Genomic DNA, 55,540 nt, shown 5'->3' on the forward strand with positions numbered 1-55,540 from the left:
AACGGAGTCCTCCCAAGAATCCACAACCCGCCAATTGGCAAGCAATTTCCCATCTACTCAAACGCGATTCCCCTGCCACAAGGGGGGAGATTGGCAGCTTGGCCGTTCCGCCCTCGATTGACCACCCCCGCCCTCGCCTGTAGCAGTCGAGACGATCCGGCAACGGCGAGGAATCGAGTCCAATGTCGAGCGGTTTTTCCGATTTTTTCTACGCCTCGCCGGACGGGCTTGAACTCCACGCCCGCATCTACGGCGAAGCGAACTCCGGACACTGGCCGGTCGTCTGCCTGCCCGGCCTGACCCGCAATAGCCGCGATTTTCATGAGTTGGCGCTGCACCTGTCGCGACGGACGCAAAGTCCCCGAAAAATTGTCGCCTTCGACTATCGCGGGCGCGGGCAATCCGCCTATGACCCCGATGTCAGCCACTACAATGTCGGCGTCGAAGCCGGCGACATCCTCGCTGGGCTGGCGGCGCTAGGCATCGAGGAGGCGGGTTTCATCGGCACGTCACGCGGCGGGTTGATCATCCATATGCTCGGGGCGATGCGGCCGGCAGTCCTGAGGGCTATCGTGCTCAACGATATCGGCCCGGTGGTCCAAGCCAGCGGTCTCGCTCATATCCGCTCCTACCTCGACCGCGCGCCGAAGCCGAAAACCTACGCCGAGGCGGTCGGCGGCCTGCGCGGCGCGCATGGCAGCGACTTTCCTGCCCTGACCGAGGCGGATTGGGAGCGGATGGTAGCGGCCCTATACCGAGAGACGGATGAAGGGCTGGTGCCGGATTTCGACCCGAAGCTGGTCGACACGCTGGCGGGACTCGACCTGACCCAGAAGCTGCCTGATCTGTGGCCGCAGTTCGAGGCACTGGCGGCGATATCCCTGCTCGCCATACGCGGTGCCAATTCGAAGCTGCTGTCCGCCGAGACGCTCGAACAGATGCGAAAGCGTCACCCTTGTGTCGAGACGATCACGGTCGCGGGCCAGGGCCATGCGCCTTTCCTCGAGACCGGCGGCCTGCCCGGCGCCATCGCCGCTTTTCTGGATAGGACCGAGCAACGCTTCGGCTCAAAGTAATGCTCGATAACTGAGGAATTTATTTGAGGCAGTGCGACAGGGCATCCTGCTTCGCGGAAAGGGAGGACTTGTCCTGCGAAGCGCGCAGCGCCAAGCAGGATGGCGGAGAGGATGGGATTCGAACCCACGAGAAGCTTTTGACCTCTACTCCCTTAGCAGGGGAGCGCCTTCGACCACTCGGCCACCTCTCCGTTGCGCCGGTGGATAAAGAAAAGCGCCGGCACAATCAACAAGCCTGAACCATTATCATTGAAAAAACCGGCCTCTGCCGAAACGGCGCTTTTGCCATGCGGCGATTCTGCGGCAATCCCTTGGCTGTCGACTCACAACATCGTCGCAATTCCGGGAGGGGCAATTGCCGGAACCGGCCGGATTGTAAGGGCTCACAAGGGGCTCAATGGTTAACGGGAGCTTTCCGAGTGAGGCCAAATCGTGTCATTTGTGCAACAAGGTAGGGGGATAGCGCCTGCACAGACCTTCTGCCGATACGATGGTGGTTGAACGCCGCCGCCTCATGGGTAATGTCGAATTCGAAGGAGCGGCGCGGTGCGCATCTTTTTCGGTAGTGGGGATGGGGCAGGGAACGCTGTCCTTCAGCAAAGAATACCCAGACCCGTTTTTTAACTTTTGACTGGAGGTCAGAAAATGAACATCAAGAGCCTTCTTCTTGGCTCCGCTGCGGCTCTGGTCGCAGTTTCCGGTGCGCGCGCCGCCGACGCCGTCGTCGTTGCCGAGCCGGAACCCGCTGAATACGTCCGCATCTGCGACGTCTACGGCGCTGGCTACTTCTACATCCCCGGCACTGAGACCTGCCTGCGCATCGGCGGCTATGTCCGCTACGACATCGGCGTCGGCGACGTCGGCACATTCACCGGTGCGGGGACCGTCGACGTCGAGGACGGCGACGAGCAGGATACCTACTGGAAGCGTGCTCGCTTCGCGCTGAAGACCTGGACCGGCCAGGAAACCGAGCTCGGCACGTTGAAGACGTACACTGAGACCCGCTTCAACTTCCGCAACACCCAAGGCGATACATCCCCGTACCTCAACGAAGCCTACGACAGAGGCGTTTCGCTGAACTTCGCCTGGATCCAGCTCGGTGGGCTGCGCGTCGGTAAGGACGAATCGGCCTTCGATACGTTCATCGGCTACGCCGGCAATGTCATGAACGATACGCTGGTTCCCTACGGCGGCTTCGACACCAACGTCGTCCAGTACTATTTCGACGCCGGCAACGGCTTCTCCGCCGTGGTTTCGCTCGAACAAGGTTACGGCGACTTCACGATCGACAGCTACGTCCCGCATGTCGTCGGCGGCGTGAAGTGGACGCAGGGCTGGGGCGCGATCACCGGCGTCATTGCTTACGACGCCAACTATGAAGAAGTGGCCGGCAAGGTTCGCCTCGACGTCACCCCGATGGAGAACCTGTCGCTGTTCATCATGGCCGGCTACGGCACAGACGACAACTACTTGGATGGCGGCTTCGCACTTCCCGCCGCCGGCCGCGGCATGTACAAGCTGTGGAGCGGCAATTGGGCAGTCTGGGGCGGTGGCACTTACACCATCAACGAGAAGACCTCGTTCAACACCCAGATCTCGTATGACGAGGGCGAGAATCTCGGCGTCGTGGCGAACATCGCTTACGATATCGTCCCCGGCCTGACGATCACGGCCGAAGCCGCCTACTTCCACGTTGGTGATGAGACCGTCAGCAACTGGACCGGTGCCGAGGAGGAGGATAACTTCGGCGGCATCCTCCGCTTCCAGCGCTCGTTCTAATCAGCAGCGTTTGACTGAAATCGAACCCGGCGGGCAACCGCCGGGTTTTTTCGTATCGGCGTGGCTGTCAAGGGTGGAATGTATGGCGCGGCCGATACCGGCCATGGTCGTTCTGTGATTTCTGACAGGTTGGAAGCCGATCGGCTGCGCAGAATAAAAGCGCTCTGTAGCGATCCTTCGCGCCCCCCTCTGTCCTGCCGGACATCTCCCCCACAAGGAGGGAGATCGGCAGCTTCGCTGACAGCGCCTGTTCATCAACGTTGGAGATTAGCGAAAGCCGCAATGACGGCCAATCTCGCTCCTTGTGGGGGAGATGGCCGGCAGGCCAGAGGGGGGCGCTGTCCCTCAGCGTCTCGAAAGATTCTGCACCGCAGCAGCGCTTGCAAGGAACAGAATAGGAAGTTCGCTCCCGCCATTTGGGGGGAAGACGGCTAGTGGCCTTTAGCTAATCGTTGGGGATTGTCGGCTGATGGTCGGGTGGCAGAAAGCCTATGCGCTTGCCCCCCGCCCCCCGGCGGTCCACACAATGCGGACCGCCGGCCTCAAGTCAAATCTCTGCAAGATCACCCAGCGACTGTATCAGCGGCTGAATTTCGTTTTCGTAATTCTTCCAGCGCTTGACGGAGGATCTGTAGATCGGTTGACGAACCTGCCAGCGACTGGGCGTGTTGACCGAACCATCCCTATCGAAAAACCGCAGGCAGGCGTCGTCCCAAGGCAGCCCGAGATAATCTATCAGGCGGCGTGACTGCGCTTCCTGGTCCTCGACCAGCGTTTCGTAGCGATTTTCGAAGATAAGGCCTGGAAAAATCGTGTTCCAATGCTGCATCAGGCGGTCATACTCGCGATAGTACAGGCCTAGTGTTTTCAGGTCGGTGTTGTAGCTGTGCCCCTCGCTAAAATTGAGGACAAAGCAGGAGACGCAATTGTCGATGGCGTCGCGACGGCAATGAATGATGCGTGCGTTGGGGAAGAGAAGCCCGATAAGCCCGATCAGTTCAAAATTGTGCGGCATCTTATCCACGACGCGAAGCGCGGCAGGCGCCCGCTCCCGCAAATAGGACAGATGCTCTTCGGCCAGCGTTCTGGACAGGTCTTCCGTGATCGACATGACCGGCTGGTGCAAATCTCCAGCCGATGATGTCTTCAGACCGATCGCATTCGCGACCCGCCTTAGTTTGCTAAGCTCCCCTGCACCATGGACATCGGGATGGCTGGCGCAGATCTGCTCCGTGAGCGTTGTTCCCGAACGCGGCATGCCAACCACGAACACCGGCACTTCGGAAGGATTTCCATAGCCGGCCCGGGCAGCCAAAAAGTCCGGCGTGAAGGTTTCAATCATCGAATCGATCCACCGACGATACAAGTCGATATCGAACTTGTAGCCGGAGGCCTGTTTCGCCCTGTTGAAATGGCCGAATGCCTCATCATAGCGCTTGAGGTCGTTTAGCACCTTGCCGGCGGCGAGATGGAGTTGCTGCGCGGCTTCCGAACCAAGTTTCGGATTACCGAGTTCACGAAGGATGGATTGGAGCTCCTCGGGCTCCTCGGTGAACTTACGTGTCTGTACGAGGTCGTTGTAGGCAGCCGGCACCCCAATACGGCGATCGATCGCTTCTTTCAGATAGGCGGCGGCTTCCTCCATACGCCCCAGGCCGCTGAGCGCGCTGGCCAGCCCGGCTCGCACCTTGGGATGATCGCGGTTGATTTTCAGCGCCTTCTCGTAAAGCGGCAAAGCCATGTCGGGCTTGTCGAACGCCGTGTAAGTGCGTCCCAATGCGCAAAGTGCTTCGATAAGGCCGGGCTGCAGTTCCAGGGCATACTGCATATGCTTGATTGCTGGCGCATACTCGCTGACCTTCACATAGGCCTCGCCCAGGCTGAGATGATAGTACGGGTTTTTAGGTTCCTCGCCGACCGCCCGTGCGAAATATCGCAAAGCCCTCTCATCGTCGTAACCCAGATATATGGTCCCAAGGATGTACAAGGCGAGCGGATGGTTCGGCGTGCGCGCCAAAACCCGAAGACACAGGTCCTGGGCCTCGTCAAGCCGCTTGGCCTGCTGAAAGGTATATGCCTGTTTCAGCAACGCGTCGTCGGCCTGCGCACGCGATTGGGCGTTTCCTTTTTGCTGATTCCCTAAAGGCTTCGCTATCGGCACCTTCGCTATCGGCACCTTCGCTTTCGGCGCGGGTCCGGGCTTAATGTGCTTTGACCAAGCAGGTGGGAGTCGATTGTTCATGATATCTCGCTAGCAAAAAGAGCGGAGGGAATCCAGCATGCTGGTTGCAGCCAAGGCGGGAGCTTGCGCGGCCAACTGCGCCGCGCTAGCAAGAAAGCCCTTTTCGAACGAGCCTTTGCCATGCGCCAGCGCCCTCCCCTCACGCCGATCATCAGTACGCTTCCTTCGACGGTGCCGTTTGTCGGCCCGGAGGCGCAGGAACGTGACCGGGGCCGCGCGTTTCGCGCCCGCATCGGCGCCAATGAGAGCAGTTTCGGGCCCTCGCCGCGCGTCGTCGCCCGCATGGCCGGCATTGCCCGCGACATGTGGATGTATTGCGACCCCGACAATCACGATTTGAAGGTGGCCCTCGCCGCGCATCTCGGCGTTAGCGCCGAAAACGTGGTGGTCGGCGAAGGCATAGACGGGTTGCTCAGCCTGGTGGCGCGCATGTATGTGGCGCCTGATAACGCGGTGGTCACCTCGCTCGGCGCCTATCCGACCTTCAATTTCCATATTGCCGGCGTCGGCGGCCGGCTGATCGCGGTGCCTTACGAGAACGACCGGGAAAACCTCGACGGCCTATTGGCTACGGTGCGCAAAGAAAATGCGCCGCTGGTCTACCTGTCCAACCCGGACAATCCGATGGGAAGCTGGTGGGAGGCGGCCGAGCTCAGCCGCTTCATCGAAGCCCTGCCGCAAACCACCATGCTGGTGCTCGACGAGGCCTATGGCGAGCTGGGCCCGGTCTCGGCGCTGCCGCCGATCGATGTCGCGCGGCCGAACGTCATCCGCATGCGCACCTTCTCGAAGGCCTACGGGCTGGCCGGCATACGCTGCGGCTATGCGGTGGCCGACGCCCAGGTGATCCGCGATTTTGAGAAGATCCGCAACCACTACGGCGTCAGCCGCATGGCGCAGATCGCCGGCGTCGAGGCGCTTGCCGATCAGGACTATCTCCAAAGCGTGGTGACGCGGGTTGGTTCCGGCCGCCGGCGCATCGCTGAAGTAGCCGAGGCGAACGGGCTGAAGCCGCTGCCGTCGGCAACCAATTTCGTCACCATAGATTGCGGCGGCGACGGCGCCTTCGCGCTGAACGTGCTGCAGGCTCTGCTGTCGCGCGATGTGTTCATCCGCAAGCCGATGGTGCCGGTGCTCGACCGCTGCATCAGAGTCAGCGTCGGCCTCGACCACGAGCTCGACATTTTTGCCGAGGAGTTGCCCGGCGCGCTGGCGGCAGCACGGGGGAGCTAGCGCCTTCGTCAAGACCCTGCAGGACCTTTTGATGCCTGCGGGACAGCGCCCCCCTCTGTCCTGCCGGACATCTCCCCCACTTGGGGGGAGATTGGCCGTCACTTCAGCTTTCGCCATCTCTAACGTTTGAAGAAAAGTGCGGCCGTTGGAGCTGCCGATCTCCCCCCTTGAGGGGGAGATGTCCGGCAGGACAGAGGGGGGCGCCAAGGAACGCCATCGTCTGACAGCGGCTCCCTTGAATTAATTGAACGTTTGTTTTATTCTTACGCCCTCAACGAGGCATCCATGGCGCGCACGACCGGTTCCGACGGGGAAAAGACCGAAGCTGCGGTCCGCGAGGCGGCGGTGAACCTGATCGCACGTCTCGGCTACGAGGCGATGTCGATGCGCCAGCTGGCCGCCGAGGTCGGCGTGCAGGCCGCGGCGCTCTACCGCTATTTTCCGACCAAGGAAGACCTCTTGTTCACGTTGATGCGCGAGCACATGGAAGGGCTGATCGAGGCGTGGGACGCGGCGCGGCCTGCCACGGCCGATCCGGCGACGCGGCTCGCCGCCTATGTCGAAAACCACATCGCCTTCCACATCGAGCGGCGCCATTCCACCCATGTCTCGAACATGGAATTGCGCAGCCTGTCGCATGACCGCCTGACGCAGATCCTGCGTATGCGCACGATCTATGAAAAGGAGCTGCGCGCCATTCTGCGCGACGGCGCAGAGGTCGGCGTCTTCAGCGTCGAAGACACAGGGCTGACGGCCATGGCGCTGATCCAGATGATGACCGGCGTCATCGTCTGGTTCCGGCCGGGCGAGCGGCTATCGATCTCGGAGGTAACCGCCACATATCTTTCAATGACGAGGCGCCTGGTTGGAGCAAAGACCCACGCCGCGACAACGACCTACAGCGTCGCAGCCCCTTCCGGCGAGCAAAGGACGTTGTAGCACTTTGATTTTGCGCATGATCCTTCCCGAATCGAATTCGATTTCGGGGCATGCGCCGGGAGGAACGGCATGTACACGCACACACTCAACTTCGGGCTTGACGAAGACATCGAGGCGCTGCGCGACCTGGTGCGGCGCTTCACCCAAGACAAGATCGCGCCGATCGCCGCCGAGATCGACCGCTCGAATGAATTTCCGGCGCATCTGTGGGCCGAGCTCGGTGGGCTCGGCCTGCTCGGCATCACCGCCGATCCGGAATTCGGCGGCACCGGCATGGGCTATCTCGCCCATGTCGTTGCGATGGAAGAGATTTCCCGCGCCTCGGCCTCGGTCGGCCTCTCCTACGGCGCCCATTCCAACCTCTGCGTCAACCAGATCAATCGCTGGGCGACGCCGGCGCAGAAGGAAAAATATCTGCCTGCGCTATGCAGCGGCGAAAAGGTCGGCGCGCTGGCGATGTCGGAATCCGGGGCCGGCTCCGACGTCGTGTCGCTCAAACTGCGTGCCGAAAAGCGCAACGACTGCTATGTGCTCAACGGCACCAAGATGTGGATCACCAACGGCCCGGACGCCGAGACGCTGGTCGTCTATGCCAAGACCGATCAGGAGCTCCATTCGCGCGGCATCACCGCCTTCATCGTCGAAAAATCGATGGCCGGCTTTTCCGTCGCGCAAAAGCTCGACAAGCTCGGCATGCGCGGCTCCAACACCGGCGAACTTGTGTTCGAGAACGTCGAGGTGCCGTTCGACAACGTGCTGCATGAGGAAGGGCGCGGCGTCGAGGTGCTGATGTCGGGCCTCGATTACGAGCGCACGGTGCTCGCGGGCGGCCCGCTCGGGCTGATGGCGGCGTGCCTCGATGTGGCGATTCCCTATGTGCACGAACGCAAGCAGTTCGGCCAGCCGATCGGCGAGTTCCAGCTGGTGCAAGGCAAGCTGGCCGACATGTATACGACGATGAGCGCCGCGCGCGCCTATGTCTATGCCGTCGCCGCCGCCTGCGACCGTGGCCAGACGAGCCGTAAGGACGCCGCCGCTTGCGTGCTGTTCGCTGCCGAGAAGGCGACGCAGATGGCGCTCGACGCCATCCAGCTGCTGGGCGGCAATGGCTACATCAACGACTATCCGACCGGCCGGCTTCTGCGCGACGCCAAGCTCTACGAGATCGGCGCCGGCACCAGCGAAATCCGCCGTTGGCTGATCGGGCGCGAAATCATGGCGGAAAGTGTGTAGTGGCGTCCGTCTGGTAAATTGCCATGAATTGCAGATTGTGCCATAACTTCTGAATATGTCACATATCTGAAACGAGGCAGAGTATGGCAAACGGGACGAGAAAGGCTGAGTTTGACGAAAATCCGCAGACACAATTCGATGCCAGCGCTCCGAAACCTCCGCTCCGGGTTCCAGCGAAACGCGAGCGCGTTAGACTTGGCGAGGGCGGACGCTTCGTTATCCCGGCTGCCATGCGCGAGGAAATGGGTGTGAAACCGGGCGAGGATTTGATCCTTCATGTCGAGAACGGCGAGCTGAGGGTAAAGTCGTGGCTTCGGAATCTCAGGCGCGTCCAGGCGGAATTGTCGGCGTTGAAAAAGCCTGAGGAAAGTGTTGTGGACGAATTTCTGAAGGAGCGGCGGGAAGAACAGCGCCGAAGCGATAGACGTTTGGACCGGCTTCATGCTGAAGGAACGGCGAGAAAGGGAGCGAAGTGAAACCCTACGTCATGGACAGTTCGGCGGCGCTGGCGATCCTGCTCAACGAGAAAGGCACCGATATTGCCTTGGGTTTCGCGCCGGATGCGCAATGCAGTTCCGTCAATGCGGCCGAAATCATCGCAAAGCTGATCGACAGGGGACGCAGCATGGAAGAGGCCGCGGACGACCTCGCCAGCCTCGGTATGCCAATCGCTGTTTTCGACGAAATGATGGGCATCGCCGCTGGTCAGCTTCGCGAGTTGACGCGGCATCGCGGCTTGTCGCTGGGCGATCGGGCCTGCCTCGCATTGGCAATTCGCGAGAACGCCATTGCCGTCACCGCCGACCGTGACTGGGGCGACCTGGATATCGGCTGCAAGATCGAACTGATCCGGTAACACTATGACCACCCTCATCTCCCAGATCTCGCCAGCATCCGACACCTTCCGCGCCAATGCCGAGCGCATGCGGGCGCTGGTCGCCGACATTGCGGAAAAGGCGGCAACCGTCGAGCGTGGCGGCTCGGAGGAAGCGCGTGAACGGCACCAGAGCCGCGGCAAGCTTTTGCCGCGCGAGCGCCTCGCCCAATTGCTCGACACCGGCTCGCCCTTCCTTGAAATCGGCCAGTTCGCTGCATGGTCGATGTATGGCGAAGACATCTCATCGGCCGGCATCATCGCCGGCATCGGCCGCGTCGAAGGCATCGAAGTCATGGTCGTCGTCAACGACGCCACGGTGAAGGGCGGCACCTATTATCCGCTGACGGTGAAGAAGCATCTGCGCGCCCAGGAGATCGCGCTGCAGAACAAATTGCCTTGCGTCTATCTTGTCGACAGTGGCGGCGCCAATCTGCCCAACCAGGACGAGGTGTTTCCTGACCGCGACCATTTCGGCCGCATCTTCTACAACCAGGCCAACATGTCGGCGTCGGGGATACCGCAGATCGCCTGCGTCATGGGTTCGTGCACGGCGGGTGGCGCCTATGTGCCGGCGATGTCGGACGAGACGATCATGGTGCGCAACCAGGCGACCATTTTCCTTGGCGGTCCGCCGTTGGTGAAGGCTGCCACCGGCGAGGACGTCAGTGCCGAGGAACTGGGCGGCGCCGATGTGCACACGCGGCTTTCCGGCGTTGCCGACCATTATGCCCTCGACGACGAGCATGCGCTGGCGATCGCACGCCGCATCGTCAAGAACCTGAATCGAAAGAAGGAGATCGGGCTGGCACTTCGCGATCCGATTCCGCCGCTTCAAGCGGCGGATGAGCTCTACGGCATCGTGCCGACCGATCTGCGCCAGCCCTATGACGTGCGCGAAGTGATCGCGCGCATCGTCGACGGCTCCGAGTTCGACGAGTTCAAGCAGAATTACGGCACTACGCTGGTCACCGGCTTTGCCCATCTCAACGGCATGCCAATCGGCATCATCGCCAACAACGGCGTGCTGTTCTCCGAAAGCGCCCTCAAGGGCGCGCATTTCATCGAGCTGTGCTGCCAGCGCAAGATCCCGCTGGTCTTCCTGCAAAACATCACCGGTTTCATGGTGGGGCGAAAATACGAGGCCGGCGGCATCGCCAAGGACGGCGCCAAGCTGGTGATGGCCGTCGCTACGGCCCGCGTGCCAAAGGTAACCATGATCATCGGCGGCTCGTTCGGCGCCGGCAATTACGGCATGTGCGGACGCGCCTATTCGCCACGCTTCCTGTGGATGTGGCCGAATGCCCGCATTTCGGTGATGGGCGGCGAGCAGGCGGCCACCGTGCTGGCCGTCGTCAAGCGCGAGGGGATCGAGCGCAAGGGCGGGGAATGGAGCGCGGAGGAGGAGACAAAATTCAAGAAGCCGATCCTGATGAAATACGAGCATGAGGGTCATCCGCTCTATTCCTCCGCCCGGCTCTGGGACGACGGCATCATCGACCCGGCCAAGACGCGCGAGGTGCTGGCACTCAGCCTGTCAGCGGCGCTGAACGCCGAGATCGAGGAGACACGGTTCGGCGTGTTCAGGATGTGACGATGAGTGAGACCGACCACAGAATTCGCGTTCATATCGGCGACATCACGAAGCTGGCGGTCGATGCCATCGTCAACGCTGCCAACACGTCACTTCTGGGTGGCGGCGGTGTCGACGGCGCCATTCACCGGGCGGCCGGCCCCGAGCTCCTGGCCGAATGCCGGACGCTGAATGGCTGCAAGGTCGGCGACGCAAAACTCACCAACGGCTACAGGCTGCCGGCGCGATACATCATCCACACGGTCGGTCCGGTCTGGCAAGGCGGCAGCAAGGGCGAAGCCGAGTTGTTGGCCGCCTGCTATCGCCGGTCGCTCGAACTCGCCGCCGCCAAGGATTGCCGGGCGGTGGCATTTCCGGCGATCTCGACCGGTGTATACCGATATCCAAAGGACCAGGCGACGCAGATCGCCGTTGACACCGTGAGCGCCTTCATCGGCCAGAACGCGGTTCCTGAAACTGTCATCTTCTGCTGCTTCGACCAGCAAATGGCGGAACTACACCAACAGGCGTTGCTGCGCCTGGCGGAGCGTGACCGGTATAGCTAAGAAAATCCACCCATAGTTTTCAGATTTATTTTTATTCACCGATCTGGCCAGACGAAAGAATCGCGGCTATTGCTCATTGCAAATACCAGTGGGGATTGGGCGAAGATGAGACTGCAGCTTTTTCAGAAAACAACTGTGCCGGTACTTGCAGGACTGCTTATATTAGCGGCACCTGACCTTGGAGCGGCAGAATCGCTGGCGGGAAGCAAGGGCGACAGCCGCTACCCCGTGTATTTCGCGCCCGGTTCAACGGGAGGCTGTCAGAAGGCATACAAGGCCTATCTGGCGACTGGCAGTCATTCCGCCTATGCGTCGACCCCATTCAATTGGGCGACCGAGTTCATGATTTGCGCGCGTGCGAATGGATCGTCGCAAAAGGCTGCAGAGGCATTGGCGCTGAAGGACTGCCAATCCGCCCGGAAGCAATACAAGGTCACGACAGCGGGAGTCTGCAGCATCGCTGCCTCCAAATAGTAATGCCTGTTGGCTCAGTTCATTCCAAGGGGAAAAAATGCGACCGAGATTGGTTCAGAGTACAATTATATCGATACTTGCAGGGTGTCTTATACTCACGGCACCCGGCATCGGAGCGGCGGAATCGCTGGCGGGAAGCAAAGGCAACAGCCGTTTCGCCGTCCATTTTCCCCCAGGTTCGACCGGAGACTGCCCGGAGGCCTACAAAGCCTACGTGGCAGCCAGTGGGCATTCCGCGTATGCCACGACCTTCTATTCGCGCGTGACCGATTTGTACGTCATTTGCAGTGCGCGGCTGAACGCGCCGTCTCAGAAGGCTGCGGAAGATCTGGCACTGCGGTCCTGCCAGGCCGGCGTCAAAAAGTACAAGGTCAAGACCGCAAGCGGGGGCTGCGGAATCGCCGCCTCCAAGTAGGCAAATTTCTGTCAGTTGGGGTTCTTCAAATGGGCTGGGCAATGAAATCTTTATCCATCAAACGAGTAACCATATCGATGCTTGCAGGACTGCTTATGGTCGCTGCACCGAATGTCGGGGCGGCGGAAACGCTGGCGGGAAGCAAGGGCGACACCCGGTTCTGGCCGGCTCTGTCGGGAAACCCGAAGTCCGATTGTACCAAAGCTTACAAGGCCTATGTGGCGGCCAGCGGCCATTCAGCCTATGCGACCACCCCCTACATGCGGGTGACTTCGCTGTACATCATCTGCGGCACGCACTTGAATGCGCCGTCACAGAAGGCTGCCGAGGAGGCGGCGATGAAATCCTGTCACGCTACCCGCAGCTACTACAAGGTCACGACCGGAGGAGCTTGCGAGATCGCTGCCTCCAAGTAAACAAGCCCGGTTTACCGATCCTTTGACAATGGCCGGACTGCAAAGCAGGGTGTTGCCACAGCTCGCGTGAAGAGCATTCGCGCCGTTGGCGGCAAGCTCTGGCTTTGGAGGTCCTATGTTCGCCAAAATTCTGATCGCCAACCGCGGCGAGATCGCTTGCCGGGTGATCCGCACGGCACGCAAGCTGGGCGTGCGCAGCGTTGCCGTCTATTCCGACGCCGACGCCGGGGCTTTGCATGCCGGGATGGCCGACGAAGCTGTGCATATCGGCGCCTCGCCTGTCGGCGAAAGCTATCTGCGCGGCGACAAAATTGTCGCGGCGGCTTTGGCTACCGGCGCCGAGGCCGTCCATCCTGGCTACGGTTTTCTGTCGGAAAACCCTGAGTTCGTCGATCAGGTGACAGCGGCGGGGCTCGTCTTCATCGGCCCGTCAGCGGCCTCGATCCGCGCCATGGGGCTGAAGGACGCGGCCAAGCGGCTGATGGAGAAGGCCGGCGTGCCTGTTGTGCCGGGCTATCACGGCGAGGCGCAGGAGATTGTGCTGCTCGCCTCCAAGGCACGAGAGATCGGCTATCCCGTGCTGATCAAGGCGCGCGCCGGTGGCGGTGGCAAGGGCATGCGGCGCGTCGAACATCCCGACGACTTTTCCGAGGCGCTGTTGGGTGCGCGGCGCGAGGCCAAGGCCGCTTTCGGCGACGACCGCGTGCTGGTCGAGAAATATATCGAGAAGCCGCGCCACATCGAGGTTCAGGTGTTCGGCGATATCTTCGGCAATGTCGTGCATCTCTACGAGCGCGACTGCTCGGCGCAGCGCCGCCACCAGAAGGTGATCGAGGAAGCCCCCGCCCCCGGCATGACGCCGGCATTGCGCAAGGCGATGACGGAGGCGGCGGTGAAGGCCGCCAAGGCAATCAACTATTCCGGCGCCGGCACGATCGAGTTCATCGTCGATGCCTCGCAAGGGCTGAAGGCCGACCGCTTCTGGTTCATGGAAATGAACACCCGCCTGCAAGTCGAGCACCCCGTCACCGAAATGGTCACCGGCACCGATCTGGTCGAGTGGCAGTTGCGGGTGGCGTCCGGCGAAAAGCTGCCGAAAACACAGAGCGAGATCACGCTGTCCGGTCACGCCTTCGAGGCGCGCATCTATGCCGAGGACGCGGCAAAGGGTTTTTTGCCGGCGACGGGCACGCTGCATCACCTGAAATTTCCGGATACCGCGCCCGAGGGCGCCAGCATGCGGATCGAGACCGGCGTGCGGGCCGGCGACGCCATCTCGCCCTTCTACGATCCAATGATCGCCAAGCTGATCGTGCACGGCAAGAGCAGGCAGGCGGCGCTCGGAGCGCTGGGCATAGCCCTTTCGCAGACCGAGATCGCCGGCTCGACCGTCAATACCGCCTTCCTCGCTGCTCTTGCCGCTGATGCGGATTTTTCGGCAGGCGATGTCGATACCGGCCTGATTGGCAGGCATCAGGAAGCGCTGACCGCAGTGCCGCCGCCGAGCAGCGGGATCGTCGCCGCAGCCGCGCTTGCGGCGTCCGGCGCCGGCGCTCAGGCGCCGAGCGGCGATCCGTGGTCGTCGCTTGCCGGTTATGCGCATTTCCACACTGTTCCGCGGCGCACGCGGCTGCGATACGGCGAGGATGATATCCTCGCGCTTGTGTCGGTGCGGCCGGACAAGCGGTTCCAAGTGGGACTGGATGCACCTTATGACAGCGCCAATCCGCTTGATCTTCGCGCCGCCCCTCGACTTGCCCGCTGGCCCGGTCATGTCACCGTATTCGACGACGCCATCGGCTACAGCTTCGCGGTGCCGGACCCGTTGGCGAGGGCCGACGAAATCGCCGCCGGTTCTGACAGCCTGCGCGCGCCCATGCCGGGCCTGGTCAAACTGGTGCGCGCGGCACGAGGCGAGGCCGTCATCAAGGGTCAGCCGCTGTTGATCCTGGAAGCGATGAAGATGGAGCACACGATTTCCGCCACTCATGACGGGACGATCGCCGAGATCGCAGCGCAAGGCGCACAAGTCACCGACGGGACAGTGCTGGTGCGTTTTGCCGAGTAGGTCCACGGCTGACCGCTGTTCATGCCCCGAGGCGACGTCCAAGACACGCCACAAACGCACGCCCAAAATGAAAATGGCCGGGTCTGCCCCGGCCATCTCAGATTGTCGCTAGGCGCTAAGCGCGTCTCGTGCGACGCGCTTTAGTTCTTGTTTTTATGCATGTCGTTATCGCAAAACCGCTGCGCACTTTTGCGCGACATGCATTAGCCATCACGGCTGGATCGGTGCGTATTTGCCGTCGTGCCACTGGTTGATGTCGTAGCTGACGTTTTTGAGGTCGCCCTTTTCATCGAAAGTGACAGGACCGACGACGGTGCTGATCGGCTCACCGTTCTTCAACGCTTCGGCAACCTTGGCCGGGTCGTCGCTGCCGGCGCGCTTGATACCCTCGGCAAAGGCCTGGATCACGGCATAGGAGAACAGCGTGAAGCCCTCGGGCACGAAGCCGCCCGCCTTGATCTTTTCAATGGCTTCCTTGGCTTCGGGCTTCGCCTGCGGATCCGACGGGAAGACAAACATGGTGCCTTCGCCGGCCGGACCGGCGACCTGCCAGAATTCCGGCGTGGCGATCGAGTCCGGCATGATCAGCTGATACTTGAGGTTCTGTTCCGCCGACTGGCGCAGGATGAGGCCGGCTTCGGGGTGGTAACCGCCGAAATAGACCACATCCGCCTTCAGGTCCTTGAGCTTGGTGACAAGCGCCGCGTAGTCTTTTTCACCGGCGTTGATGCCCTCGTAAAGGATCTCTTTGAGACCGTTCTGGTTCATCGTTGCCTTGACGGCGTCGGCGACGCCCTGCCCATAGGCGCTCTTGTCGTGCATGATAACGACGTTCTTGCCGGCATATTTCTTGGCGATCCATGGACCGATGAAAGCGCCCTGCGCATCGTCGCGCGTATAGAGGCGCATGATCGTCGGCCAGCCGGCCTTCGCCGCCGCGTCGGTCAGCTCTGGGTTCGACGAAGCCGGACTCATCATCAGCGCACCGGCTTCGGCGTAGACGGCCGAGGCCGGAATGCTCGAGCCCGAGCAGGCATGCCCATCGACGAACTTGACGCCGTTGGCAACGACGCGGTTGGCGACCGAAACCGCCTGCTTCGGATCACACTGGTCATCCTGGACGTCGAGCTTGATCTGGCGGCCTTCGACACCTCCAGCCGCGTTGATCGCGTCGGCGGCGGCTTGCGCGCCCTGCTTGAACTGGTCGCCGATGGTGGCAAGCTGTCCGGTCATTGGTCCGACTACCGAAAAGGTGATGTCTTCGGCGAACGCAACCGGCGCGCTCATCATCAGGCCGACTATGGCCGCGCTCAAAATACGCAACTTTTTCATGGTGATACAACTCCTCCACTCTCGCGCGGCCGCTCCGGCCGCGCCTCTTCCAGAGTGGCCGGCAGAATCTCACCCTTCGCCAAGCCTGTCTAGGCGCATCGGCGGCACTCAATTGGGCCTGCAGCCTTTCTGTTTGACCATGATCTTTTTCCAAAAATCGGTTTTCCACTTTTTGGGATTATGGTCCGAAGGCGCAAAAGCCGCGCCTGCCTTGTTCCGGCCGGTCGCGGCTTTTGTCGATCGAACCATCCCCGGACGCTCCCGCGCCCGAAAACCGCTCGCCTTCCCTGTCCGTCGCGCAGCCTGGCTGTGTCCGGCCTGCCGCGTTCTTGCCATTGTTGGTTCGACCGTCTTGCGCGGCCTTGTTCTTGCCGGTCTGGCCATCTTGCGCGGCCTTGACCTGAAGCGTCCCTGTCGGTGATCTCAATGCCTGATGAATTCAGGCCTGATGAGCTCAGGGCCAACTTAGTGCATCGTCATCCATTCGCGGGCTTCGCGCAGCGCCCTGGCGATCTCGACCTTCGACATGGCGGCCGACAATTCCGAGCGCAGTTCCGCGGCGCGGACCGAGCCCTTGATCGCCGCGATGTTGAACCATTTGTGGGCGGCGACGACATCGGTCTCGCAATCGCGACCGGTCGCATACATCATGCCCAGTTCGAAAAGAATGTCGGCCTGGGCAGTTGCCCCCATGGCGCCGAAGCCGGCTTCAGGCATTTCAAAACGTGCCATTTCAATCCCCTGTTCTAGCCCCTGTCAGGCTCCCGAGAGCTGCCTCGTTCTGTCCCTTGGTATCTATTGATAACCGTTGGGGGTGGCCGCTCTTTCGATGCTTTCGAGAATGAACCGGAGGCTTGAATCCGTCGTTAAGTGGCGTGCTTAATTTGAGGAAAACAAAGCTAAAACAATAGGTAAACGCGGGAATTCATTAACGATGCAAACCCAGCAATTTCGCCGCTTTGGGCTGAATTTGACGAAAATTTGCGAGGCGCAAATCAAGACTCCGCTAACCACTGGAGACAAAGACGGAGTTGCGAACGTTTCATTTCGCACCGATGAGACCGCTTCGGGCGACCAGAAAATCCTGAAGTCTTCCGCAGCGGCACCGCTTTTGTTTTGCCGGGACGTGAATTAGCTTACGTTTGCGTAAAAGGCAGACCGGCGGGCGGAACATCCGGCCGGGTTCCACAGGGAGGACAAACATGTTTCGCAAAGTCAGCATGGCCTTGGCGGCCACATTGATCATGGCCGGCACGGCTTGGGCCGACCCGATCGAAGGCAACTGGAAAACGCAAGCCGGTTCGACCGCCGTCATCGCGGGCGGCGGCGGGGCATTCTCCATCACGCTCAAATCAGGCAAATTTTCCGGCAAGCGCATCGGTTCGTTCAAGGTGTCCGGCGCCAACAAATATACGGGCACCATAACCGACCCGGAGACCGACAAGACTTATTCGGGCAAGGCCTCGGTCTCAGGCGCTTCGCTCAAGATGAGCGGCTGCGTGCTCGGCGGGCTGATTTGCAGGAGCCAGACCTGGCATAAGCTCTGATCGTTTCGACTGCCACAGATTGAAAACGGGGCCGCGAAGGCCCCGTTTTTGTTTGCGCCGTCTGTTTGAGACACCGGATCGATCGTGCGGGCCGCGCCTTCTGCACTTACCCTTCTGCACTTAACAGCAAATTTTTGGGCGTCCTTCGTCCTTATCAGCAGCAAGATCGGGGGCAGCAGCAAGACTGCGGCGACGCCTGTGACCGGCGACTGCGCGGTGGCGGCGGGCACTCAACACTCCGTCGATAAATTTGAACCGCAGATGAACGCCGGCATCAGAACCGGTTCAGTTGCATCAGGGCATTCTCATGCGTGTTGAAGGAGACACCACGCCATGTTCGCCCGCCGCTTCACCATCGTCTGCCTGCTGATGAGCCTGTTCGGCATGGCGTTCGCCATCCTCGTTGCAGAGGCCGGCCGGCCCAACCGGCAGGAATTGGCCCGCTCCTGGGACCAGGCCAATTCCTGCCGGTTCGATTGCGTGAACCATTTCCGCCCCTGAACCGACAAAGACTTCGAGAGAGAGAGAAAAAGCAAAAGCCATGACCCGCACCGCCGCCAACGCCCTCAAGATCCTTCGGCTTCTGCCGCGGGCGGCGCTCATCCTGACGGTTCTGGCGGCTCCGGTACTGGCCGTGCCGACGATGCGCGCCGATGCCGGCTCGACGATCGAAGCGCCGGCGCTGAAGAAGACGGGCGTCGGCTTTGTGCTGTTGGTCAGCTTGCGGCGCGGCTAGGCCAATCAGCCTTCATCCAAACCATTCAAAATAAAAAACGACCCTTTGGCCCCCTCCCAACCGCATGGCCAAGCCTCTATATTGGGTCATGGAAAAGCGAATCTATCCCCAAGCCATAGACGCAGTCGTGATGCCGGAGCCGTTTGGCCGGCAGGTCTTCAATGATGCAGCAAAGGCCGTCGCGGCTTTGCAGGCCCTCTACGACCGCAACACCAAATTCCTGCGCGAGTCGTTTACGGCGCTCGCCGCAGGCGGCGACAACAACAAGCGCTACCGGGCCTTTTATCCCGAGGTCGGTGTCACCACGACTTCGTTCACCCAGATCGACTCGCGGCAGGCTTACGGACATATGCCGACGCCTGGGCATTTCTCGACCACCATAACCCAGCCCGGCCTTTTCGAACGCTATCTCATCGAACAGCTTCGCCTGATCATGCGCAATCACGGCGTTCCGGTCACGGTTTCGGAATCGACGACGCCCATCCCGCTGCATTTCGCGTTCCTGGAAGGCTCCCATGTCGACGGCGCGGCCGCCGAGCGCATCAGGCGGCCGATTCGTGACCTGTTCGACGTGCCGGATCTCGACGGCACCGACGACCAGATCGCCAACGGCACCTTCGAAGTGGCATTAGGCGAAGCCAGGCCGCTGGCGGCGTTCACGGCGCAACGCATCGACTACTCGCTGCACCGGATGTCGCACTACACGGCGACCAGTCCCCAGCATTTCCAGAATTTCGTGCTGTTCACCAACTACCAGTTCTACATCGACGAATTCGTCGCCCGTGCGCACGAGCTGATGGCGAAAGGCGGCGGCGGATACGTCGAATTCGTCGAGCCGGGAAATGTGGTCACCAAGGCTGGACAAAGCGCGCCTGGCAATGGCGTGGCGCCGCCGCGCCTGCCGCAGATGCCGGCCTATCATCTGAAGAAGCCGAACCATGGCGGCATCACGATGGTCAATATCGGCGTCGGCCCCTCCAACGCCAAGACGATCACTGACCACATCGCGGTGCTCAGGCCGCATGCCTGGGTGATGCTCGGCCATTGCGCCGGGCTGCGTAACACCCAGGCGCTGGGCGACTATGTGCTGGCGCATGCCTATGTGCGGGAAGACCATGTTCTGGACGATGATCTTCCGGTCTGGGTGCCGATCCCGCCGCTGGCCGAAATCCAGGTGGCGCTACAGGAGGCGGTCGCCGAAGTCACCGGCCTTTCCGGCTACGACCTCAAGCGTATCATGCGCACCGGCACCGTCGCCACCATCGACAACCGCAACTGGGAGCTGCGCGACCAGCGTGGGCCGGTGCAGCGGCTGTCGCAGTCACGGGCGATCGCGCTCGACATGGAATCGGCGACGATCGCAGCCAATGGCTTCCGTTTCCGCGTGCCCTATGGCACCCTTCTTTGCGTCTCCGACAAACCTCTGCATGGCGAATTGAAGCTGCCCGGCATGGCGACTGAGTTTTACAAGCGACAGGTGGCACAGCATTTGACCATCGGCATCAGGGCGATGGAAAAGCTGGCCGCGATGCCGATGGAACGGCTGCATTCGCGCAAGCTCAGAAGTTTTTCGGAGACGGCATTCCAGTAGGACCGATCAGCCTTCATAGACCGGAGCATGTCCGGAGCACGATAACATCGCGGCAGGGCATTCCGTCATCTTGATTGGCTGCATTTCTGCCGATAAGCAAACGAGATGGCACGCGTTCGAAGCATGATGACGTCGGTGGCATTCGTCGCAATGCTCGGCTGCTCGGTCGCGCTGGTGGCCGGGTTTTTCGGAACGCTGCATCCGGCGTTCGATTCCTTCGCCCATTTCCGCGTTCATCTTGCCGTGCTGATGGCGCTTTGCGCATTGCCGTTGCTCGCGACCTCGTTTCGCCTGCAAGCGGCCACAGCGCTGCTCTTTGCCTTGGCTGCCCTTGCCACCACCTCGAACGCGTTGGGCTTATCTCGCCTGTGGCCAGTCCAGGCAGCCTACGAAGCTAAACCTGGCGACCGGGCGGTCTACCCCGATGACCAGCCGGTCTATCGCCTGTTGCAGATGAACCTGCGGTTCAACAATCCGACGCCGAAGAAAGTACTGTCGCTGATCGGCCGGACCAATCCGGACGTGATCACTCTCGATGAAGTGTCGGAGATGTGGACGACCGAGCTTGGCTATATTGCCAGCGCCTATCCCTACCGGATCCTCTGCCCCTATCCCAATGGCGTGTTCGGTGTTGCGCTGCTGTCCAGACGGCCGTTTGCCGCCGGCACACAACCGCGCTGCGACAGGCGCGGCGCGATGGCCATCGCGACGGTTGATTTCGGCGGAACCGACGTCGACGTCGCCGCCCTGCACCTCACCTGGCCATGGCCGTACAACCAGTCACGGCAGATCGGCGGATTGTCGGAAGAGTTCGCATCGCTCGGCGAGACAACGATCATGGCAGGCGACTGCAATGCAGTGCCGTGGAGCGCCGCCGTCCGGCGCGTCGCAGATCTTGGCAGGCTGACCGTGGCGCCTTCGCCGGGGCCGACCTGGCTCTACATCAAGCTGCCGGATTTCCTGCGCTTCGCCGGATTGCCGATCGACCAGGTTTTCAACAAGGGCGCGGTTCTCGTCCATTCGGTGTCGAGGCTGGAAGGCACAGGCTCCGACCATCTTCCGCTGATGGTGGAATTCTCGCTCAGGCCGGAACAGAAAAACCCGGTCGACGAAGATGAAACCGCGACCGCATCCGTGACACAGAACGGCAAGACTCGAAGCTGAGCGCCTAAAGCGCGTCGCGTTTGACCGGCCTCATGCGACGCGCTTTAGGTTGTTGTTTTTATTGATGTCGTTATCGCAAAACCGCCGCACACTTTTGCGCGACATGCATTAGCCCTTGCGCAACAGGGCACCAATGAGGTGTTCGACATGGCCGCCCTCGAGATGCTCGCGCGCATCGAAAGCGTTCTGTTTCGCCTCGTATTCGGCATAGACAGCCTTGATCCGGCGCCTCGCCTCGCGATGCGTCTTGCTGCAAACCCAGTTGTCCGGGAACTCCAGCCCCGTGATCGATTTCTCGGTGGCCCGCATCATTGTCCTGGCGATGCGGCCGTGGTTATGCTCGTGGGCACGAACGCCCGCGAAAAACCGCTTCCAGCGCTTCTGAAGCGCCGGCGTCGCGGCTGAGACCATGCGGGGTAAGGTGTAGGTGAGATCGAGTGTCCCGTTGGCCCGCCGCAGACGACAGACACCACCCTCCCTGCTGACGTCAAGGTCCCAACTTACGGTATAGGCAGTCAGCGCGATGGCGTGCGTCATGAAGCCGTGCCTCTTCGGACCCTTGCGGTCCATAGCCTGGATCAGGGCGGCGCCCGTGGTTCCTGATATGTCGTAGGTCCGAGTCTTGACCAGCACCTTCGTGTCAGCCGATGCCGACGGTGCGAAGCCGCACAAGCCACCAATTGCCGCAAGGCACGTCAGAACCGCCAGGCGCATGGTCATCTCTCCGGGTCAGGAGAGAAGGGAACCACAAGCGCAGCGCCGCTTCAACTTTTTTTAGACGCTGCAAATATAGCGGGCCATCACCGGTTTCGTTTGGTCGACGGTCGAGACGGCCGGCACGGCGGTTCTGGCAGACTACATATTCTGGTAGACTGGTCCTTCACCACCTTGTGGCGGCACCCAGGTTATGTTTCGGTTCGGGTCCTTGATGTCGCAAGTCTTGCAATGGACGCAGTTCTGCGCGTTGATGACGAAGCGCACGTCCTTCGCCTCGGGATCGGCGGCGGCGTTGCCATCCTTGTCGACCCATTCGTAGACGCTGGCCGGACAGTAGCGTGTCGAGGGCCCGGCATAGACATCGTGTTCGGAACGCTGCTGCAGATCCATATCGGCGACCAGCAGGTGGACAGGCTCGTTTTCCTCGTGGTTGGTGTTTGAGAGAAACACCGAGGACAGGCGGTCGAAGGTGAGCACGCCATCTGGCTTCGGATAGGCGATCTTCTTATGCTTGGCGGCCGGTTCCAGCGTTGCGTAGTCGGCCTTGCGGTGCTTCAGCGTGCCGAAAGGCGAGAAGCCGAACAGCGTGTTCAGCCACATGTCGAGGCCGCCAATGCCGACGCCGACGACGGTGCCGAAGCGCGACCACAATGGCTTGACGTTGCGCACCTTTTTCAAATCCTTGCCGATGTCGGTCGCCCGCCATGCCGCCTCGTAAGAGGCCAGTTCGTCATTGGCGCGGCCGGCGCCGATCGCCTCGGCGACATGCTCGGCCGCCAGCATTCCGGAGAGCACGGCATTGTGCGAGCCCTTGATGCGCGGCACGTTGACGAAGCCGGCGGCACACCCAATCAGCGCGCCCCCGGGGAAGGACAGTTTCGGCACCGACTGCCAGCCGCCCTCGGTGATGGCACGGGCACCATAACCCAGCCGCTTGCCGCCCTCGAATGTGGCCTTGATCGCCGGGTGGGTCTTGAAGCGCTGGAACTCGTCGAACGGCGACAGATAGGGGTTTTTGTAGTTGAGGTGGACGACGAAGCCGACCGCCACCTGGTTGTCTTCCAGATGGTAGAGGAAAGAGCCGCCGCCGGTCTTCATGTCGAGCGGCCAGCCGAAGGAATGCTGGACCAGTCCTGGCCGGTGGTTCTCCGGCTTAACCTGCCAGAGCTCCTTGAGGCCGATACCGTATTTGCCGGGCTCGCGGCCATCGGAAAGATGGTATTTGGCGATCAGCTGCTTGGCCAGCGAGCCGCGCGCGCCCTCGCCGATCAGCACATATTTGCCCATCAGCGCCATGCCCGGCGCGAAGCTCGGGCCATGCGTGCCGTCCTTCTCGACGCCCATATCGCCGGTGACAACGCCGGTGACCGCGCCCTCGTCACTGTAAATGAGGTCCACGGCGGCAAAGCCCGGATAGATCTCGACGCCCTGCGCCTCGGCCTTGGTCGCCAGCCAGCGGCAGACATTGCCGAGCGAAACGATGTAATTGCCGTGATTGTTCATCAGCGGCGGCATCAGGATGTTGGGCAGACGGAACGAACCGGCGGGGCCGAGGACCAGGAAATCGTCTGCCGTGACCGGCGTCTTGAACGGATGTCCCTCTTCGTCACGCCAGCCCGGCAGCAGCCGGTCGATGCCGATCGGATCGACGACGGCGCCGGACAGGATATGGGCGCCGACTTCGCCGCCCTTTTCCAGGACGACGACGGAAAGCTCGGGATTGACCTGCTTGAGACGGATCGCCGCGGCGAGGCCGGCCGGACCAGCGCCGACGATGACCACGTCGAATTCCATGCTGTCGCGTTCGATCTCGCTCATCAACTCCTCACTGGCTGCCGCATTTGCGTATCTTGCTGGCTTATCCGCTGCATAGCGCATCAATTCGCGACGCGAAACCGGCGCTGACGTGACAATGCCGATTTCGTCAAAAAGTCGCGCATCGTACGACAAAATCGCGATTTGGGGTTCACCTGAACATCGATCCTGGCCGGGCCCATTCCCGCAAGCCATTCCAAAGGAGCCGTCGCCCTCACGTTTTTAATTGTTCGACGGCTTGCTTATCGGCCATACTTCGCGTCATGCGCACTCCTGAGCCATCCGGCTTTTCATCGACGCGCTTTTTTTCCTCGCCCGGACGGATTTGCCGGGCGCTCGTTTTGGCCCTTTTGCCGCTGGCACCCGTTGGCGCCCATGCCGAGCCGCAAAGGGTCTGGGCGGCCGGCGCCTACTCCTTTTCCGACGAGCTGGGCGGCTTCCGCATCACCAGCGCCTCGGGCATCGGGACAAAGGAGGACCCGCTTGTCATCACCGAAGAGCTGAATTCGGCAACACCGGTGACACTGACCATCCGCACGACAAAGCCGATCCAGCCCTTCGGCACCGCGGGCCAATTTGCCAACGGCCTGATGTATATGCGCATCGACGTGCTCAACAACAGCGGGCAGGCCTGGGTCGAGTTCCAGTTCGAGCTCCAGGAGGTGCTCCATCGGCCGAGCGTGTTCGGTGACGGCCTGTCATTCGACCAGCGCAACAAAACGCCTGACAACATCTGGTCGAGCAGCTTTACCGATTTCGATCGCGACTTCGAACCTTATGATCGGCTGCTGTTCAAGAGCGGCAAGATCGACCCGCTGAAGACAGCAAAATTCGATTACCTGATCACCGACTACACACCGCGCTGGACGTTCTATCTGGTGCAGGATCCGCGTATACCGTCGAGCTGAGAGCCTTGACGCATGTTGGGGCGACATGCACTCCTTGCAAATTCCTGCCGCGCGGCCGAATGTGAAAGCATGACTGCCGTTTCCCGAGACAACCGCCCTGACATCGCTGACCTGCTGGCCTTCTACGCCAGTGCGGGCGTCGATGAAGCGCTCGAAGAGGAGCCGGTGAACCGGTTTGCCGAGGCCGCCTCAAAGCCGCCTGAGCGGGCGCCAGCTACAGTTACGTCGCCAACTGGTGAAAGCGCCGCGCAGCCACGCTCGACAAGCCTATCACGCGCCGAAATGGGTGAAAGGCAAGCTGCGGCACCGGCGGTGCGCGCGCCGTCCAGTACGGCGACGGTGCCTGACGAGCAGCAAGCGGCATTGGCGCGCCAATTGGCAACGACGGCGGTAACTCTTGACGAACTTCGCCAGCACATGGCGGCATTTGACGGCTGCAATCTCAAATTCACCGCCAAGAACCTGGTGTTCGCCGACGGCAATCCGAACGCCGCGGTGATGCTGGTCGGCGAGGCGCCCGGCCGCGACGAGGACATCGAGGGATTGCCGTTCGTCGGCCGCTCGGGCCGGCTGCTCGACCGGATGCTGGCCGCGATCGGCCTCGACCGGACGTCGGCCTACATCGCCAATGTCATCCCCTGGCGGCCGCCGGGCAACCGCACGCCGACACCGCACGAGACCGAGATCTGCCGGCCGTTCATCGAACGGCAGATCGAACTGGTCAATCCGAAGGTGCTGGTCAATTTGGGCGGCCCCTCGGCAAAGACCTTGCTCAACACCACCGAGGGCATCCTGCGGCTGCGCGGCAATTGGCGCCTCCACACGACCGCCTCCGGCATTGCCATTCCCGCCATGCCGACCCTTCACCCGGCCTATCTCTTGAGAACCCCCGCGCACAAGAAGCTGGCGTGGCGGGATTTCCTCGAGGTGAAGGCGAAGCTGCGGGCGCTTGGCTGACAACCAGCGTTTCCTCGCCCCGCAAAGCTGGGATAGGAGGCGCTATAACCTGCCCGGTAATTGAAATACATCCGCTACCGGCCTAGTCATGCGCTCATGACAGCACCCCAGACTTCCGCCGGTAGCCTCATTCGCGAATGGCGCACGCGCCGGCGCATGAGCCAACTCGATCTCGCCATGGAAGCCGAAATCTCGCAGCGGCATCTGAGCTTCGTGGAAAGCGGCCGCGCGGCACCCTCGCGCGACATGGTGCTGCATCTGGCCGAGCAGCTGTCGATCCCGCTGAGGCAGCGCAACCAGCTCCTGCTGGCCGCGGGCTTTGCCCCTAGCTTCAGCGAGCGTTCGCTCACCGATGCCTCGCTGGCACCGGCGATGGCGGCCGTCGAGATCGTGCTCAAGGGGCACGAACCCTTCCCAGCGCTCGCCGTCGACCGACACTGGAACCTAGTGTCGGCGAATGCTGCCATCGGCCCGTTCCTTGCCAATGTCGCCGAGCCCTCCCTGCTGAAGCCGCCGGTCAACGTGCTGCGGCTCAGCCTGCACCCGGGTGGCGTCGCGCCACGCATCGTCAACCTCGCCGAATGGCGCGCGCATCTTCTTGACCGGTTGAAACACCAGAACGACGCTTCAGGCGACCCGGTTCTGGTCGAATTGGAACGTGAGCTTCGGACCTATCCGTCCGGCCTGAACGGCACACGACCGGTACCGGTCGAGCCGAACGCGATCGTGCACCCGCTGCGGCTGGCGCATGGCGATGCCGTGCTGTCGTTCATCAGCACCATCACCGTGTTCGGCACGCCGCTCGACGTGACGCTGTCGGAACTGGCGATCGAATCCTTTTTCCCCGCCGACGAACAAACGCGGACGGTGCTGGTCCGATTGGCGAAAGAGCGGGCCGAGCCGTCCTGATCATCATTGCGGCGGGGTCGCCTGGCGGGTGCGGGCACGTTCGAGGCCAAGCTGGCGCTCGCGCCAAATGATGAAGATGCCGGCGGCAACGACGATCACGCCGCCGATGAGCATATGAACCGTCGGGACGTCGCCGAAGGCGAGATAGCCGACGACGATGCCAAGCAGCATCGACGTGTACTCGAACGGCGCTACGACCGAGGCCTCGGCATGCCGATAGGCTGCCGTCATCAGAATCTGCGCGACCCCGCCGCAAAAGCCTGCAGCAATGAGAAGACCCGCCTGCACCGGTGTCAGCGCCTGCCAGCCGAACGGCAGCGAAAGCAACGCCAGGACGCTCGCCGTTACCGAAAACCACAGCACGATGGTTGCCGTCGGCTCGCTCTGGACGAGGTTGCGCACCAGCAGCATGGCGACGGCCGAGATCGCTGCCGCGACCAGGGCGGCGATGACGCCGAGCACCTCTTGATCGCCGAGTGCTGCGCCCGAACCCAGCAGCGTCAGTTCCGGCCATGAGATGACCAGCACGCCGACCAGTCCGACCGCAACCGCGCTCCAGCGATAGACGCGGATTGCTTCGCCGAGGAAGATCGAACTGAACACCACCACCAGCAACGGCTGTGCGTAGTTCAGCGTGATCGCTTCCGGCAGCGGCAGCCGCGTCAGCGCGAAGAAGCCGAGCCCCATGGCGCAGACGCCGACAACGCCGCGCGCAACGTGGTTGAGCGGGCGTTTGGTCGAGAAGCCGGTGCGAAGCTTTCCCTGGAAGGCCAGGAAGACGACGATCGGAAAGATGGCGAAGAAGGAGCGGAAGAAGACGATCTGGCCAGACGGCAGGGTGCCCGCCGCCTTGATGCAGGACGACATGCCGACAAAGACCGCCACCGACACGATCTTGAGCATGATCCCGGTCAGCGTGTTGTGCGCGCCGGGATGATCCGTCGGGTTCACTGAGCAGCTGCTTCCTGGATCGCTGCCCAGATGCGCGCCGGCGTCGCCGGCATGTCGATATGCCTGATGCCGTAGGCGCGATACAGCGCATCCGTCACCGCGTTAAGCGCGGCCGGCGTTGCTCCGATCGTGCCCGCCTCGCCTGCTCCCTTGATGCCAAGTGCATTGGTGGTCGAGGGCACGTTGCGGGTCTCGAAATGGAAGAACGGCAAATCGTCGGCGCGCGGCATTGCGTAGTCCATGAAGCTTGCCGTCAACAGCTGCCCGTCCTCGTCATAGACCGTGTTCTCGGTCAGCGCCTGGCCGATGCCCTGGACGACGCCGCCATGCACCTGGCCGGCCAGCAGGATCGGGTTCACGGTGACGCCGAAATCGTCAACGATCGTATAGCGGACTATTTCCGTCATGCCGGTGTCGGGATCGATCTCGACCTCGCAGATGTGGGTGCCGTTCGGATAGGTGCATTCGTCCTGCACGAATTCGCCAAAGCCCTTGAGATCGTCAGGGGTTTTCGCCGCCTTGGCGATGCTCGAAAAATCGATCGTGCGGTCGGTGCCGACGATGCGGGCAACGCCATTGGACAATTCGATGTCGGCGGCGGATGCTTCCAGTTCATCCGCGGCGATGCGCTTGATCTTGTTGGCCAGATCCTCGCCCGCGCGAGAAGCTGATACACCGCCAAGGGGAATGGAGCGCGAGCCGCCGGTGCCGCCGCCTGCCTTCAGCTCGTCGGTGTCGCCCTGGCGGACATGGATCTTGTCGATGTCGAGATGAAGCTTTTCCGAGAGGAACTGCGCATAGGCGGTCGCGTGCCCCTGCCCGTTGGTCTGGGTGCCGATCTTCAGCGTCACCGTGCCGTCGCCGTTCAATTCGACAAAGGCCGGTTCAGAGCCCGGAAAGGCACAGGCTTCGATATAGGTCGCCATGCCGATGCCGCGGATTTTGCCGACCACCTTCGACTGCGCCAGCCGCTCCGGAAACGCCTGCCACTCCGCCTCTTCGATGGCGCGGTCCATATGGCCCGCGAATTCTCCGGTATCGTAGAGGCGGTCGGTCTGCGTGCGATAAGGGAACTGCTCGGGCTTGATGAAATTGCGCCGGCGGATCTCTTCGACGGGAAGGCCCAGATCGTGAGCGCAGGCGTCGACGAGCTTCTCCAGCAGGAATGCCGCTTCCGGACGGCCGGCGCCGCGATAGGCATCGACCGGACAGGTGTTGGTGTAGAGGCCGGTCACCGACACATCGAGCGCCTGGATGTCGTAGACGCCGGTCGACATGGTGACCCCGATATAGGGGATGAATGGGCCGTATTGCGAGACATAGGCGCCGATATTGGCGAGAAGATCGACCTTCATGCCGAGGAAGCGGCCGTCCTTGTCCATCGCCATCTCGGCGGTCACGACATTGTCGCGGCCTTGCGCATCGGTAAGGAAATGCTCGGTGCGGTCGCCGGCCCATTTCACCGGGCGACCAAGGCGCCTGGCGGCCTCGAGCACCAGCGGATATTCGCGATAGACGAAGCTTTTCGGTCCGAAGCCGCCGCCGACATCCGGCGTGATAACGCGCAACTGGTTCTTTTTGATCTTGAACACGTCGGCCAGGATGTACTGCATGAAATGCACGCCCTGCGAGCCCGTGGTCAGCACGAAGCGGTTCTCTTGCGTGTTCCACTCGCCGATCGCAGAGCGCGGCTCAATGTAGTTGCAGACCAGCCGGTTGTTGATGAATTCGATGCGGATGACATGCGCCGCCCTGGCGAATGCCGCCGCAGTCTTCGCCTTGTCGCCGATGTGGTAGCTGAAGGCGCGGTTTGAGCCGAGTTCCGGCCAGACCAGCGGCGTGCCTTCGTCAAGCGCCGTGGCGGTGCCGGACGCGGCATCCTCGCCCTCGTAAGCGACCTCGATCAATTCGGCCGCGTCCTGCGCCAGCGCGCGGCTGTCGGCGACGACGAAGGCGACGGCGTCGCCGACATAATTGACGCGGTCGCGGCAAAGGACCGGAATGTCGCGGGTCGGTGCCTTGGTGCCGTCCGGCTGCCTCTGCATGACGCCGGATTTCAGCTTGCCGAGATGAGCAAGGTCCGCGCCAGTCAGCACCAGATGGACGCCAGGCGCCACCTTGGCCGCCTCGGTCGAACCGACGGTGAAGCTTGCCTTGGCGACCGGCGAGCGCAGAACGTAGCCGTGCAGGAGGCCGGCCGGCTGGATGTCGTCCGTGTAGCGACCGAGACCCTTGAGGAAGGCTTGGTCCTCCCGACGCAGCACAGAGGCGCCCATGCCGAATTTCGGTGTGACGACGGTCAATGGATACCTCGCGATGATGATTGGAAAACGAGTGCCTGAAATAGGCGCTGCGCCAGTTTTGTCGAGTGACGGTTTCGTGTAAAGAGCGCGTGCTTCAAATTTCTTGGACCAGCGGACCCACCAGCCGCTGCGGGAATCGACAGGAAACCCCACGGAATGCGCACGGACACCGGCCAGGTCTTCAAGCTCGAAGACTATCGCCCCACCGACTATCTCATTCCGGAAACCGGCCTGACTTTCCGCCTGTCGCCAGAAGCCACGCGCGTCACCGCCGTGCTGACGGTTGAACGCCGCGACGGCATCGCAGCGTCAGTGCCACTGGTGCTGAACGGCGATGGGCTGACGCTCAGCCGCATCGCAATCGACGGCCGGACACTTGCGCCCACGGATTTTTTTGCCACGCCCGATCAGCTGACGATCACCACGCCGCCCGCAGCAACCCGCTTCCAGCTCCTGATCGAAACCGAGCTGGCGCCGGCGCACAACGAAGCCCTGATGGGCCTCTATCGCTCCAGCAATGTCTATTGCACGCAATGCGAGGCCGAGGGCTTTCGGCGCATCACCTATTTTCTCGATCGCCCCGACATTCTGTCCGTCTATACGGTGCGCATCGAGGCGCGGCAGCACGAGGCGCCGCTGCTTCTTTCCAACGGCAACCCGGCTGGAAGCGGCGAACTTGCCGACGGCTGGCACTATGCAGTCTGGCACGACCCCTTCCCCAAGCCGTCCTACCTGTTCGCCCTGGTGGCGGGCGCTCTCGGCAAGGTCGCGGACAGCTTCGTAACGTTGTCCGGCCGCGAGGTCGAACTCGGCATCTATGTCGAGCCGGGCAAGGAGCGGCTCGCCGGCTATGCCATGGACGCCCTGAAACGGTCGATGAAATGGGACGAGGAGGCGTTCGGCCGCGAATACGACCTCGACGTCTTCAACATCGTCGCGGTGTCCGACTTCAATATGGGCGCGATGGAGAACAAAGGACTCAACATCTTCAACGACAAATATGTGCTGGCCGATCAGGAGACCGCAACGGACGCCGATTTCGCCAATATCGAGGCGATCATCGCGCATGAGTATTTCCACAATTGGACTGGCAACAGAATCACTTGCCGCGACTGGTTCCAGCTTTGCCTGAAGGAAGGGCTGACGGTTTTCCGCGATCACGAATTCTCCGCCGACCAGCGCTCGCGAGCGGTGAAACGCATCGCCGAAGTGCGCACACTGCGGGCACATCAGTTTCCCGAAGACCAGGGACCGCTGGCGCATCCGGTGCGGCCGCGCCGCTACCGCGAGATCAACAATTTCTACACGGCGACGGTCTACGAAAAGGGCTCGGAAGTGGTGCGTATGATCCGCACCATTCTCGGCGCCGAGACGTTCCGGGCCGGCATGGATCTCTATTTCGAGCGCCACGACGGCGAGGCTGCGACGATCGAGGACTTCCTCAAGGTGTTCGAGGATGTGTCCGGTCGCGACCTCTCGCAATTTTCGCTCTGGTACCATCAGGCGGGCACGCCCAATCTGACGATCAGTTCGACGCACAATCCGGCAGCGCAGGAATTCACGCTCGAGATCGAGCAGTCGGTACCGCCAACGCCGTCCGAAAGCCGCAAGCGGCTGATGCATATTCCGCTGGCCTTCAGCCTGGTCGGCACCGATGGCAAAGCGATAGCGTATAGCGGCGTCGAGGGCGCCAGCGTCGAGGACGGCGTCATCCATATCCGCAAGCGCCGGCACATGGTGCGCTTCACGGGCGTTGCCGAGCGCCCGGCGATGTCGCTCAACCGCGGCTTCTCGGCGCCGGTGACGCTTTCCGTCGAGCAGAAGGCCGACGATCAGTTCTTCCTTGCCGGCCATGACAACGATACCTTCTCGCGCTGGCAGGCGTTCAACACGCTTTTGACCGATGCGCTGATATCAGCCTTCCGCCAGGTCCTTGACGGCAAGCAGCCCGGTTTCGCATCACGGTTGACCGAGCTTGCCGGCAAAATAGCCGGCGACGAGACACTCGAACCGGCCTATCGGGCGTTGGCTCTGGCGCTTCCGAGCGAAGCAGATATCGCCCGCGACATCGGCAAGAACATCGATCCCGATGCCATCTTCTCGGCCCGCGAGGCGCTGACGGCCGCGATTGCCGAGGCGAACCGCGAGATATTTTCCGGCCTTTACGATCGACTGGTCGACAAGGACGCTTTCAGTCCGGATGCGGCGAGCGCCGGGCGCCGGGCGCTGCGCAACATCCTGCTCGACTATCTCTCGCTGCTGCCGGAAGGTGCGGCGCTTGCGGCCCGACATTTCCAGTCCGCGACCAACATGACGGACCGCGCCGCCGCACTGACCGTGCTTGCGCTCCGCCACAGCGGTTCGCCCGAGACGGTCAAGGCGCTGGCCGACTTCGAAACGAAATATGCCACCGATCCGCTGGTGATGGACAAATGGTTCCAAATCCAGGCGAGCGTGCCCGGCCCGCAAACCATTGATGCGGTGCGCGCCCTGACCGGCCATCCGGCCTTTTCGATGGCCAACCCGAACCGGGTGCGTTCGCTCGTTGGCACGTTTTCCAGCGCCAACCAGACCGGCTTCCATCGCGCCGACGGCGAAGGCTACCGGTTTTTCGTCGAAACGGTCCTGCAGGTCGAAAAGCGCAACCCGCAGCTGGCCGCCAGGCTGGCGACAGCACTCAGATCATGGCGCTCGCTCGAACCTGCCCGGCAGGCCAAGGCAAGGGACGCGTTGCTGTCGATTGCCAATACCGATAACCTGTCGGCCGATTTGCGCGACATCGTCGAGCGCACGCTGGCGTAAGTTCGTCTCAAGCCTCCCCTGCTCATCGCAAGCAGCGCCATCATCGGCGGAAAGCCACTATTTTAGTCGATTTTTAATCTTTTTTCGCCGCGCCTATGGACAAGCCGAATCACCTTTGATTCTTTAGCTGAAGATTCGGAAGTGCGGCGTCGCCGGATCGTCAAGCAGATTTAAAATCGGGGAGAGCCATTTATGGCGAAGGCGGACGCGTGGGGCGCGCCCGGAGGGACGGCTTTTGAGCGGCGTGAGGCGAGAAGCGATGGTCTCGCCGGCAACGCGCGGCTCATCGCCGAACCCGCCTACCGACGGCTCCTGGCAGCCGAGCCATTGTTGCGCCGATCGATACCGGCCCTCATCATCATTTTCCTGGTCGTCATCGCGGCGCTGCGGTTGCTGTCGCTGATGAACGAACGTGACGACGTGGAACGCGACGCCAAGGCGATCCTTTCGCTCGCGGCGGGCCAACTGGCCAGTTCGATTAGCGTTGATGCGAACTTGGCCTCGACGCCTGGCGCGACACAGGACCTGTTGGAGGGCATCAGCCGTCAGGGCGCGATGGGCCGAAGCCACGTGCTTGCGGTCACCGACAGCGCGTTCAAGATCGTTGCCGTGACCCCGCAATCGACGGGCTGGGAAGGGCGGTCACTCGACGCCGTCACCCAGGGCGGTCAGCCGCTGTTCATGTTCGGCGACCGTGCCGGGGTGATGGAGGTCAGAATCGGCGGCCAGGACTGGTATGCGGCGGTGAGCCTGACAAACGGCAGGAACGGTGCTGCCGCAGCGCTCGTTCCGCAGGAAGCGGTCTTCGACACGTGGCGCAAGACCGTTTCGCTCAACGTTACGCTGTTCGTGCTGACAGCCGGCGTGCTGATCATCATCCTCTACGCCTATTTCGGCCAGGCGGCGCGCGCCCAGGCCGCCGACCGCATTTATCTCGAAGCGCACCAGCGCATCGATATGGCGCTGGTGCGCGGCCGCTGCGGCCTGTGGGACTGGGACATGGTGCGCGGCAAGATGTACTGGTCGCGCTCGATGTACGACATGCTGGGCTATGAGCCCTGCGACACAATGCTGTCGTTCGGCGAGGTCGACGAGATCATCCATCCCGAGGACGGCGACCTGTTCCTGCTCGCCAACAGGATCGTTGCACGCGAGATCGATCACATCGACCAGGTGTTCCGGATGCGCCATGCCGACGGACAATGGGTGTGGATGCGCGCAAGGGCGCAGGTGATCGACCCGGAAGCGCCGGAGATCCAGCTGATCGGCATCGCCGTTGACATCACCGAGCAGCGGCACCTGGCGCTGCGCTCCGAGGCCGCGGATCTTCGCCTGCGAACGGCCATCGAAAACATCAACGAATCCTTCGTGCTCTGGGATTCCGCCCAGCGCCTGATCATGTGCAATTCCAAATACCAGCAGGACAACGGCCTGTCGGACCGCGACGTGATGCCGGGCGCCTCGCGCGCCGTCCTGGAAGATCGCATGCTTGCCTTCGCCTCGGAGCGCCGGCTTGCCAACACCAACGGGCAGCAGGGCGGCGTGACTTTCGAGCGGCAGCTTGCCGATGGCCGCTGGCTGCAGGTGAACGAATTGCGGACCAGGGACGGCGGCACCGTTTCGGTCGGCTCGGACATCACCCAGATCAAGCTGCACCAGGAGAAGCTGGTCGACAGCGAACGTCGGCTGATGGCGACGATCCACGATCTCAGCCTTGCCCGCCGGGCTGAGGAAGAGCGGTCGCGCGAACTGGTCGAGCTCAATCACAAATATATGAAGGAAACCGAGCGCGCCGAGGCCGCGAACCGAGCCAAATCCGAGTTCCTGGCCAACATGTCGCATGAATTGCGCACGCCGCTCAACGCGATCATCGGCTTCTCGGAGCTGATGGAACAGGCGCTGTTCGGGCCTTTGGGTTCGCCGCGCTACGAGGAATATGCCACCGACATCAACGGCAGCGGCAAATATCTTCTGGGCGTCATCAACGACATCCTCGACATGTCGAAGATCGAGGCCGGCCAGTTCTCGATGGATCAGGAGGAAATCGACCTCTGCCCGCTGATGCGGGAAACGGTGCGCGTCATCTCGCTGCAGGCAGCGGAAAAGTCGATCACCGTCGAAACACGCATCCCCGATTCGCTGACGCTGTTCGCCGACCGCCGGGCGATCAAGCAGATCATCATCAACCTCCTGTCGAATGCGGTGAAATTCACCGGCCAGGGCGGCCGCATCGCGGTAAGGGCCCGCAACACATCCAGCGCTCTGGTCCTGACGATCGAAGACAATGGCTGCGGCATCCCGAAGGAGGCGCTGAGCAAGCTCGGGCGGCCGTTCGAACAGGTGCAGAACCAGTTTTCCAAGAGCCATGCCGGTTCCGGCCTTGGCCTTGCCATCTCACGCTCGTTGGCCGAGCTTCAGGGCGGCGCTTTGAAAATCCGCTCAACCGAAGGCACCGGCACGATCGTGTCGGTGCGCATTCCGACCAGGAAGCCGACGCAGCCGGTCAGGGCCGCCGCCTGATAGTGAATAGTTAATAGTGAATTAGTCATTAGTCATTAGTCAGTAATGAATTCTAATTCCATTCACCATCCACTATTCACAATTCGCCATTTCACTACCCACTACTCACTACTCACTACTCACTACCGTTTTGCACCAAGCAAAATGCCAAAATCCTTCCTGACCTTTTGCGATGTCTCCTTGAGGTGCGCTTCCAGCACCCCGAAATCCGGCAGGTCGGTGACCGCCAGAAGCAGATCCGAAAGCCCCGGCGGAACGTCGTCCCGTTCGAACGCGCCGGTGAGGCAGAGCCGCGTCATCTGGGTCAGCGCCAGATAGAGCGCATAGGCATCGCAAAGCTCCTGCCTGACCTGGGCCTCAGTGAAATCCGGCGCCAGCCTTGACAGGACTTCCGCCGTCCCGGTCACCCGGCGGCCAGCTTCGACCTTGCCCGTGATCACCGCCACCTGCGCGATGAATTCGAGATCGATGAGACCGCCCGGGGTCAGCTTGATGTCCCAGAGATCGCGCGGCGGCTTTTCCTTCTCGATCATCGCGCGCATCTCGGCCGCCTCGGCCATCACCTTGGCGCTGTCGCGCGGCAGGGCAAGCACCGCAGCCACCTCGGCCTCGACCTCGGTGCACAGCGCTTGATCGCCGCCGATCGCACGAGCCCTGGACAGCGCCATGTGCTCCCAGGTCCAGGCATCCTTGCGCTGGTACTTCTTGAAAGCATCGACATGGGTCGCCACCGGCCCCTTGTTGCCGGACGGCCGCAAGCGAAGGTCGAGCTCGTAGAGAACGCCCTCAGCGGTCGGCGCGGACACGGCTGATATCAGCCGCTGCGTCATCCTGGAGTAATAGTGGGATGGGGCGAGCGGCTTGTCGCCGTCGGATTCTTCGGCATCCGCATCGTGATCGTAAAGCAGGATGAGGTCGACGTCTGAGCCGGCCGTCAATTCGCGGCTGCCGAGCTTGCCCATGCCGAGCAGCGCAACCGTGCCGCCGGCGATGCGACCGTGGCGCAGCGCGAACTCAGCGATGACCGCCCGTAGCGCCGCGTCGATGGTGAGATCGGCCAGATCGGAAAAGGCACGGCCGGCGCGGGCCGGATCAATCGAGCCGGCAAGCAGCCTGACACCGATCAGGAATTTTTGCTCGGACGCAAAGATGCGCAAGCGGTCGAGCACGTCCTCATAGGCCCTGTCGCCCTCGAGGAACGCGGCGAGACGGCCGGACAGATAGGCGCGGTCCGGCAGCTCGGTCAAAAGGGCCGGATCCAACAGGCCATCGAACACGTGCGGCCGGCGCGTGATGATAGCGGCCAGCCGCGGAGCGGCGCCCATGATCGTCGCCAGCAGCTTCAGCAGAGCCGGATTGGACTGGAGCAGCGAGAAGAGCTGGATGCCGGCGGGCAGGCCGGCAAGGAATTCGTCGAAGCGTATCAACGCGTCGTCCGCCCGGCGCGTCTGACCGAAGGATTGCAGCAGCGCCGGCGTCAATTCGGTCAACCGCTCGCGCGCCTCGGCCGACTGGGTGACGCGATAGCGGCCGAAATGCCAGCCACGGATGACGCGGCAGATGTCGCTCGCCCGCTGGAATCCCAATCTCTGCAGGGTCTGCAAGGTATCGGGGTCATCGACGTCGCCGGTAAAAACCAGATTGCCGATGCCGGCCGAAAGCTCGGGCGCAGTTTCGAAGAGTGCTGCGTAGTGGCGTTCGACCTGGTGGAGTGCGGCGCGGAACGCGTCGGCAAAGGCCGCCGCATCGGCAAAGCCCAGAATGCGGGCAATGCGTTCGAGCTCTTCGTCATCTTCCGGCAATACATGAATCTGCTCGTCGGCGACCATCTGGACGGCATGCTCGACGCGGCGCAGGAACCAGTATTGCCGGGCGAGCGCGTCGCGAGCATCGGCCGTGATCCAGCCGCGTGCCGCAAGCTGGCCAAGCATCGGCACGGTCTCGCGGCCGCGCAGCTCGGGGAAGCGACCGCCGGCGATGAGCTGCTGGGTCTGGACGAAAAATTCGATTTCGCGGATGCCGCCGCGGCCGAGCTTGACGTTGTGGCCCTTCACCGCGATCTCGCCAAGCCCCTTGTGGGCGTGGATCTGGCGCTTGATCGAATGGACGTCGGCGATCGCCGCATAGTCCATGTATTTGCGCCAGATGTAGGGCTGGAGGTCCTTCAGGAACGTAGCACCGGCGGCGATATCGCCGGCCACCGGACGCGCCTTGATCATGGCGGCGCGCTCCCAGTTCTGGCCGCGCGCCTCGTAGTAGCGCAGTGCCGCCTCGACCGGGATCGCCAGCGGCGTCGAGCCGGGGTCGGGACGAAGCCTGAGATCGGTGCGGAACACATAGCCGTGTTCGGTGCGGTCCTGGAGAATGCGGACCAGCCGGCGCGTCAGGCGCGAGAAAAGCTCCGTCGCATCGAGCGGATCGACGACGGCAGGCGCTTGCGGGTCGAAGAAAACGACGAGGTCGATGTCGGAGGAGAAGTTCAACTCATGCGCGCCAAGCTTGCCCATGCCAAGCAGGATCCAGCCCGACCGGCGCGCCGGATCCTCGGGGTCCGGCAGTTTGAGCTTGCCTTGTCCGTGCGCGTCGCGAAGCAGGAAGTCGACAGCAGCGCGGGTGCAGGCGTCGGCAAGATCGCTCAGCCGCCGTACTGTGATTGCAGTTTCAGCCTCGCCTGCAAGGTCGGCCAGCGCGATCAGAACATGCGCTTCCGCTTTCCATTGCCGCAGCTCCATCATTAGGCTGCTTTCGGAAACGGCTTCCGCCCGCGCGGCCTTGTCGATCGCGGCGCCGATCGACGCCAGCCGGGCCTCGACCGTCTCACCGAAATGCGCGTCCAGGATCTGCGGGCGGCGGCGCACTGTGTCGCGGAGAAACGGCGACAGGTCGAACACTGCGGCGAGGAAATCCTGGACGGCGCCCTTGCCGGTGAGAAATTTCGCGAGCCGGGGAATCCCGTCTTCCTGCGCAGCGGAAGCGATTTCCGACAATTCCCGCCTGGCGCGGTTCCGATCCAGGGGGACGAGCATTGCCGCCGGTTTCAGAAGCCAGTTGGGCTGTTCCGCAGCCGCCCTCACCGCCATCAGCGATCCTCCCGTTCGGGAAAACTCATGACAACGGACAATCCGGGATCGGCGGGCAGAAGATCAAGCCGTCCGTTGTGGAATGTCATGATTGCCTTGGTGAGGCTGAGGCCCAGGCCGGAACCCGGCTGCGAGCGGCTTTTCTCCAGCCGCACGAAACGCTCGGTCGCCCTGGCGCGATCGGCATCGTTGGGAATGCCCTGGCCGTTGTCTGTGACGGAAAGCCTGATTTCGCTCCCGACGCGATCGAGCGCCACGCGGACGGTCGGCTTGGCTGTCGAGTCGGTTGAATATTTGATCGCGTTGTCGACGATGTTCGATAGCGCCTGGCCGATCAGCTCGCGATTGCCTTCGACGGCGAAGGCATCCTGCACCGAGGTCTCGAGTGTCACACCCGCCTCCTCCGCCACCGGCTCGTAGAGCTCGACGACATCGCGCACGGACGCAGCCAGATCGACCCAGCTGGTGCTTTCTGAGGAATAGCCCGCCTCCAGCCTGGAGATCATCAGGATGGCGTTGAAGGTCTTTATCAGCTGATCGGACTCGGCGATGGTCGCTTCCAGCGCCTGCCGGTAGTCGGTGGGGTTGTGCTTGCCGGAAAGCGTCGCCTCGGCGCGGTTGCGCAGCCTGGTCAGCGGCGTCTTCAGGTCGTGCGCGATGTTGTCGGAGACCTGCTTCAGCCCTTCGTTCAGCGTCGCGATCCTGGCCAGCATAGAATTGAGATTTTCGGAGAGCCGGTCGAACTCGTCGCCGGCGCCGGTGACTGGCAATCGGCCGGAAAGGTCGCCGCCCATGATACGGCGGCTGGCCTCCGATACGCTGTCGATGCGCTTCAGCGCTGCGCGGCCGACGAAGAACCAGATCAGGAGCCCGCCGAGCGCCATCATGCCGAGCGCCAGCATCAAGGCGCGGCGGATGATGGCGCGGAACCGCTCCGGCTCGCCAAGATCGCGGCCGACCAGCATGATCATCTGGTTCGGCAGGCGCAGCACCAAGGCAATGGCGTTGTGGCCCTTCTCGCCTTCGACCTGGACTTCGCTCTGGCTGGGTTCGTTCGGGTCTGTGACCGGGTTGCGCTGCCGCTCGAGCTCGCCCTCGCCGAAGCGCCGGTAGGAAAACGGCTCCGTCGTCCAGCCCTCTGCCTCGAGAACGCCGGGCTCCAGGCTCTGCACATTTCCGGTTAGGATCTGGCCGTTGGTGTCGGCGATCAAATAGAGATTGGCGCCGGGCTGGCGGGAGCGCTGTTCGACTACGCGGACCAGCAGCGGCAAGCCGCCGCGCTGGTAGGCCCGGGCGAGGCCGAGCACTTCGTCGTTGATGGTCTCCTGCGTCTGGCCGGTCAGCATGCGTGCCGACAGCGAGGTCATATAGAAGACGAGCAGCACCGCACAGATGGCGAACAGCAGGAGATAAAGCGCCGAAAGCCGCGCTGCCGTCGTCTTCATGATGGCCGGCATGGAAAGAGCCATGCTACCCGCTCTTGAGCATATAGCCGGCGCCACGAACCGTGTGCAGGATCGGCTTGTCGAAGCCCTTCTCGATCTTGCCGCGCAGCCGCGAGACGTGAACGTCGATGACGTTGGTCTGCGGATCGAAATGATAGTCCCAGACATTTTCCAGCAGCATGGTGCGCGTCACCACCTGGCCGGCATGGCGCATCAGATATTCCAGCAGGCGGAACTCGCGCGGCTGCAGCGTAATCTCGCGCGCCGCGCGCCGCACCGAATGCGAGAGCCTGTCGAGTTCGAGATCGCCGACCCGGTAGACGGTTTCGGCTTCCCTGGCGCTGGCGCGGCGGTTCAGCACCTCGACTCGGGCCAGAAGCTCGGAAAAGGCATAGGGTTTGGTCAGATAGTCGTCGCCGCCAGCGCGCAAGCCGGTGACCCGGTCGTCGACTTCGCCAAGCGCCGACAGGATCAGCACCGGCGTCGTGTTGCCTCTGGATCTCAGACCGGCGATGACCGACAGGCCGTCGCGGCGCGGCAGCATGCGGTCGACGACCATCACGTCATAGTCGCCGGAATCAGCGAGCGCGAAGCCGGTTTCGCCATCGCCGGCGATATGGGCGGTGTGGCCGGCCTCGGTAAAGGCTTTCTGGAGGTAATCGGCCGCTTCGCGATCGTCTTCTATGACGAGAATCTTCATGGGACCGTTATACGCGATTTCGCTGGAAGATTGAGTGGCCGGCATATGCGTCGTGGCCTCACCAGGGCGTATCGCGAACAAAGTGATTCAAGGATACGCAGTAAGTCTTTGTTTTGGAATATCGTTGACCCCGAGCCGCCGGCACCCTCGGACAAGCCCGAGGCGGACTTTTGGGCGACATGCTTTGTTGCTTGAGCATGCCGTCATCCCAAAACCGCTTCACACTTTTGGGCGACATGCTTTGTTGTTTGAGCATGTCGTTATGCTCTGCTCGAGCGGCGGCGGGCGGTGGGAGCCCGCTGCCGCTGGGGCGGACCACGATGACTGACTAACGCATTCAGCCCCGTGCTTTTCCCATGCGACGGCTCGGGGTGTTTGAAACCGCCGCACCGGAAAAGTCTGGAACGTTAGCCCTTGGCGACAGGCAGCGCGACGAAGCGGTTGCTGTCGTCGCGGGTGATCTGCATCAGCACCGCCTTGCGGCCCGACTTCGCGGCATCGGCCATGGCCTTGGCGACGTCGTCGGTGCCATTGACCTCCGTCGAATTGACCGAGGTGATGACGTCGCCGGGCTGGATGCCGCGATCGGCGGCATCGCTATCGGGATCGACATCGGTCACCACAAGCCCTTTGCCATCATCGGATCTGGTGACGGTGAGGCCGAGATCGGCCAGCGTATCGGCCTTTGGCGGAGCGGAAGGCTGCTGGTCGGCCGAAGCCTGCTTGTCGCTCGAAGGCAGCGTGCCGAGATCGACCTTGACGGTCTCGCTCTTGCCGTCACGCCACAGCGTGACGTCGACCGGCTTGCCGGGCTGGTAGGCGCCGATCAGGCGGGCGAGTTCCTTCGGCGAAGCGACGTCCTTGCCGTCCACCTGAGTGATGACGTCACCAGCTGATATGCCGGCCTTCTTGCCGGGACCATCGTCCTGGGCGCTGGAAACGAGCGCGCCCTTATCGGACTTCAGCCCGAGCGATTCGGCGATTTCGGAGGTGACCGGCTGGATCTCGACGCCAAGCCAGCCGCGCTGGACGGTGCCGTCCTCTATCAAATCCTGCACGACCTGTTTGGCGGTCGACGCGGGAATGTCGAAGGCAATGCCGACGCTGCCGCCGGACGGCGAGAAGATCGCGGTGTTGATGCCGATGACCTGGCCGTTGAGGTTGAAGGTCGGGCCGCCCGAATTGCCGCGGTTCACCGAGGCATCGATCTGGATGAAGTCATCATAAGGACCGGCGCCGATATCGCGACCACGGGCCGAGACGATGCCGGCGGTGACCGTGCCGCCGAGGCCGAACGGATTGCCGACGGCCACGACCCAGTCGCCGACGCGAACCTTTGAATCGTCGGCGAAGTCGACATAAGTGAACTTGCGGTCGCCTTCGACCTTGAGCACTGCGAGATCGGTGCGCGGATCTGTGCCGACCAGTTTGGCGTCGAGTTCCTTGCCGTCATCCATCACCACCGTGAAGGACGAGCCCTCTCCGACGACATGGTTGTTGGTGACGAGGTAGCCATCCTCGGAGATGAAGAAACCGGATCCTTGGGCGACCGGCCGCGGCTGGCGGTCACGGCGTCCGAAACGCCGCATTCCATCCGGGCCATCCTGATCGCCAAAGCCACGGAACTCCCTGAAGAAGCGGCGCAATTGCGGATCGTCGGGAAGATTGCCGAAGGCGTCGGGCAGGTCGGAGCCGTCGTCGGCGGTCGATTCTATCTTGGCTTTGACTCGGACACTGACGACCGCCGGCGAAACGCGCTCGACCACGTCGGCAAAGCTCGGGACCTGCGGTGCCTCGACACGGACCGCGTCGGCCAGGACCGGGGCTGTCCCGGTGGCAACCGCGCCGAAGCCGATCGCGCCGGCAATGGCCACAGAAGCGGCGGCAGCCATCAGGCGTTTGCGGGTGCGGGGATATGAATTGGGGGCAATATTCATGGGTCTCGTATCCTCTTTCAAGGGATGCGCTTCGGTCGGCATCCTCGGGCAAGAGAAATAGAGGCGCGCACATTACGGCGCCATTTCCGGTGCATGAAACTTTCGTAATGTTTGCGGGCACAAACGCCTTGGTTGCGCCCGTCCGTTGCCCTATGTTGTACACAGTTCAGCACAAGGCCTTCACCATGACCGCAAGCGCCACCATGACGATTCGGGTTTCGTCCGAAACCAAGCTGAAGCTGGAGCGGATCGCCGCCGACACTCGGCGCAGCAAATCCTTCCTCGCGGCCGAGGCGATATCGGCCTATGTCGATCGCGAGCTTGAGATCATCGAAGGCATCAAACGCGGCATGGCCGACGCGGCAACTGGCCGTGTCGTGCCGCACGACGAAGCCATGGCGGAAATCGACGCCGTCATCGAAGCGTCGAAAGCCAGGCGTGCGGACAAGGCGTGAAGCGGTTCGTCTTTTGGTCGCGAGAAGCGCTGGACGACATCAAACAGCAAATCGCCTTCATCGCGCGGGACAATCCAGCCGCCGCCAGACGCCTTGCGGATCGCATTCGTGATGCGGGCCGCGGTCTTGGCGACATGGCGACGGGCCGGCCTGGCCGAGTAACAGGCACCTATGAGAAGCCCATCAGCCGCCTGCCCTACGTCATTGCCTATGAGCTGCGGCCGATCGCCGGGCGTGAGAGCGTCGTTATCTTGCACGTCATTCACACGTCACGGGACTGGCCGCCGGAGGAATGGCCTAATTAGTTACCCAGCATCTTGTCCAACGCTGCCTTCTCCTCGGCGGTGAGCACGGCCGCAGGCGTCGAACGGCGCGACCGGGCGGTCAGCACGATGAAAATCCCGCCGGCAAGCAGCAGAAGGACCGGCGTGCCCCACAACAGCGCATTGCGCAGGCTGAAGCGCGGCTTCAACAGCACAAACTCGCCATAGCGGGAAACGATGTAGTCGATCACCTGCTGGTCGGTGTCGCCGGCGACGAGGCGCTGGCGCACCAGCACGCGCAGATCGCGGGCAAGGTCGGCATCGGATTCGTCGATCGACTGGTTCTGGCAAACCATGCAGCGCAGCTCTTCCGAAAGCGTCCGCGCCCGCGCCTCGAGCGCCGGGTCGGCCAGAACCTCGTCGGGCTTCACCGCAAGTGCGGCGCCGGCAAACAACAGTGTCAGCAGCAGGATTAGCGAGGCCAGCGAAAATCTCGCGGTCATGGCAGGCTCGCGGAAGGCACGGCGCCCGCCGACTTGCGGCGGCGGGACGGTGCCCCGACGCGCAGCCGCCGGTCCATGAGCGACATCGCAGCACCTGCCATCATGACAAGGCCGCCACCCCAGATCAGCGTCACCAGCGGCTTCCACCACAGCCGCACCACGACGGAGCCGTCGGCCCCCTCGTCGCCAAGCGAGAGATAGAGTTGGCTGAACCCGATCGTCTTGATACCGGACTCGGTCGTCGTCATTTGTCGGACCGGATAGGAGCGCTTGGACGAGGTGATCACGGCGGTGGTGCTTCCATCAGCGCCGAGCAGGGCGAAGCGGCCGCGATCCTCGCTGTAGTTAGGCCCTCGAACCGGATAGAGCCCTTCGAATCGCAGCGTGTGGCCGGACAGTTGCACGGTCTCGCCAGCGTGCATCGACAAGATCTTTTCGGTGCCGAAGCAAAGCGTGCCGACGATGCCCAGCGTCGTCAGCCCGAGACCGAGATGGGCGAGCGCGGTGCCGAAGACCGAGCGCGGCAGGCCGGCGAAGCGCCTGAGCATGATGCTGGGCGCGACAATGCCAAAGCCGGACTTGACGGCAACATCGGTGAGCGCGCCGCAGATCAGCCAAAAGGCTAGGCCGACGCCGAGTGCTGCGAACACCGACGCGCCGTCGATGAACAAGGCCGTCACCAGCACGGCCAGAAGCGCTGCAGCGAAGGCCGCCATCAGCCGCTGGGCGACGGCGAAAATGTCGCCACGCTTCCAGGCCAGCAGCGGCCCGAACGGGACAACGACCAGAAGCGGCACCATCAGCGGGCCGAATGTCAGGTTGAAGAATGGCGCGCCGACCGAAATCTTGTCGGCTGAAACGGCCTCGACGGCCAGCGGATACAGCGTGCCGATCAGCACGGTGGCGGTGGCCGTGGTCAGGAACAGATTGTTGAGGACCAGCGCCCCTTCGCGCGAGATCGGATGGAACAGGCCACCGGCCGTCAGCCTCGAGGCGCGCAGGGCGAACAACGCCAACGATCCGCCGATGAACAGTGTCAGGATGCAGAGAATGAACACGCCGCGCGTCGGATCGGTGGCGAAGGCGTGGACGGAAGTGAGCACGCCGGAGCGCACCAGGAAGGTGCCGAGCAGCGATAGCGAGAAGGTCAGGATCGCCAACAACAACGTCCAGATCTTCAAGGCAGAGCGCTTTTCCATGACGATCGCCGAATGGAGCAGCGCGGTGCCGGCCAGCCAAGGCATGAACGAGGCGTTCTCGACCGGATCCCAGAACCAGAAACCGCCCCAGCCAAGTTCGTAATAGGCCCAGTAAGAGCCCATGGCGATGCCGCCGGTCAGGAACATCCAGGCGACCAGCGTCCATGGTCGCACCCAGCGGGCCCAGGACGCGTCGATGCGGCCTTCGATAAGGGCGGCGACCGAGAAGGAAAAGCAGATCGAGAAGCCGACATAGCCGAGATAGAGCAGCGGCGGGTGGATGGCGAGGCCGAGATCCTGCAGGATCGGATTGAGATCGCGGCCCTCGATCGGCGCCGGATTGAGCCTGGCGAACGGATTGGACGTCGCCAGGATGAACAGGAAGAAGGTGGCGCCGATCGCCCCTTGCACGGCCAGCACGTTGGCTCGTAGCGTCGCGGGAAGATTGCTGCCAAAAGCAGCGACGAGCGCGCCGAAGAAGGTCAGGATCAGCACCCAGAGCAGCATCGAGCCCTCGTGATTGCCCCAGGTGCCGGTGATCTTGTAGATCAGCGGCTGCAGCGAATGCGAGTTGTCCCAGACATTGGCCACCGAAAAATCCGACGTCGCATAGGCTATCGCCAGCGCCGCGAAGGACAGCGCGGTCAAGGCAAAGCCGGTCACCGCGACCGGGCCGCCGACGGCCATCATCCTGAGGTTGTTCATGCGCGCGCCGACCAGAGGCACCAGCGTCTGCACCAAGGCCAGCGCGAATGCCAGGACCAGCGCGAAATGTCCGGTTTCAACCATTCTGGCGCTCGCCAGGTTTTTGTTTTGCCGCAGTTTTTTGCCGCAAAACCGTGCGACACTTTTGCGGAACCTGCTTAGTCACTTTTGCTCTCCTGCCACACGCCCTTAGACTTGAGACCGTCGGCCACCTCCTTGGGCATGTAGTTCTCGTCGTGCTTGGCCAGCACGCTGTCGGCGACGAAGACGCCGTCCGGGCGGAACGTGCCTTCAGTGATGACGCCCTGCTCCTCGCGGAAAAGATCGGGAAGAATGCCGGTGTAGGTGACCTTGACCTGCTTCTGATTGTCGGTCACCGAAAAAGCGACGGTGGCCCCCTGATCGCGCTCGATCGTGCCTTTCTCGACGAGGCCGCCGAGCCTGATACGCTGCCCTGGCTGCAGGCTGGCGGTGGTCAGATCGGCGGGCATGTAGAAGTAGGAAGCCTTCTGGCCGAGCGCGTAGAAGGTCAGGCCGGTGGCGGCACCGAGAAAGGCCAACCCTCCGGCGATCACCGACAGTCTTTTCTGCTTGCGCGTCATGTTTTACTCCGTCGCCGTCAGGCCGAGCGAGACAGCAAAGGCGGTGAATTTCTTCGCTTCCTCACTATCGGAGCCAAAAACGGCGATACCGCGATTGAGCGCGTCGCGCGCCTGATCGGCCTTGCCCAGCACCACATAGGAACGAATAAGTTGCATCCATCCTTCCGTATCGCGCGGGTTTTGGCGAAGTTTTTCATCAAGCCCCGCCACCATGGTGTTGATCATCGCTTCCCGGTCCTGCGGCGACATCGACGAGACGGCCTCGACATCCCCGGCGTTCGGGCCTTTTGCAGGCTCTCCCGAAGCGACGCTCCGCCTGGCGGATTCGGCCAGTGCCTGCTCGACTGGGCCGCGCCATGGCGAATCCTGCGGCAAGGCCGCGAGCATTTTCTGCCAGCCAGCTGTTGCCTCCTCAGTGCGGCCTTCCTGCGCCATGCCCAACGCCAGATAAAAGCTGGCCTTCGGATTTGCCGGATCGAGCTTCAGCGCCGCCTCGAAAGCGGCCTGAGCGTCGGCCGAAACAATGCCGCCCGCTGCGCTGGCGATCGCCTCGCCGAGGCCGGCCTGGCGGGCAGCGCTGTCGCCGTCGAGGCGAATGGCGTTGCGGTAAGCCGTCACCGCATCGGAAAACCGCTGCATGCGCAGATAGACCGGCGCCAGAACATCCCAACCCCTGCCATCAGACGGATTGGCGGCAAGGTGGGCCTCGGCGCGCGCCACCAGTTCGTCCACCGAACTGTCGGCGGGATTCTTGGCCATCCGCTCGCTGAGCGGCTGCGACGGCAGATCGGGCGAGCCGAGTTGGCTGTACAACCCCCAACTGACCAGGGGAATCGCCAGGACGGCGGCCGTCGCAACCAGTCTGGTCGCCGTCGACGGCTGCCGCGCCGCTGCCTTATCGGCGGCATTGTCCAGGCGAAGGATGCGGCGGGCGATCTCCGCACGCGCCTCTTCGGCCTCCGCCGGCTGGATCAGGCCACGCGCCACGTCCCGGTCAAGCTCGGACAACTGGTCGCGATAGACTTCAAGGTCATGATCGCTGCTCGCTGAACCACCCTTCGAGCCGCCGGCCAGCGGCAGCAGAACCGCCAGGCTTGCACCCAACGTGAGAATGGCAGCTATGACCCAGAACAGCATGCTTCTTCCAATAACGGCAGAGCCCTGCCCTGCCAACACAGGCGTCCTGCGACGCTTTGACGGCAGATGCGTCGCATGTCCTTGATCGATGTCAACCGGAGCTATCCGGCCGGTCGTTATGTCAGTGGCGTCCAGCTGCCATCGGCGTTGCGGCAAGCCGTTCCGCGCGCGGTGGCGCCGGCGGCGCCGGTAAAGACTGTATGGGTGTATTGCCGGCAGTCCTGCGAGCCGACACGATAGGGCTGGGCGGCCACGACTTCACCGTAATGCGCCGACCGATCGCTCTTCCACGTCACCTTCTGGCCGCTCGCCGTGTGCTCGAGCGCCCTGTATTCCGCCTCCAGCGCCTTGCGCTTTTCCGGATCGCTCAAGCCGGTACCGATCGATCCGCTGACGAGGCCGCCCCCCATGGCGGAAATGATCGTCGTCGCGATCTTGCCGTCACTTGGCGGCGTGGCGGCCGGCTGCGGCGCCACCGTGGGCCCCGGGCTGTTGCCCAGCGTCGTGCAGCCGGAAACGGCCAGCAGTGCGGAAACGAGCGCGACGCGAATCTTCATGCCAACAACCGGTTTTCTTGAGTTAGAGCTGGGCCGCGCCATCGGGGAAGTCGGCGTGGCCATAGTGTCGATGTTTGTCGGAAATTTGGCCGCGGCCGACGGCTCCGGGACCAGTCGACATGCCGCAATATCACGCCCCGTCGATCAATGTCGACTGGCCCAGCAAAAGCATTAGTCTAGTGAAGGCTCCGCAATCGAACCACCGCCTTCAACCCGCCCATGCTGGACCGTTCCAGAGCCAGAACGCCTCCATACTCGTTGACCAGGTCGGCGACAATGGCAAGTCCAAGCCCGGTCCCCGGCTTTGTCTCGTCAAGCCGCCGTCCGCGCTTGAGCGCCTCGCGCGCCTTGTCTTCGGGAATGCCCGGGCCGTCATCTTCGATGCTGATCTCGAACAGATTGACAGCACCCTCCTTGCCTACGCCACTCTTCTTGCCGGAGATTGGCGCCACCGACACGGCGACCGCGCTCTTTGCCCATTTCATGGCGTTGTCGAGCAGATTGCCAAGCAATTCTTCCAGATCCTCGCGTTCGCCGGCAAAGACGATATCGACTGCCGGCAGCGAAAGCGAGAGAGCGGTCTGCGGGTTGAGTTTTTGCAGCACGCGCACCATGCGTTGGACCAGCGGTGCCACCGGCGTGCGGTAGACGACGCTGTCGCGCTGCGCCGCGACCCGGGCGCGCTGCAGATAATGATCAACCTGCTTCTGCATCGAGGCGGCCTGCTCGGCTATGAGCTGGCCCTTGGCGCCGCCAAGCGCCCGCCCCTCGTTGATCAGCACCGCCAGCGGCGTCTTCAGTGAATGGGCGAGGTTGCCGACCTGCGTCCGCGAGCGCTCGACGATACGCTTGTTGTTTTCGATCAGCGCATTGGTCTCGTTGGCGAGCGGTTCGATCTCGGCCGGGAAGCGGCCGTCGAGCCTTTGCGCGCTTCCTTCGCGCACCATGGCGAGAGCGTCCCTGACCCGGCGCAGTGGCTGCAGGCCCAGCAGGATGGCAATGGCGTTGATGGCGATCATGCCGACGCCGAACAGGGAAAGATAGGTCAGCAGGCGACGCTGAAAGGCACCTATCTCCTGCTCGAGCTCGGTCTTGTTGCCCATGACACGGAAGCGCGCTGCGCGATTTTTCGCGTCGAGAATGAATTCGCTCTCGAACACTTCCAACTCCTCGCCATTGATCCCTTCTGTCGCATAGCTGCGCTGGAAGCTGGCATTGAAAGGAACCTCGGCGACGCTTGGCGACAGGATCATCTTGGTCATCGAAGAGGAGTGCAGCTCACCGCGCACGCCTTCCGACGCAGGCTCCACCGACCAGTACCAGCCGGAATTCGGCTCCGAGAACCGAAGATCGCCAAGGTCGGGAGCGCCGGTCAGCGAACCGCCTTCGGACACGCCGACCGAGCCGATCAGATTGAACAGATGCGCCGACAACAAGCTGTCGAAACCGCGCTCGCTCGCCTGGCGATAGAGGGTCGTGATCAGTGTGAAGATGACAATCAGGGTGAGTATCGCCCAGACCGTGGAAAAGGCGATCACCCGGAACGCCAGCGAACGCGGCCAGAACCGCAGTGAAAGCGGCGTTCTTGCAGTCTGTTTGAGCGGTTCCGCCTTACGCCTCCGGCTCACGCATTCGATAGCCCATGCCGCGAACGGTTTCTATCATGTCGATGCCCATCTTCTTGCGAAGCCGCCCGACAAAGACCTCGATTGTGTTGGAATCGCGGTCGAAATCCTGATCGTAGAGATGCTCGACCAGCTCGGTCCGGGACACGACTTCGCCCATATGGTGCATCAAATAGGCAAGCAGGCGAAATTCGTGCGACGTCAGCTTCAGCGGCACACCGTCGACATCGGCCTTGGAGGCCTTGGTGTCGAGCCGCAGCGGCCCGCAGGTCAACTCGGACGATGCATGGCCGGCCGCGCGCCGGATGAGCGCCCGGACCCTGGCCAGCACCTCTTCGATGTGGAACGGCTTGGTGACATAGTCGTCGGCGCCGGCGTCGATGCCGGATACCTTGTCACTCCAGCGATCACGGGCCGTCAGAATGAGGACCGGCATCTTGCGGCCGCCGCGCCGCCAGCGCTCGACTACGCTGATGCCGTCCATCTGCGGCAAGCCGATGTCGAGCACCACGGCATCATAGGGTTCGGTATCGCCGAGGAAATGCCCTTCCTCACCGTCGAAAGCCCGGTCGACGACATAGCCGGCATCGACCAGCGCGTCCGATATCTGCCGGTTGAGATCCTTGTCATCTTCGACAACGAGTACGCGCATGCGGGGATCATACCTGTTGAGAAGCTGCGCGTCAGATATAGGCCGATTCCAGCGCCTGGGAAACGGCAGGGATCAGTTCAGCGGCACGACGATCTCGGTGCGGCGCGGACGCTGCCCGTCCTTGCCCGGAACCAGCACGACGATGACGCAGACCGGCTGGCCACCGCGCGTCGACTGCGACGCCTTGGCCAGCGTGCCGCCTTTCTGCTCGGCAACCTGCTGACCGATCGCGTAGCAGTCGGAGGCAGCCAGGACGATCGGCCGGTTCTGCTCGGGCACGATGACCGGCAGCGCCGTCGCCTGCGACGCAAACAGACCGGCAGCGCAGAGCGCCAGTGTCGCGGTTCGGAAGTGGGAGCGAAGCGTTTTCATGATCAGCGTCCTAACGCATCGGTGCTGAACGTGAAATGAACAGTGAACGCCTGCAACACGTGCCTATCTCACCCCCTGAAACGCGAGACAACCGAGCTTAGGATTTCCCCGCCCCAACCCGGCAAATTCATCCAAACGCAGTCTAGACTCTGTTGCAGCCAGATTGAAAGCGCGTCAGGCGTTTTCTTCCGTCACGGCGCGAAAGCGCAGCAGCCCGTGATAGGCTGAAAGATCCTCGTCGTAGCGGGCCTCGGTGAATTCGAGCCTGAGATTGACGCGGCGATGCTCGTCGAGCGCGAGCGCCGCATCCTGAAGCCGCGCGCTGACCATGTCCATCGCATCGAGCATTTCTTTCCTGGCCTCGGACTTCGACCAGAAATGCAGCGTGAAAAGCTGCTCGGCATCGTTCTCCAAGCCGGTCGTCCAGTCGTAGACGCTGGTCCGGCCGTAGGTGACATAGGGAAATGGGACATTTTCCGGGGCATGATCGAACAGTTTTGCGCCGCCCAATGCCGCTGACAGGGAACCATCACCGTTCAGCGCTTCGAACAAGGCCTTCTGCAGCGCGGCGGCCGGCGCGGTCATCGTCTTCTCCCTCGCCCGTCACGACTGAACAGGCCTTCGCCCCGTCGGCGATTTCCGCTTGCAGCGTAGCCGCATTGAAATTCTGGCGCCAGATCACGGGACCCCAATGACGCGGCCTTTCGAGTCAGGGACGTCTTTACGGTTGGTGACCAACCGTGCCTTCTCTCATTTGGCATGCAAGGCGTTTAAAAAACGGTGCTATGAAGGTGCTCGGTTTTCTCCGGACATTCGAGGTATTTTCGTGCGCGAGCCATCGCTGCTGCCTGTCTTTGGAAAGCTTGGGATCAAGCCGCCAGCAGCCATTGCTGCGGCGCCGACCGTGTCGAAGAACATGGTGATCCGCATTCGGAAGCTTTTGTCTTCACACGGGGCCCTGGCCTTGAAGCTGTCCGTCGTTGTGTGGACGGTCCTTGTCCTGGCGGCAGTGTTTTACATCACGCAGGCCTGACCAATCGACATTCGTCGATCGGCGGCGGAAACGAAAAGGATGCCGGAATGGCAAACCGCTACGCACTGCGCATGGAGCATCCGCACAGCTGGACCGTCTTCGATGTCTTCACCGGCCAGCCCGTCGAGCTGAAGCACCAGGTCATGGTTGGCATGAACACACGCGATGCGGACGCGATGGTCGATCGGCTGAACAGCCGAGACGTCAAGCTGCGGGCAAAGGCGGACGGCGAATCCTGAGCCCGCCTCAGGCGGCATTTGCGCCAAGGTTGGAATCTGGCGTGTTGGCCCCGATCGCGCAGCCGGTCGGGATTTAGCGAAAATCGGCCGCGGTCAGCACATATATGCTCTTGCGAGTGCGGGCATAGGCATTTCTGGCGATTTCATGGATGGAACTGGAGGCGGTGTCGAACGCCGCCAAATAGATGGCTTCAGCAGTTGGTTCCTCTGATGGTGCCTTCGAGATGGCATCCGTGGCGACAGAGAAGGAAATCTGGAACATGCCGTCATGGCCGACGAAGCGGATGCGTTTGCCCGCCTCGTCGTAGCTGCGGCTTCGATTGGGAAATGTCAGGCTCATGACTTGACCTCCGTTGATGCAACCTCTGCTTTCTTGACCGCCCGTGACGTCCGCTTTTTCTTGGGAGCGACGGGATTGAGTGCCTCCGCGGCGCGGTCGGCCTCTTCCTTGGCCAGCCGCAACGCCCGCAATCTTGCCGTCTTGATGACCCTGGCCTTGGCCTCGGAAACATATTCGGCCGTTGCCTGGTTTCGCTCCGCAGTCTTTTTCTGCTTTTCCATGAAGCGCGCTTCAGCTTTCTCCATGATATTCTGACTGAATTCCGCCATCGATAAAATCTCCTTTTGACCGAGATTATGAAAGTGAATTTCCCATCTAAAATAGGTACTCGGAACGAAAAATTCAACTTCCGGATTATTTTGAATTGGTCGAAATTCTGAAAATGAAACAGCAAAATAATACTATTCAATAGTTTCCGACAGAGCATGAATATTTTTTGGCACTCCTATCAATCGAGTGCCAACGGGCCTATAGAAGGGAGCGGCCGCCTAAGCCGGCCCCAGAAAGAGTTCCCATGAAATTCCGGCCCCTCCACGATCGCGTCGTCATTCGGCGCGCCGAAAGCGACACCAAATCCAAGGGCGGCATCATCATTCCCGACAATGCCAAGGAAAAGCCGCAGGAAGGCGAAGTAATCGCCGTCGGGCCGGGCGCGCGTGACGAAAGCGGCGCGCTGATCGCGCTCGACGTCAAGGCCGGCGACCTCATCCTGTTTGGCAAATGGTCGGGAACCGAGGTCAAGATAGATGGCGAGGACCTTCTGATCATGAAGGAGGCCGACATCATGGGCATCATCGAGAAGACCATCGCTGCCAAGAAGGCCGCCTGATTGGAGCGCCGCGCGTCCTGTTGGACGCGCAAAGGACGCTCCAAGTTTTTGAATCTACGCATCGTGCTTTTCCGAAAATCGATTCCGATTTTCGAGCCGATGCTTCAGGCGGAACGCCGAAGTCTTTCTGGTTCCAAAGCGAACGGGCCTACTCCACACACAAACGGGATGAAAAATCATGTCTGCCAAGGAAATCAAATTCTCCACCGATGCACGTGACCGCATGCTGCGCGGTGTCGAAATCCTCAACAACGCCGTCAAGGTGACGCTCGGCCCCAAGGGCCGCAACGTCGTCATCGACAAGGCCTATGGCGCACCGCGCATCACCAAGGACGGGGTGGCGGTAGCCAAGGAAATCGAGCTTTCCGACAAGTTCGAGAACATGGGCGCGCAGATGGTGCGCGAAGTGGCGTCGAAGACCAACGACCTTGCCGGCGACGGTACCACCACCGCCACGGTGCTTGCCGCTTCCATCTTGCGCGAGGGCGCCAAATTCGTTGCCGCCGGCATGAACCCGATGGACCTCAAGCGCGGCATCGACCTTGCCGTTACCGCTGTCGTCAAGGAAATCCAGGCACGCGCCAAGAAGGTCAAATCTTCCGGTGAAATCGCGCAGGTCGGCACCATTGCCGCCAATGGCGACACCACCGTCGGCGCCATGATCGCCAAGGCGATGGACAAGGTCGGCAATGACGGCGTCATCACCGTCGAGGAAGCCAAGACCGCCGACACCGAACTCGACGTCGTCGAGGGCATGCAGTTCGACCGTGGCTATCTCAGCCCCTATTTCGTCACCAATGCCGAGAAGATGCGCGCCGAGCTGGAGGACCCTTACGTCCTCATCCATGAAAAGAAGCTCGGCAATCTGCAGGCGATGCTGCCGATCCTCGAAGCCGTGGTGCAAAGCGGCAAGCCGCTGCTGATCATCTCCGAGGACGTCGAAGGCGAAGCGCTGGCGACGCTGGTCGTCAACAAATTGCGCGGCGGCCTCAAGGTTGCGGCCGTCAAGGCGCCGGGTTTCGGTGACCGCCGCAAGGCGATGCTGGAAGACATCGCGGTGCTCACTGCCGGCCAGATGATCTCGGAAGACCTCGGCATCAAGCTCGAAAACATCACCATCGACATGCTCGGCCGTGCAAAGCGCGTGCTGATCGAGAAGGACACGACGACGATCATCGACGGTGCAGGCGAGAAGGCCACGATTCAGGCGCGTGTCCAGCAGATCAAGGGGCAGATCGAGGAAACCACCTCCGACTACGACAAGGAGAAGCTGCAGGAGCGGCTGGCTAAGCTCGCCGGCGGCGTCGCGGTCATTCGCGTCGGCGGCGCGACCGAGTCCGAGGTCAAGGAAAAGAAGGACCGCATCGACGATGCGCTGAACGCCACGCGCGCGGCAGTGGAAGAAGGCATCGTTCCCGGCGGCGGTGTCGCGCTGCTGCGCGCCAAGGCCGTGCTGAACGGGCTGACCGGAGCCAATGCCGATGTAACGGCGGGCATCTCGATCGTGTCGAGAGCGCTCGAAGCGCCGATCCGCCAGATCGCCGAGAACTCCGGCGTCGAAGGTTCGATCGTTGTCGGCAGGCTCACGGACAGTAAGGATCACAATCAGGGCTTCGATGCCCAGAACGAGATCTATGTCGACATGATCAAGGTCGGCATCGTCGACCCGGCAAAGGTGGTGCGGACCGCGCTCCAGGATGCCGGATCGATCGCGGCATTGCTGATCACTGCGGAAGCCATGATCACCGACATTCCAGCCAAGGATGCCGCGCCTGCGGCCGGCATGGGCGGCTACTGACCATCCGCTGCTGACCTGAAAGACAACCGCCGGGGCATCTTCCCCGGCGCGATCCCATTGGCAAGGAGATCGATCCATGATCGCATTCGTCCCGAAGCCAAATGCGAAGGCCAAAGTGGCCGAGGAAAGTCGCTTCGATCGCATTCGCAGACTTGCCGCCGACAAGCACAGACAAGCCGATGCCGGCACGATACGTCGCGACTTGCAAAAGACCGGCGACAAGCGCCCCATCTGAGGCGCGTGCTGGACCGCATCACGACACCGGTGCTGCGCCACCCTCTTCCGTGCGCCGCGCTATGAATTCGTCGAGAACACCTGATGTGGCAGCGGCGGAGGCCGGCGGCCGAAAACCGGCCAGCAGCCGCTTCCAGATGCCGGTGGCGCGCTCCGTGGCGGTTCTTGACCCGGCCTGCGTCCAGTTGCCGAAATTCGACCAGTCGGCGACCAGCGGCTCGTAGAAAGCGGTGCGGTAGCGCGCCATTGTGTGTCCGGCCGAGAAGAAATGCCCGCCCGGCTGCACTTCAGCGATCGCCTCGAAGCCGATCGCATCTTCGTCGCCGGGCGTCGCCGCGCAGAGTTCGGCGACCGTCTGCAGCGCCTCGATATCGGTGATCAGCTTCTCAAAGGAGATGCTCAAGCCGCCTTCGAGCCAGCCCGCGGCATGGATGCACACCGTAGCACCCGCGAGCACCGAGCCCCACAACGCGAACTGCGTTTCGTGAGCTGCCTGCGCGTCCGAAATGTTGGCGGCGCTGCCGCCGCCTGACCGCCATGGCAGGCCGGTGAACCGCGCAAGCTGACCGGCGCCGAGCGTCGCCTTGACGTGCTCCGGTGTGCCGAAGGCCGGCGCTCCCGACTTCATGTCGACATTGGATGAGAAGGAACCATAGACGACCGGCGCGCCCGGCCGCACGATCTGGGCCAGCGTC

General features: G+C 62.3%; 53 protein-coding genes and 1 tRNA gene (1 of these 54 cut by a window edge). 30 read left to right on the forward strand and 24 right to left on the reverse strand.

What is annotated here, in order from left to right; translation table 11 throughout:
• Positions 1 to 182 precede the first annotated feature (182 nt).
• Complete coding sequence (locus tag AC0L25_RS06250) at positions 183 to 1,076, forward strand: alpha/beta fold hydrolase (protein ID WP_473594683.1); 894 nt, start codon at positions 183 to 185, stop codon at positions 1,074 to 1,076.
• A 100-nt stretch (positions 1,077 to 1,176) separates the two neighbouring features.
• Here the strand turns inward: AC0L25_RS06250 and AC0L25_RS06255 are convergent.
• Positions 1,177 to 1,267, reverse strand: a tRNA-Ser gene (locus AC0L25_RS06255).
• A gap of 454 nt (positions 1,268 to 1,721) precedes the next feature.
• Between AC0L25_RS06255 and AC0L25_RS06260 the strand changes: the two genes are divergently transcribed.
• Positions 1,722 to 2,855 (forward strand): porin, encoded by a 1,134-nt coding sequence (locus tag AC0L25_RS06260; protein ID WP_473594684.1) that lies wholly within the window; start codon positions 1,722 to 1,724, stop codon positions 2,853 to 2,855.
• A 547-nt stretch (positions 2,856 to 3,402) separates the two neighbouring features.
• Here the strand turns inward: AC0L25_RS06260 and AC0L25_RS06265 are convergent.
• Positions 3,403 to 5,097, reverse strand: a complete 1,695-nt coding sequence (locus AC0L25_RS06265; protein WP_473594685.1) for a tetratricopeptide repeat-containing sulfotransferase family protein — start codon at positions 5,095 to 5,097, stop codon at positions 3,403 to 3,405.
• A gap of 120 nt (positions 5,098 to 5,217) precedes the next feature.
• Here AC0L25_RS06265 and AC0L25_RS06270 point away from each other — a divergent pair, with 120 nt between their 5' ends.
• The 10 genes from AC0L25_RS06270 to AC0L25_RS06315 all read left to right on the forward strand — a co-directional run bounded on the left by AC0L25_RS06270 (position 5,218) and on the right by AC0L25_RS06315 (position 14,888).
• The gene (locus AC0L25_RS06270) at positions 5,218 to 6,330 is read left to right on the forward strand and encodes a pyridoxal phosphate-dependent aminotransferase (protein WP_473594686.1); all 1,113 of its coding nucleotides are present in this window, start codon (positions 5,218 to 5,220) and stop codon (positions 6,328 to 6,330) included.
• Positions 6,331 to 6,615: 285 nt separating this feature from the next.
• Complete coding sequence (locus AC0L25_RS06275) at positions 6,616 to 7,269, forward strand: TetR/AcrR family transcriptional regulator (RefSeq protein WP_473594687.1); 654 nt, start codon at positions 6,616 to 6,618, stop codon at positions 7,267 to 7,269.
• 69 nt (positions 7,270 to 7,338) lie between these two features.
• Positions 7,339 to 8,502: an isovaleryl-CoA dehydrogenase gene (locus tag AC0L25_RS06280; RefSeq protein ID WP_473594688.1), complete on the forward strand. Its 1,164-nt coding sequence runs from the start codon at positions 7,339 to 7,341 to the stop codon at positions 8,500 to 8,502.
• Positions 8,503 to 8,585: 83 nt separating this feature from the next.
• A complete protein-coding gene (locus AC0L25_RS06285; RefSeq protein ID WP_473594689.1) occupies positions 8,586 to 8,978 on the forward strand; it encodes an AbrB/MazE/SpoVT family DNA-binding domain-containing protein in 393 nt (130 codons plus the stop codon).
• Positions 8,975 to 9,358, forward strand: coding sequence for a type II toxin-antitoxin system VapC family toxin (locus AC0L25_RS06290; RefSeq protein ID WP_473594690.1), 384 nt, complete (start codon positions 8,975 to 8,977; stop codon positions 9,356 to 9,358). Before AC0L25_RS06285 ends, AC0L25_RS06290 begins: the two co-directional genes overlap by 4 nt.
• Positions 9,359 to 9,362: 4 nt before the next feature.
• Entirely contained in the window at positions 9,363 to 10,970 is a 1,608-nt protein-coding gene (locus AC0L25_RS06295; protein WP_473594691.1) for a carboxyl transferase domain-containing protein, read from the forward strand.
• 2 nt (positions 10,971 to 10,972) lie between these two features.
• Positions 10,973 to 11,515: an O-acetyl-ADP-ribose deacetylase gene (locus tag AC0L25_RS06300; protein ID WP_473594692.1), complete on the forward strand. Its 543-nt coding sequence runs from the start codon at positions 10,973 to 10,975 to the stop codon at positions 11,513 to 11,515.
• Positions 11,516 to 11,620: 105 nt separating this feature from the next.
• Positions 11,621 to 11,989, forward strand: coding sequence for a hypothetical protein (locus AC0L25_RS06305; protein ID WP_473594693.1), 369 nt, complete (start codon positions 11,621 to 11,623; stop codon positions 11,987 to 11,989).
• A gap of 510 nt (positions 11,990 to 12,499) precedes the next feature.
• Positions 12,500 to 12,820 (forward strand): hypothetical protein, encoded by a 321-nt coding sequence (locus AC0L25_RS06310; protein WP_473594694.1) that lies wholly within the window; start codon positions 12,500 to 12,502, stop codon positions 12,818 to 12,820.
• Positions 12,821 to 12,935: 115 nt separating this feature from the next.
• Entirely contained in the window at positions 12,936 to 14,888 is a 1,953-nt protein-coding gene (locus AC0L25_RS06315) for an acetyl/propionyl/methylcrotonyl-CoA carboxylase subunit alpha (RefSeq protein ID WP_473594695.1), read from the forward strand.
• Between the two features lie 210 nt (positions 14,889 to 15,098).
• On the opposite strand, the gene AC0L25_RS06320 is transcribed toward AC0L25_RS06315, so the two are convergent.
• The gene (locus AC0L25_RS06320) at positions 15,099 to 16,220 is read right to left on the reverse strand and encodes an ABC transporter substrate-binding protein (protein WP_473594696.1); all 1,122 of its coding nucleotides are present in this window, start codon (positions 16,218 to 16,220) and stop codon (positions 15,099 to 15,101) included.
• Between AC0L25_RS06320 and AC0L25_RS06325 the strand changes: the two genes are divergently transcribed.
• Complete coding sequence (locus AC0L25_RS06325; protein ID WP_473594697.1) at positions 16,189 to 16,641, forward strand: hypothetical protein; 453 nt, start codon at positions 16,189 to 16,191, stop codon at positions 16,639 to 16,641. The genes AC0L25_RS06320 and AC0L25_RS06325 overlap by 32 nt on opposite strands.
• Positions 16,642 to 16,685: 44 nt before the next feature.
• Here AC0L25_RS06325 and AC0L25_RS06330 read toward each other — a convergent pair whose 3' ends face one another.
• Positions 16,686 to 16,952 (reverse strand): SEL1-like repeat protein, encoded by a 267-nt coding sequence (locus tag AC0L25_RS06330; protein ID WP_027152750.1) that lies wholly within the window; start codon positions 16,950 to 16,952, stop codon positions 16,686 to 16,688.
• Between the two features lie 470 nt (positions 16,953 to 17,422).
• On the opposite strand from AC0L25_RS06330, the gene AC0L25_RS06335 reads away from it, so the two are divergent.
• The 5 genes from AC0L25_RS06335 to AC0L25_RS06355 all read left to right on the forward strand — a co-directional run bounded on the left by AC0L25_RS06335 (position 17,423) and on the right by AC0L25_RS06355 (position 21,258).
• Complete coding sequence (locus tag AC0L25_RS06335) at positions 17,423 to 17,767, forward strand: DUF2147 domain-containing protein (protein WP_352955616.1); 345 nt, start codon at positions 17,423 to 17,425, stop codon at positions 17,765 to 17,767.
• Between the two features lie 333 nt (positions 17,768 to 18,100).
• On the forward strand, positions 18,101 to 18,268 hold the full coding sequence (locus AC0L25_RS06340; RefSeq protein ID WP_473594698.1) for a hypothetical protein: 168 nt from the start codon (positions 18,101 to 18,103) through the stop codon (positions 18,266 to 18,268).
• A gap of 40 nt (positions 18,269 to 18,308) precedes the next feature.
• Positions 18,309 to 18,503, forward strand: a complete 195-nt coding sequence (locus AC0L25_RS06345) for a hypothetical protein (protein ID WP_473594699.1) — start codon at positions 18,309 to 18,311, stop codon at positions 18,501 to 18,503.
• Between the two features lie 130 nt (positions 18,504 to 18,633).
• Positions 18,634 to 20,094: an AMP nucleosidase gene (locus AC0L25_RS06350; RefSeq protein WP_473594700.1), complete on the forward strand. Its 1,461-nt coding sequence runs from the start codon at positions 18,634 to 18,636 to the stop codon at positions 20,092 to 20,094.
• Between the two features lie 123 nt (positions 20,095 to 20,217).
• On the forward strand, positions 20,218 to 21,258 hold the full coding sequence (locus tag AC0L25_RS06355; RefSeq protein ID WP_473594800.1) for an endonuclease/exonuclease/phosphatase family protein: 1,041 nt from the start codon (positions 20,218 to 20,220) through the stop codon (positions 21,256 to 21,258).
• Positions 21,259 to 21,366: 108 nt separating this feature from the next.
• Here AC0L25_RS06355 and AC0L25_RS06360 read toward each other — a convergent pair whose 3' ends face one another.
• Complete coding sequence (locus AC0L25_RS06360) at positions 21,367 to 21,972, reverse strand: DUF922 domain-containing protein (RefSeq protein WP_473594701.1); 606 nt, start codon at positions 21,970 to 21,972, stop codon at positions 21,367 to 21,369.
• A 141-nt stretch (positions 21,973 to 22,113) separates the two neighbouring features.
• A complete protein-coding gene (locus tag AC0L25_RS06365) occupies positions 22,114 to 23,793 on the reverse strand; it encodes an electron transfer flavoprotein-ubiquinone oxidoreductase (RefSeq protein WP_473594702.1) in 1,680 nt (559 codons plus the stop codon).
• Between the two features lie 260 nt (positions 23,794 to 24,053).
• Between AC0L25_RS06365 and AC0L25_RS06370 the strand changes: the two genes are divergently transcribed.
• The 3 genes from AC0L25_RS06370 to AC0L25_RS06380 all read left to right on the forward strand — a co-directional run bounded on the left by AC0L25_RS06370 (position 24,054) and on the right by AC0L25_RS06380 (position 26,564).
• Positions 24,054 to 24,698, forward strand: coding sequence for a hypothetical protein (locus AC0L25_RS06370; protein WP_473594703.1), 645 nt, complete (start codon positions 24,054 to 24,056; stop codon positions 24,696 to 24,698).
• Between the two features lie 69 nt (positions 24,699 to 24,767).
• The gene (locus AC0L25_RS06375) at positions 24,768 to 25,655 is read left to right on the forward strand and encodes a uracil-DNA glycosylase (RefSeq protein ID WP_473594704.1); all 888 of its coding nucleotides are present in this window, start codon (positions 24,768 to 24,770) and stop codon (positions 25,653 to 25,655) included.
• Between the two features lie 96 nt (positions 25,656 to 25,751).
• On the forward strand, positions 25,752 to 26,564 hold the full coding sequence (locus AC0L25_RS06380) for a helix-turn-helix domain-containing protein (RefSeq protein WP_473594705.1): 813 nt from the start codon (positions 25,752 to 25,754) through the stop codon (positions 26,562 to 26,564).
• Positions 26,565 to 26,567: 3 nt separating this feature from the next.
• Here the strand turns inward: AC0L25_RS06380 and AC0L25_RS06385 are convergent, their stop codons facing one another.
• On the reverse strand, positions 26,568 to 27,467 hold the full coding sequence (locus AC0L25_RS06385; protein ID WP_473594801.1) for a DMT family transporter: 900 nt from the start codon (positions 27,465 to 27,467) through the stop codon (positions 26,568 to 26,570).
• A gap of 44 nt (positions 27,468 to 27,511) precedes the next feature.
• A complete protein-coding gene (locus AC0L25_RS06390) occupies positions 27,512 to 29,818 on the reverse strand; it encodes a xanthine dehydrogenase family protein molybdopterin-binding subunit (protein WP_473594706.1) in 2,307 nt (768 codons plus the stop codon).
• A 156-nt stretch (positions 29,819 to 29,974) separates the two neighbouring features.
• Here AC0L25_RS06390 and pepN point away from each other — a divergent pair, with 156 nt between their 5' ends.
• Positions 29,975 to 32,620: an aminopeptidase N gene (pepN, locus tag AC0L25_RS06395; RefSeq protein ID WP_473594707.1), complete on the forward strand. Its 2,646-nt coding sequence runs from the start codon at positions 29,975 to 29,977 to the stop codon at positions 32,618 to 32,620.
• Between the two features lie 192 nt (positions 32,621 to 32,812).
• Positions 32,813 to 35,140 (forward strand): PAS domain-containing sensor histidine kinase, encoded by a 2,328-nt coding sequence (locus tag AC0L25_RS06400; RefSeq protein ID WP_473594708.1) that lies wholly within the window; start codon positions 32,813 to 32,815, stop codon positions 35,138 to 35,140.
• A 122-nt stretch (positions 35,141 to 35,262) separates the two neighbouring features.
• On the opposite strand, the gene AC0L25_RS06405 is transcribed toward AC0L25_RS06400, so the two are convergent.
• From AC0L25_RS06405 to AC0L25_RS06420, 4 genes are all read right to left on the reverse strand, one after another.
• Complete coding sequence (locus AC0L25_RS06405) at positions 35,263 to 38,220, reverse strand: bifunctional [glutamine synthetase] adenylyltransferase/[glutamine synthetase]-adenylyl-L-tyrosine phosphorylase (protein WP_473594709.1); 2,958 nt, start codon at positions 38,218 to 38,220, stop codon at positions 35,263 to 35,265.
• Complete coding sequence (locus tag AC0L25_RS06410; protein WP_473594710.1) at positions 38,220 to 39,689, reverse strand: sensor histidine kinase; 1,470 nt, start codon at positions 39,687 to 39,689, stop codon at positions 38,220 to 38,222. Before AC0L25_RS06410 ends, AC0L25_RS06405 begins: the two co-directional genes overlap by 1 nt.
• A gap of 1 nt (position 39,690) precedes the next feature.
• Positions 39,691 to 40,365, reverse strand: coding sequence for a winged helix-turn-helix domain-containing protein (locus AC0L25_RS06415; protein WP_473594711.1), 675 nt, complete (start codon positions 40,363 to 40,365; stop codon positions 39,691 to 39,693).
• 407 nt (positions 40,366 to 40,772) lie between these two features.
• Positions 40,773 to 42,302: a Do family serine endopeptidase gene (locus AC0L25_RS06420; RefSeq protein ID WP_473594712.1), complete on the reverse strand. Its 1,530-nt coding sequence runs from the start codon at positions 42,300 to 42,302 to the stop codon at positions 40,773 to 40,775.
• 185 nt (positions 42,303 to 42,487) lie between these two features.
• Here AC0L25_RS06420 and AC0L25_RS06425 point away from each other — a divergent pair, with 185 nt between their 5' ends.
• Together AC0L25_RS06425 and AC0L25_RS06430 are read left to right on the forward strand one after the other, a co-directional pair.
• A complete protein-coding gene (locus AC0L25_RS06425) occupies positions 42,488 to 42,757 on the forward strand; it encodes a CopG family ribbon-helix-helix protein (RefSeq protein WP_473594713.1) in 270 nt (89 codons plus the stop codon).
• Positions 42,754 to 43,062, forward strand: a complete 309-nt coding sequence (locus tag AC0L25_RS06430; protein ID WP_473594714.1) for a type II toxin-antitoxin system RelE/ParE family toxin — start codon at positions 42,754 to 42,756, stop codon at positions 43,060 to 43,062. The genes AC0L25_RS06425 and AC0L25_RS06430 overlap by 4 nt, the downstream gene beginning before the upstream one ends.
• Here the strand turns inward: AC0L25_RS06430 and AC0L25_RS06435 are convergent.
• The 9 genes from AC0L25_RS06435 to AC0L25_RS06475 all read right to left on the reverse strand — a co-directional run bounded on the left by AC0L25_RS06435 (position 43,059) and on the right by AC0L25_RS06475 (position 50,957).
• Entirely contained in the window at positions 43,059 to 43,523 is a 465-nt protein-coding gene (locus AC0L25_RS06435) for a cytochrome c-type biogenesis protein (protein ID WP_473594715.1), read from the reverse strand. The two genes, AC0L25_RS06430 and AC0L25_RS06435, sit on opposite strands and share 4 nt — an antisense overlap.
• The gene (locus tag AC0L25_RS06440; protein WP_473594716.1) at positions 43,520 to 45,511 is read right to left on the reverse strand and encodes a heme lyase CcmF/NrfE family subunit; all 1,992 of its coding nucleotides are present in this window, start codon (positions 45,509 to 45,511) and stop codon (positions 43,520 to 43,522) included. The genes AC0L25_RS06435 and AC0L25_RS06440 overlap by 4 nt, the downstream gene beginning before the upstream one ends.
• 74 nt (positions 45,512 to 45,585) lie before the next feature.
• On the reverse strand, positions 45,586 to 46,029 hold the full coding sequence (gene ccmE / locus AC0L25_RS06445; protein WP_473594717.1) for a cytochrome c maturation protein CcmE: 444 nt from the start codon (positions 46,027 to 46,029) through the stop codon (positions 45,586 to 45,588).
• Positions 46,030 to 46,032: 3 nt separating this feature from the next.
• Positions 46,033 to 47,166, reverse strand: coding sequence for a c-type cytochrome biogenesis protein CcmI (ccmI, locus tag AC0L25_RS06450; protein ID WP_473594718.1), 1,134 nt, complete (start codon positions 47,164 to 47,166; stop codon positions 46,033 to 46,035).
• Positions 47,167 to 47,282: 116 nt separating this feature from the next.
• Positions 47,283 to 47,723 (reverse strand): hypothetical protein, encoded by a 441-nt coding sequence (locus AC0L25_RS06455; RefSeq protein ID WP_473594719.1) that lies wholly within the window; start codon positions 47,721 to 47,723, stop codon positions 47,283 to 47,285.
• Positions 47,724 to 47,899: 176 nt separating this feature from the next.
• The gene (locus tag AC0L25_RS06460) at positions 47,900 to 49,351 is read right to left on the reverse strand and encodes an ATP-binding protein (protein ID WP_473594720.1); all 1,452 of its coding nucleotides are present in this window, start codon (positions 49,349 to 49,351) and stop codon (positions 47,900 to 47,902) included.
• On the reverse strand, positions 49,335 to 50,000 hold the full coding sequence (locus AC0L25_RS06465) for a response regulator transcription factor (protein ID WP_023800820.1): 666 nt from the start codon (positions 49,998 to 50,000) through the stop codon (positions 49,335 to 49,337). The genes AC0L25_RS06460 and AC0L25_RS06465 overlap by 17 nt, the downstream gene beginning before the upstream one ends.
• Positions 50,001 to 50,072: 72 nt before the next feature.
• Positions 50,073 to 50,372 (reverse strand): hypothetical protein, encoded by a 300-nt coding sequence (locus tag AC0L25_RS06470; protein WP_473594721.1) that lies wholly within the window; start codon positions 50,370 to 50,372, stop codon positions 50,073 to 50,075.
• A gap of 174 nt (positions 50,373 to 50,546) precedes the next feature.
• Entirely contained in the window at positions 50,547 to 50,957 is a 411-nt protein-coding gene (locus AC0L25_RS06475; protein ID WP_473594722.1) for a DUF3168 domain-containing protein, read from the reverse strand.
• Between the two features lie 145 nt (positions 50,958 to 51,102).
• On the opposite strand from AC0L25_RS06475, the gene AC0L25_RS06480 reads away from it, so the two are divergent.
• Both AC0L25_RS06480 and AC0L25_RS06485 read left to right on the forward strand, forming a co-directional pair.
• On the forward strand, positions 51,103 to 51,405 hold the full coding sequence (locus tag AC0L25_RS06480; protein ID WP_473594723.1) for a hypothetical protein: 303 nt from the start codon (positions 51,103 to 51,105) through the stop codon (positions 51,403 to 51,405).
• Between the two features lie 47 nt (positions 51,406 to 51,452).
• Complete coding sequence (locus tag AC0L25_RS06485) at positions 51,453 to 51,644, forward strand: hypothetical protein (RefSeq protein WP_473594724.1); 192 nt, start codon at positions 51,453 to 51,455, stop codon at positions 51,642 to 51,644.
• A 73-nt stretch (positions 51,645 to 51,717) separates the two neighbouring features.
• Here AC0L25_RS06485 and AC0L25_RS06490 read toward each other — a convergent pair whose 3' ends face one another.
• Together AC0L25_RS06490 and AC0L25_RS06495 are read right to left on the reverse strand one after the other, a co-directional pair.
• Entirely contained in the window at positions 51,718 to 51,984 is a 267-nt protein-coding gene (locus AC0L25_RS06490; protein ID WP_473594725.1) for a DUF1488 family protein, read from the reverse strand.
• Positions 51,981 to 52,253 (reverse strand): hypothetical protein, encoded by a 273-nt coding sequence (locus AC0L25_RS06495; RefSeq protein ID WP_473594726.1) that lies wholly within the window; start codon positions 52,251 to 52,253, stop codon positions 51,981 to 51,983. Before AC0L25_RS06495 ends, AC0L25_RS06490 begins: the two co-directional genes overlap by 4 nt.
• 245 nt (positions 52,254 to 52,498) lie before the next feature.
• Between AC0L25_RS06495 and AC0L25_RS06500 the strand changes: the two genes are divergently transcribed.
• The 3 genes from AC0L25_RS06500 (at position 52,499) to AC0L25_RS06510 (ending at position 54,846) form a co-directional block, all read left to right on the forward strand.
• Entirely contained in the window at positions 52,499 to 52,813 is a 315-nt protein-coding gene (locus tag AC0L25_RS06500; RefSeq protein WP_077381977.1) for a co-chaperone GroES, read from the forward strand.
• Between the two features lie 178 nt (positions 52,814 to 52,991).
• Positions 52,992 to 54,611: a chaperonin GroEL gene (groL, locus tag AC0L25_RS06505; RefSeq protein WP_473594727.1), complete on the forward strand. Its 1,620-nt coding sequence runs from the start codon at positions 52,992 to 52,994 to the stop codon at positions 54,609 to 54,611.
• Between the two features lie 76 nt (positions 54,612 to 54,687).
• Complete coding sequence (locus AC0L25_RS06510) at positions 54,688 to 54,846, forward strand: hypothetical protein (protein WP_473594728.1); 159 nt, start codon at positions 54,688 to 54,690, stop codon at positions 54,844 to 54,846.
• 18 nt (positions 54,847 to 54,864) lie between these two features.
• Here the strand turns inward: AC0L25_RS06510 and AC0L25_RS06515 are convergent, their stop codons facing one another.
• Positions 54,865 to 55,540, reverse strand: the final stretch of a protein-coding gene (locus AC0L25_RS06515; RefSeq protein ID WP_473594729.1) for a trimethylamine methyltransferase family protein. 878 nt of this gene lie beyond the right edge of the window; 676 of the gene's 1,554 nt are visible here — the last part of the coding sequence; the start codon falls outside the window, past its right edge; its stop codon occupies positions 54,865 to 54,867.

Source organism: Mesorhizobium sp. WSM4813, from assembly GCF_055811555.1.

What these genes read in the sequence shown, in the direction of transcription:
- AC0L25_RS06250 (WP_473594683.1), top strand. Translation starts at nt 183, where the DNA reads ATGTCGAGCGGTTTTTCCGATTTTTTCTACGCCTCGCCGGACGGGCTT.
- AC0L25_RS06260 (WP_473594684.1), top strand. Translation starts at nt 1,722, where the DNA reads ATGAACATCAAGAGCCTTCTTCTTGGCTCCGCTGCGGCTCTGGTCGCA.
- AC0L25_RS06265 (WP_473594685.1), bottom strand. Translation starts at nt 5,097, where the DNA reads ATGAACAATCGACTCCCACCTGCTTGGTCAAAGCACATTAAGCCCGGA.
- AC0L25_RS06270 (WP_473594686.1), top strand. Translation starts at nt 5,218, where the DNA reads ATGCGCCAGCGCCCTCCCCTCACGCCGATCATCAGTACGCTTCCTTCG.
- AC0L25_RS06275 (WP_473594687.1), top strand. Translation starts at nt 6,616, where the DNA reads ATGGCGCGCACGACCGGTTCCGACGGGGAAAAGACCGAAGCTGCGGTC.
- AC0L25_RS06280 (WP_473594688.1), top strand. Translation starts at nt 7,339, where the DNA reads ATGTACACGCACACACTCAACTTCGGGCTTGACGAAGACATCGAGGCG.
- AC0L25_RS06285 (WP_473594689.1), top strand. Translation starts at nt 8,586, where the DNA reads ATGGCAAACGGGACGAGAAAGGCTGAGTTTGACGAAAATCCGCAGACA.
- AC0L25_RS06295 (WP_473594691.1), top strand. Translation starts at nt 9,363, where the DNA reads ATGACCACCCTCATCTCCCAGATCTCGCCAGCATCCGACACCTTCCGC.
- AC0L25_RS06300 (WP_473594692.1), top strand. Translation starts at nt 10,973, where the DNA reads ATGAGTGAGACCGACCACAGAATTCGCGTTCATATCGGCGACATCACG.
- AC0L25_RS06305 (WP_473594693.1), top strand. Translation starts at nt 11,621, where the DNA reads ATGAGACTGCAGCTTTTTCAGAAAACAACTGTGCCGGTACTTGCAGGA.
- AC0L25_RS06310 (WP_473594694.1), top strand. Translation starts at nt 12,500, where the DNA reads ATGGTCGCTGCACCGAATGTCGGGGCGGCGGAAACGCTGGCGGGAAGC.
- AC0L25_RS06315 (WP_473594695.1), top strand. Translation starts at nt 12,936, where the DNA reads ATGTTCGCCAAAATTCTGATCGCCAACCGCGGCGAGATCGCTTGCCGG.
- AC0L25_RS06325 (WP_473594697.1), top strand. Translation starts at nt 16,189, where the DNA reads ATGGCCGCGCTCAAAATACGCAACTTTTTCATGGTGATACAACTCCTC.
- AC0L25_RS06320 (WP_473594696.1), bottom strand. Translation starts at nt 16,220, where the DNA reads ATGAAAAAGTTGCGTATTTTGAGCGCGGCCATAGTCGGCCTGATGATG.
- AC0L25_RS06330 (WP_027152750.1), bottom strand. Translation starts at nt 16,952, where the DNA reads ATGGCACGTTTTGAAATGCCTGAAGCCGGCTTCGGCGCCATGGGGGCA.
- AC0L25_RS06335 (WP_352955616.1), top strand. Translation starts at nt 17,423, where the DNA reads ATGTTTCGCAAAGTCAGCATGGCCTTGGCGGCCACATTGATCATGGCC.
- AC0L25_RS06340 (WP_473594698.1), top strand. Translation starts at nt 18,101, where the DNA reads ATGTTCGCCCGCCGCTTCACCATCGTCTGCCTGCTGATGAGCCTGTTC.
- AC0L25_RS06345 (WP_473594699.1), top strand. Translation starts at nt 18,309, where the DNA reads ATGACCCGCACCGCCGCCAACGCCCTCAAGATCCTTCGGCTTCTGCCG.
- AC0L25_RS06350 (WP_473594700.1), top strand. Translation starts at nt 18,634, where the DNA reads ATGCCGGAGCCGTTTGGCCGGCAGGTCTTCAATGATGCAGCAAAGGCC.
- AC0L25_RS06355 (WP_473594800.1), top strand. Translation starts at nt 20,218, where the DNA reads ATGATGACGTCGGTGGCATTCGTCGCAATGCTCGGCTGCTCGGTCGCG.
- AC0L25_RS06360 (WP_473594701.1), bottom strand. Translation starts at nt 21,972, where the DNA reads ATGCGCCTGGCGGTTCTGACGTGCCTTGCGGCAATTGGTGGCTTGTGC.
- AC0L25_RS06365 (WP_473594702.1), bottom strand. Translation starts at nt 23,793, where the DNA reads ATGAGCGAGATCGAACGCGACAGCATGGAATTCGACGTGGTCATCGTC.
- AC0L25_RS06370 (WP_473594703.1), top strand. Translation starts at nt 24,054, where the DNA reads ATGCGCACTCCTGAGCCATCCGGCTTTTCATCGACGCGCTTTTTTTCC.
- AC0L25_RS06375 (WP_473594704.1), top strand. Translation starts at nt 24,768, where the DNA reads ATGACTGCCGTTTCCCGAGACAACCGCCCTGACATCGCTGACCTGCTG.
- AC0L25_RS06380 (WP_473594705.1), top strand. Translation starts at nt 25,752, where the DNA reads ATGACAGCACCCCAGACTTCCGCCGGTAGCCTCATTCGCGAATGGCGC.
- AC0L25_RS06385 (WP_473594801.1), bottom strand. Translation starts at nt 27,467, where the DNA reads ATGCTCAAGATCGTGTCGGTGGCGGTCTTTGTCGGCATGTCGTCCTGC.
- pepN (WP_473594707.1), top strand. Translation starts at nt 29,975, where the DNA reads ATGCGCACGGACACCGGCCAGGTCTTCAAGCTCGAAGACTATCGCCCC.
- AC0L25_RS06400 (WP_473594708.1), top strand. Translation starts at nt 32,813, where the DNA reads ATGGCGAAGGCGGACGCGTGGGGCGCGCCCGGAGGGACGGCTTTTGAG.
- AC0L25_RS06405 (WP_473594709.1), bottom strand. Translation starts at nt 38,220, where the DNA reads ATGGCGGTGAGGGCGGCTGCGGAACAGCCCAACTGGCTTCTGAAACCG.
- AC0L25_RS06410 (WP_473594710.1), bottom strand. Translation starts at nt 39,689, where the DNA reads ATGGCTCTTTCCATGCCGGCCATCATGAAGACGACGGCAGCGCGGCTT.
- AC0L25_RS06415 (WP_473594711.1), bottom strand. Translation starts at nt 40,365, where the DNA reads ATGAAGATTCTCGTCATAGAAGACGATCGCGAAGCGGCCGATTACCTC.
- AC0L25_RS06420 (WP_473594712.1), bottom strand. Translation starts at nt 42,302, where the DNA reads ATGAATATTGCCCCCAATTCATATCCCCGCACCCGCAAACGCCTGATG.
- AC0L25_RS06425 (WP_473594713.1), top strand. Translation starts at nt 42,488, where the DNA reads ATGACCGCAAGCGCCACCATGACGATTCGGGTTTCGTCCGAAACCAAG.
- AC0L25_RS06435 (WP_473594715.1), bottom strand. Translation starts at nt 43,523, where the DNA reads ATGACCGCGAGATTTTCGCTGGCCTCGCTAATCCTGCTGCTGACACTG.
- AC0L25_RS06440 (WP_473594716.1), bottom strand. Translation starts at nt 45,511, where the DNA reads ATGGTTGAAACCGGACATTTCGCGCTGGTCCTGGCATTCGCGCTGGCC.
- ccmE (WP_473594717.1), bottom strand. Translation starts at nt 46,029, where the DNA reads ATGACGCGCAAGCAGAAAAGACTGTCGGTGATCGCCGGAGGGTTGGCC.
- ccmI (WP_473594718.1), bottom strand. Translation starts at nt 47,166, where the DNA reads ATGCTGTTCTGGGTCATAGCTGCCATTCTCACGTTGGGTGCAAGCCTG.
- AC0L25_RS06455 (WP_473594719.1), bottom strand. Translation starts at nt 47,723, where the DNA reads ATGAAGATTCGCGTCGCGCTCGTTTCCGCACTGCTGGCCGTTTCCGGC.
- AC0L25_RS06465 (WP_023800820.1), bottom strand. Translation starts at nt 50,000, where the DNA reads ATGCGCGTACTCGTTGTCGAAGATGACAAGGATCTCAACCGGCAGATA.
- AC0L25_RS06470 (WP_473594721.1), bottom strand. Translation starts at nt 50,372, where the DNA reads ATGAAAACGCTTCGCTCCCACTTCCGAACCGCGACACTGGCGCTCTGC.
- AC0L25_RS06475 (WP_473594722.1), bottom strand. Translation starts at nt 50,957, where the DNA reads ATGACCGCGCCGGCCGCCGCGCTGCAGAAGGCCTTGTTCGAAGCGCTG.
- AC0L25_RS06485 (WP_473594724.1), top strand. Translation starts at nt 51,453, where the DNA reads ATGGCAAACCGCTACGCACTGCGCATGGAGCATCCGCACAGCTGGACC.
- AC0L25_RS06490 (WP_473594725.1), bottom strand. Translation starts at nt 51,984, where the DNA reads ATGAGCCTGACATTTCCCAATCGAAGCCGCAGCTACGACGAGGCGGGC.
- AC0L25_RS06495 (WP_473594726.1), bottom strand. Translation starts at nt 52,253, where the DNA reads ATGGCGGAATTCAGTCAGAATATCATGGAGAAAGCTGAAGCGCGCTTC.
- AC0L25_RS06500 (WP_077381977.1), top strand. Translation starts at nt 52,499, where the DNA reads ATGAAATTCCGGCCCCTCCACGATCGCGTCGTCATTCGGCGCGCCGAA.
- groL (WP_473594727.1), top strand. Translation starts at nt 52,992, where the DNA reads ATGTCTGCCAAGGAAATCAAATTCTCCACCGATGCACGTGACCGCATG.
- AC0L25_RS06510 (WP_473594728.1), top strand. Translation starts at nt 54,688, where the DNA reads ATGATCGCATTCGTCCCGAAGCCAAATGCGAAGGCCAAAGTGGCCGAG.